Below are 54,458 nucleotides of genomic sequence, written 5' to 3' on the forward strand. Positions count from 1 at the left end.
AGTAGGTCATCGTCAGGCTCTTACAGCCACAAAAAGCCCAGCCAGCAATGGTTGGGCTTTTTGCCTTTTAGCCACCCACCTCTGCCCACCACCCGCCCCAGCACCACCCCCGCCTCGAGCTATCAAGACGCGCCGCGCAATTCGTCCTTGTTCACGAGATTGGCTGTCGCTAGGCCACGAACGGCTATACAGATCGAAGTGGGCCCGCCTCCGCCCCATCGACAGCGATCGAGCCACTGCAGGCGGCGCTCAAGCAGTCGTGCCGGTGCGGAGCTGGCGCCGAAGAATCTTGCCGACGTTCGTTTTCGGCAGACTATCTCGGAACTCGATGTGCTTGGGCCGCTTGTACCCGGTCAGCTGATCGTTGCAGTAGCGCATCACGGCATCCTCAGTCAGCGTGGAGTCCCTGCGGACCACGAAGACCTTGATCGCCTCGCCTTGCTTCTCGTCTGGCACTCCGATCGCCGCGCACTCGAGCACGCCGGGGCACAGCGAAATAACGTTCTCGAGCTCGTTCGGAAACACGTTGAAGCCGCTCACGAGGATCATGTCCTTCTTGCGGTCGACAATCCGGCTGTAGCCGTCCTCCTGCATGACCGCGATGTCGCCGGTGCGCATGAAGCCATCGGCCGTGAACGCCGCTGCTGTCTCCGCCGGCTGGTTGTAGTAGCCGACCATCACATTGGGGCCCTTGATGCAGAGCTCGCCCGGCTCGCCAATTGGCAGCGACCGGCCCTCGTCATCCTTGATCGCGATTTCGATGCCCGGCAGGGGTAGGCCGATGGTGCCGGTGAAGGCAGTGTTAGACACTGGGTTGTTCGTTCCGATCGCGCAGGTCTCGCTCATGCCCCAGCCCTCGATCATTGGACAGCCTGTCGTCTCGAACCACTTGCGGGCCGTGCCCTCGGATGCGGCCATGCCGCCGGCCTGGGAGACCAGTAAGGTGGAAAAGTCCACTGTCTTGAACTCTGGGTGCACCAACAGCGCATTGAAGAGCGTGTTGACCGCCGGCAGCATGTGGAACGGCCTTTTCTTGAGCACAGCGATGAACTTGTCAATATCGCGTGGGTTGGGGATCAGCGTGAGATGCGATCCAAGACGAATCGCCAGCAAGCACAGTGTCAGTGCGAAGATGTGATAAAGCGGGAGCGCCGCGATGCTGTTGACCTTGGACGAGTCGCCTGCGCGCTCGAGCGCCGGCGTGAACCAGGCCTCGGCCTGCAGCGTGGCCGCGATGATGTTGCGGTGCGTCAGTACGGCACCCTTCGATAGCCCAGTGGTGCCTCCCGTGTATTGCAGGAAGGCGATCGAGTCGAGCGTGCTCGTGTCGGGTCCGAGCTTGAGCCCCTTGCCTTCGGCGATCACCTGCGGAAAGGGCGTCACAGTGCGGCCCTTGTCGAGCGGGAGCTTGTATGGAGGCACCATCTTCGCGAGATGCCGCACTGCCAGCGTGATCCAGGTGCCGTAAAGCCCGCCGAGCAGGTCACCCATCGAAGCGACGACTACATGCTTGATCGGCGTCTGCTCGATCACCTGTTCGAGTGTCGCCGCAAAGTTTTCGAGAATGACAATCACCGTCGCACCGGAGTCCTTCAACTGGTGCTCCAACTCGCGCGCGGTGTACAGCGGATTGACATTGACGCAGGTGTAGCCGGCGCGCAGCACTCCCGCCATGGTGACCGCGAACTGCGGCACGTTGGGCAGCATGATCGCCACGCGCGCCCCCGCCTCGAGCCCCCGCGCCTGAAGCCAGGCGCCCAGCGCCCTGGACAACTCGTCGAGCTCCGCGTAGCTCATCCACTTCTCCATGCACACCGAGAAGGGACGATTTGCGTAGCGTTCGAACGACTCCTCGAACAGGTGGGCCAGCGACCGGTATTGCTCCGGGTGCACCTCGTGCGGCACGCCCGGCGGATAGCTTTTCAAGACGGCTGATTGCATGCGAACTCCTTTGCCGCGGATTGTCGAAGCGAGCTCGGCGGTGCCGCCAGGGGGCTTGTCCCAGGGGCATCCCAGTTTTGTCGCGCATGCGATAGTCGCCCGCATGGTCGCGCGTCTTCAGCAATGCATCGTGTTGGCTTGGCTGCTGGTCGCTGCCGCGTGGACGGCCAGCTGGTGGCCGCACGCGCCCGGCATTGCCCTGGGCGGGCTTTTGACCTTGAGCTTGGCTCACGCGGCTTTCCTGGCGCTGGAGTTCATTGCGAGCTATCACGTCAGCAGACGAGACCCGTTAGGACGCGCCAGCGCAAGGCAGAGCGTACGGGCTTGGGTCGCCGAAAGCCGGGCGGCGCTGCGGGTGTTCTGCTGGCAGCAGCCGTTCCGCTCGCAAGCGGTGCCCGATCATTTGCCAATGAGCAGCGGTCGCCGCGGCGTTGTGCTGGTCCATGGCTTCCTGTGCAACCGGGGGTTCTGGAATCCCTGGCTGCGGGAACTGCGCGCGAGAGGCCACGCCTTCGTCGCCGTCGATCTCGAGCCAGTCTTCGACTCGATCGAGCGCTACGTGACGGTACTCGACGAAGCGATCTCACGCGTGACCGCAGCAACCGGACGCCCGCCGGTCATGGTCTGCCACAGCATGGGCGGCCTGGCCGCCAGAGCCTGGCTGCGCAGTGCCGATATGGCGCGCGTGCATCGCATCATTACGATCGGCACGCCCCACCGCGGTACCTGGCTGGCGCGCTTCGGCCATACCGTGAACGGACGCCAGATGCGAATCGACGGCGAATGGATGCGGCAAATGGAAAGCGCCTGCGGCAGCGCACCCGAAGTGCCGTTCACCTGCTGGTATTCGAACTGCGACAACATCGTGTTCCCGACTTCGTCGGCCACGCTTCCGGGCGCAGACAACCGGCTCGCGCCAGGGCGCGGCCATGTGGAAATGGCGTTCGTCTCGAGCCTGCGGCAGCAGACCCTCGCACTGCTCGACGACTGAAGAATCGTCGCCCTCAGAGAGACGATTCGCCCGGCAGCAGTACACCGGCCTCGATGTCGGGCTGTTGGGCGAGTGCCTCGTAGAGCGGCGTGAAATCAGGCGCCGTCAACTCGAAGAGCTGAGTGAAGCTGTCGATCACGAAGTAGTTGCGCTGGTAGGTATCGATCTTGTAGCGGGTACGCATGGCTCGCAGCAGATCGAGCGGCAAGCGCAGCGGCTCAGTACTGCGCACCGCGTGCTTCAGTTCGCCGACCGAGCTCAGGATGCCCGCGCCGTAGGCACGCAGACCCTCCGGCTGGCGGATGAGCCCGAACTCGACCGTGTACCAGTAGAGCCGCGCGAGCTTCTCGCCGGCGCCCAGGTCGTGCGCCTTGATACCGCCCTGCCCGTAGCGCTGCACGTAATCGGCAAAGGTCGGGTCGAAGAGCATCGGCACATGACCGAACAGATCGTGGAACACGTCCGGCTCGACGATGTAGTCGAACTCCTCCGGCTTGCGGATCCAGTCGGTGACCGGAAACTTGCGATTGGCCAGCAGCGTGAAGAAAGGCAGTTCCGGGATCAGCCCCGGTACCGCGACGATCTCCCAGCGGGTTGCCTTGTAGAGCCGCTCATTGATCTCGTCGAAGCGCGGGATACGGTCCTTGATGCCGAGCAGGGGCAGTGATTCGATGAAGGTGTCGCAGGCCAGTCCAGGCAACTGCGCGGCCTGCCGTTCATAGAGGCGCCGGTAGGTGTCGTGGTCGGCCGGCGTGTAGCTGCCCCAGTCCTGCGGGCAGGTGTAGTCGGTGAGCACGGCGCCGCCGCGCGAATAGTCGCCGCGCGGCGGCCGATCCGATTGACCATAGACAGCGGGCATGACCGCACCTGAAGGCGTCTCCATGGAAAGCTCCGAAAGGATGATTACTTGAGCCAGCGGTCCATGACGCGCTGGAACTCGCCGCCCGCTCTTGCCAGGTGCAGCCACTGGTCGACGTAGGCCTTGAATGCCACGTCGTCGCGCGGCAGCATCCAGGCCATCTCGCCGTACTGCAGCGGCTTATCGGGATTGATGGCGCACAAACCGGGCTTGAGCTTCTGCTGCGTGATCGCCTCGGCCGCCTCCGTCACGAAAACATCGGCACGGTTCGCGAGGATCTCGTCGAAGATCGTCACGTTCTCGCCGTGCATCGTGAGCCGGGCCCGCTTGAAGTTGGCACGTGCAAAGCGCTCGTTGCTGCCGCCGGGGTTGAAGATGACCCGCACCGCGGGCTGATCGATGGCGGCGACGCTCTGGTACTTGGCCACATCGGCACAGCGCGCAATCGGCGTCTTGCCGTTGATCATGTAGGGCGCGCTGAAGAAGGCGCGCTTTTGTCGCTCGGTGGTCACCGAGACTCCGCCCACGGCGAGGTCGCACTTGCCGGCGGCGAGATCGGGCAGCAGGTTGGCCCAGGTCGTCTTGACCCACTCCGGCTTCGCATTGAGGCTGCTGCCGAAGCTCGTCACCAGGTCTACATCGATCCCCTCGTAGCTCGCATCGGCCTTCTGGAAACTGAAAGGCTTGTAGTCGCCCGGCGTGCAGATACGCAGCACCCCAGCCTTCTGCACTGCATCGAGATGCGACGCGGCCGCGGCTTGCGGCTGCTGCTGGGCGTTCATCGCGCACCCACCGAGGGCGAAGACCGCTGCCGCGATCGATGTCGAACGAATCCAAAGGCTGGGGCGCATTCCTTGCTCCTGTATGTGATGGAGCAACTATTGTGCGGCGCTCAACACGCCACGACGCATCTGGTCGAGCTCGATGCTCTCGAACAGCGCCTTGAAGTTGCCGTTGCCGAAGCCGTCGTCCCCTTTGCGCTGGATGAACTCGAAGAAGATCGGGCCCAGCTGGTTCTCGCTGAAGATCTGCAGCAGCAGCGCGCCCTTCTTGCCATCGATCAGGATCTTGCGCTTGTGCAGTTCCTCGACGTTTTCGCCGTGGCCCGGGATGCGCTTGTCCACCAGTTCGTAATAGGTGTCGATGGTGTCGAGCAGCTTGACCCCGTTCGCGCGCAGCGCGTCCACCGTCTTGTACAGGTCGTCCGAGCCCATCGCGATGTGCTGGATGCCTTCTCCGCGATAGAGGTCCAGGTACTCCTGGATCTGGCCGGCCTGCTCCTTGCCTTCCTCGTTGATCGGGATGCGGATCTTGCCGCAGGGGCTGGTCATCGCCTTGCTCTTCACCCCCGTCACCTGGCCCTCGATGTCGAAGTACTTGACCTCGCGGAAGTTGAACAGGCGCTCGTAGAAGTCGGCCCACTCGTTCATGCGGCCGCGGTGCACGTTGTGGGTCAGATGGTCGATGTAGGTCAGGCCATTTCCTTCTGGCGCGAGCGCCTGCTGCGCCGTCAGTCCGGGCAGGGCTTCGAAGTCGACGTCATAGAAGCCGATGTTGCCGATGTCGCCCGGCTGCGCGCCGTTCTTGCCGCGCCAACGATCGACCAGGTAGATCAGGCTGTCGCCGATGCCCTTGATCGCCGGGATGTTCAGTTCACCAGGTCCGGCCTTGTCGGCAAAGCCCCAGGCACCGAGGGAGATGGCGCGTTCGTAGGCAGCCTTGGCGTCCTGCACGCGGAATGCGATGGCGCAGACGCTGGGTCCGTGCTGGCGCGCAAAGCGCTGGGCAAAGGAGTCCGGCTCGGCGTTCACGATGAAGTTGATCGTGCCCTGGCGATACAGCAGCACGTTCTTGTGGCGATGCTTCGCCACGGCCTTGAAGCCCATGCGCTCGAAGACCTGGCCCATGGCAGCCGGATCGGGCGCGGCGTATTCGATGAACTCGAAGCCGTCGGTGCCCATGGGGTTCTCCCACGGGGTGAAGGCGGGGGCGTCGGCGGTGCTCATGGGGTGTCTCCAGAAAGAGGTGGAAGGTTATTCAGTGTGGCGCGGCGGTCGCGCGAGCCGGTGTTGAACTGTAAAAGCGCACGCCCTCATGATTTCAGCGTATTCAGGCCTGGATAGACGCCACAACGCAGGAAAGCTGTAAAAATGCAGAAATGAACGCACTCGACAAGCTGGATCGACTGATCTTGCGCACCCTTCAAAGCGATGGCCGGGCCACCTACGACCAACTGGCCGAGAAAGTCAGCCTCTCGCCCAGCGCGGTCCTGCGGAGGGTCCGGCGCCTAGAGGAGACCGGCGTCATCGACCGCTACGTTGCGCTGGTCAAGCCTGAGGCGGTGGGCCTCGGTCTGACGGCATACCTCAACGTCCGCCTCGAGAAGCACACCGAAACCCACAAGCGCAACCCCATGGACCTGTTCCGTGCCAGCGTCCAGACCTGGCCGGAAGTGGTGGAATGCGCCGCCTTGACAGGGGATATGGACTATTTGTTGCGTGTCGTTGTCGCCGATATGGCGCACTACAGCCGTTTCATCATGGACACGCTGCTCAAGCATCCGAGCGTGGAAGACTGCAAGACCAGCTTTGTGCTGGACAGGGTGAAAGCCACCACCGCTGTGCCGGTATAGCAACAGGGAAGGGCATCGCCCGTCTTTCGCTTCGATTTTGTAATCTTATGAATTACTTTTTAGTCCTTGCGAGCTTGGTGGTTAGGGGAAAACCCTTATATTTGGGCCATGCATACCGCCAAGGCACTTCTCAAAGCCTCGCTCGGCCTCGGCTCCTTTTTGAAAGCGCCCATGGTTGAAGCTCAGCCCCGCGCCGCTGCGCCCGCTCCCGTCATGGTGCCGATCCGCTCGATCGGGCCACGAGAGCGCGATCGCATCGCGCAGCACCTGCTCGCGCTCAAGCCCCATGACCGTTACCTGCGTTTCGGCTATGCCGCCTCGGACGAGCAGATCCAGCGCTATGTCGACGGTCTCGATTTCGACCGCGACGAGCTCTTCGGCATCTACAACCGTCGCCTCGACCTGATCGCGATGGCGCACCTCGCCTTTGCCCCGGACGATCAGCTCAAGGACTGCGCCGAATTCGGTGTCTCCGTCGCAGAGCACGCACGCGGCCGCGGATATGGCGCCCGCCTCTTCGAGCGCGCCGTGGTGATCGCGCGCAACGAGGGCGTCGGCATGCTCTTCATCCACGCGCTGAGCGAGAACACCGCCATGCTCAAGATCGCGCGCAATGCCGGCGCCACCGTGGTGCGCAGCGGCTCCGAATCCGAAGCCCACCTGCAGTTGCCCAATGCCACGTTCGACAGCCGCATGAGCGAGATCGCGCTCGAGCACTATGCCGAGGTCGATTTCCAGCTCAAGACGCGCGCCAAGCAGTTCTGGGCCATTCTGGCCACCCTGCAGGAGATCCGCAGCGGCGTGCGCGCCGCGCGTGAGCAATCCTCTCCTTGAACGGCCGTTGCCGCAGGCGACCGGCGGAGCCCCGCGGAGCGGGTCCGTTCCGGTATCCTTGGGATTCCCCAACTTCGCCCTCCCGCAGTGGCTGACCCTCACCCCGACCGCGCGCCCGTTGAACGCGAGGACAAGCGCAGTTTCCTGCAGAAGCTCGCCGAGTTCATTCACCCCGGACCCGACTCGCGCGACGAGCTGATCGAAACCCTCGCCGACGCCGAAGACAACGACGTGATCGGCGCCGAATCGCGCGTCATGCTCGAAGGCGTGCTGCGCATGGCGGACATGAGCGCTGGCGACGTGATGGTGGCCGCGCCGCGCATGGACCTGGTCAACATCGATGCGCCTTACGAGTCGCTGCTCAATCTGGTGATCGACACGGCGCACTCGCGCTTTCCCGTCTACGAGGGCGAGAAGGAAAACATCATCGGCATCCTGCTCGCGAAGGACCTGCTCAAGCTGCAGCGCGCGCCGGGACTCAACATCCGCGCGCTGCTGCGTCCGGCCGCCTTCGTGCCCGAGAGCAAGGGCCTGAACGACCTGCTGCGCGAATTCCGGGGCAACCGCAATCATCTGGCGATCGTGATCGACGAGTTCGGCCGAGTGGCCGGGCTCATCACCATCGAGGACGTGCTGGAGCAGATCGTCGGCGAGATCGAGGACGAATTCGACATTGCCGAGGACGAGGGCGACATCTTCGGCCTGGCCGACCGCACCTACCGCGTCTCGGGCGACACCCCGATCGAGCGCGTGGCCGAGGCCTTCGGCATCGTCTTCGACGAGGAGATGCTGAGCGAGGACTTCGACACCATCGGCGGCCTGATCGCTCACGAGATGGGCCATGTACCCAAGCGCGGCGAGCACTATGCGCTGGGTGCCTTCGACTTCGTCGTGCTCCACACGAAGGGCGGCGCCGTGCGCTGGTTCAAGGTCTCGCCAGCGCGCGGCGACGACGCGGGCGATTGAAAACGTTGGTGCGCGCGCTGGGCTTCGGATTCGCGGGGCTCGCCCAGGCCGCCTCGATCGCGGCTCCCTGGAACGGCCAGCCATTGTGGTGGCTGCAACTGCTTTCGCTGGCCGCACTGGCCTGGCAGCTCGACGCGCTGCGGGATCGCACTGCACCGCGGCGCGCGTGGCGCAGTGCGGCGCTTTACGGTTGGTTGTTCTCGACCGCCTGGCTGTGCGGCACCTTCTGGTGGCTCTTCGTGTCGATGCACACCTACGGCGGGCTCCCCGCGCCGCTGGCTGCGCTGGCCGTGCTGGCGCTGTCTGCGGCCCTGTCGCTGTACTACGCCGCCGCGGCGGCCTTCTACGTCGCATTCGCGCCTGTCCACCGGGCGGGCGCCGTACTCCTGTTCGCCGCCGGCTGGACCTTGGCCGAGCTGCTGCGCAACAGCTTGTTCACGGGCTTTCCGTGGGGGGCGGGCGGCTACGCCCACGTCGATGGGCCGCTCGCGGCTTACGCGCCCTGGCTGGGCGCGTATGGCGTGGGTGCGGTCGCGGCTGCCATCGCCGCGCTCGCTGCAGCTGCGTTGCGCGCCGCGCGAGCCGGCACGCGGATGCGTGAACTGGGCGTGGCCCTGATCCTCCTGGCCGCGCCGGCGCTGTTCGCCGCCGTGCGCGGCACGCCTGACGACGCGGCGCTCTCGCGCGGCCGCATCGATGTGGCGCTGCTGCAAGGCAATATCCCGCAGGACGAGAAGTTCATCCCCAGTGGCGGCATCGCGACTGCGCTGCAGTGGTACGGCGAGCAGCTGCAGCGCGCCACCGCGCCGCTGGTGATCACGCCCGAAACCGCGCTGCCCCTGCTGCCTTCACAACTGCCCCCTGGCTACCTCGACGCCATCGCGGCGCGCTACGCGAACGGCTCGCAGACCGCGATCGTCGGCCTGCCGCTGGGCGATGGCCGCGTCTACACGAACACGGTGCTGGGCTTCGGTCCGGGGCGCAGTACGCCTTACCGCTACGACAAGCACCACCTCGTGCCCTTCGGCGAATTCGTGCCCGGCCTGTTCCGCTGGTTCACCGACATGATGAACATCCCTCTGGGCGACTTCCAGAGCGGCGGGCTCGCGCAGCCGCCGCTGCAATGGCAGGGCCAGCGCATCGCGCCCAACATCTGCTACGAAGACCTGTTCGGCGACGAGATCGGCGCCAACTTCCGCGACGAGGCAAGCGCCCCCACCATCCTGCTCAACGTGAGCAACATCGCCTGGTTCGGCGACACGGTGGCGATCGACCAGCACCTGGCCATCTCGCGCATGCGCGCGCTCGAATTCCAGCGGCCCATGGTGCGTGCCACCAACACGGGCGCCACCGCGGTGATCGATCATCGCGGCCGCGTCACGCACGCGCTGCCGCGTCTCACGCGCGGCGTGCTGGTCGCGTCGGTCGAAGGTCGCGCAGGGCTCACACCCTATGCGTCCTGGGTCTCGCGCTTTGGGCTGTGGCCGTTGTGGGGCCTGGCTCTCCTGATCTTGGTTGCCGCACCCTTCTTCACGCGGCAACAGGCCAGTCGCGCAGCTTCCCCGGGTTGAGCAAGCCCAGCGGATCGAAGCGCTTCTTGAGCTCGATCACCTCCGGGGGCAACGGCCCGCCGGCCTTGCCGTCCTCGACGATGTTGACGTGCGGGTTGTTGATGTGCACGCCGTGCTGCCGATGCAGGCGAATGATTTCGTCCAGCCGCTCCTCGTTCGTGAAGCGCACCAGCTGCAAGCCGCTGCAGGTCATCAGGCCAGCGGCGTTGCGCAGGAACTCCAGGTGCATCATGACCTCGCCCGCGAAGAGCTTTTCCATCTCGGCAACCTGCCGCACATGCTGCCCCGGCGTGAAGCCGCTCTGCAGATAGGTCAGGTTCCTGTCGACCTTCAGCGCATGCAGCGTCGTGTGGTTCCAGGTGAATTCCACCAGCGTGCGGTTGCTCTTGCGCACCTCCTCTGCGGTCTTGCGGTAGCTCATGCGCCCGCCGTGCGCGGCGACCAGCTCCAGCAGCGGGTCCTCGCAGGATTCGGCCACCAGCGAGAGCACGGCATGGCAGCCTTGCGGCAGGTGCTCGGCCAGCTGCGCCAGGTGATCAGGCACCGGGCTCCCGAAGAAGGCGATCTCGCGCTTGACGATGCCCGGGGCATGCGCGAGCAAGTCGGCGAAGCCCAGCGCCGCATCGAAGTCCTCGAAGACCACCAGGCTCTCGAGCCAGGGATGCGCGGGTGCCAGTCCCACTTCCAGTTCGAGCACCAGTCCGTTGGTGCCCCACAGGTGATGCATGCGCAGCGCTTCAGCGCCGCGCAGCTCGAAGACCTGCGGCTCGGCCTCGATCGTCATGGCCCGCACCCCCAGCACGTTGCCCGCCGCGCCCAGCGGCCCGAAGTTGATCGAGCCCACACCGCCGAAGCCTCCGCCGAAGAGGCCGCCCAGCGTCGCGCTGCGGTAGGTGGAGGGCACGCAGCGCAGCTCCTGGCAGGTGGGTCGCGTGTGCTTCTCGAGCTCGCCGAGCCGGATGCCGGCCTGCGCGCGCACCAGGCCGGGGCGCACCCATTGAATGGCGTTGTAGCCCGTCATGTCCAGCACCACACCGCCGGCGAGCGGGGTGGTCTGGCCATAGTTCCCGGTGCCGCTGCCGCGGATGGTGATCGGGATGTTGCGGCGCGCGCAGGCGCTCACCACGGCGCGGATCTCGTCCTCGGTACGCGGGCGCACCACCGCGTCGGCGCGCTTGTCCTTCAGCTGGCGCTGCAGCACCGGGCTGAACCACGAGAAGTCCTGCGACAGCCGCGCGATGCGGCTCTCGTCGGTGATCCAGTCGAGTTCGGGTAGTTCGAGATGCAGCTGCTCGACGGCGGAAACGGGGGCGTTCATGGAAAGAAGATCAGTCTTGAGAGAGTTCGCTCGCATGCCAGGAGCCCAGCGCGAGCTTGGTGAGCCAGGCCATCAGCACGAAGAGTGCGACGCCCGTCAGCGAGATCAACAGCAGGGCCGCGAACATGCGCGGGATGTTGAGCTGGAAGCCCGATTGCAGGATCTGGTAGGCCAGCCCGGCGCCGCTGCCGCCGGTGCCGGCCACGAACTCGGCCACGACCGCGCCGATCAGCGCCAGCCCGCTCGAGATGCGCAAACCGCCGAAGAAATACGGCAGCGCGCTCGGGATGCGCAGCCGCACCAGTTGCTGCCAGCGCGTTGCGCGGTTGAGCTTGAAGTAGCTCTGCAGATCCGGCTCGATGCTGCGCAGCCCGAGCGTGGTGTTGCTGATGATCGGAAACAGCGCGACGAGCGCGGCGCAGACCACCATCGCGGCCGTCGGGTTCTTGACCCAGATGATGATCAGCGGCGCCACCGCGACGATGGGCGTCACCTGCAGCAGCACCGCGTAGGGAAAGAGCGCAGTCTCGATCCGCTTGCTCTGCACGAACAGAAAGGAGATCAGCACGCCCGCGACCGTGGCCAGCACGAAGGACAGCAGGGTGATCTTCAGCGTGACCAGCAGGGCCGTGCCGAGCGGCACCCAGTCCGCGACGAGCGTTGTCGTCATCAGCCAGGGCGAGGGCACCAGGTAAGGCGGCAGCTCCATCGCGGTCACCAAGCCCTGCCACAGCGCCACCAGTGCCACGCCGACCAGCAGCGGGTAGAGCACGCGCTGCGCGCGCGGCTGCTGCAGAAGGGGCACTCGCCGGGTCGCAGCGCCATTCGCCTTCGGAGTGGCGGCGCGGCTCACTGGAGTACCTTCGCCTTCGGCTGCGGTGCTATTCGCCTTCGGAGCGGCCGTGCGGCTCATTGCGCTGCCTCGTCGTACGTGCCATCGCTGGCGCGCAGCAGGCTGTCCTGCAGCTGCTTCGCATAGCGGCTGAATTGCGGCGACACCATGAAGTCCGCGCTGCGCGGATAGGGCTCGTCGATGTGGAACTCCTCCACCACGCGGCCAGGCCGCGCGGCCATCATGACCACGCGGCTGGAGAGGAACACCGCCTCGTGGATCGAGTGCGTCACGAAGATCACTGTGAGCTTCTTCTTGCGCCACAGGTCGAGCAGCTCCGCGTCGAGCTTGTGGCGCGTGATCTCGTCCAGGGCGCCGAAGGGCTCGTCCATCAGCAGCAGGTCGGGCTGGGTCACGAGCCCGCGCGCGATCGACACGCGCATCTGCATCCCGCCCGAGAGCGCGCGCGGCAATGCGGTCGCGAACTTGTGCAGGCCCACCAGCTCCAGCGCCTCGGCCACGCGCGCATCGGCCTCCTTGCGCGCCACACCCGCCAGGTCCAGCGGCAGCCGCACATTGCTGCGCACGCTGGCCCAGGGCATCAGCGTGGGCGACTGGAACACGAAGGCCATCTTGTGCGCGCGGCTGTGCAGCTCGGCCACCGGACGGCGCCAGAGCAGCAGGCGCCCGTCGCTGGGTTCCAGCAACCCCGCCACCATCTTGAGCAGCGTGCTCTTGCCGCAGCCCGACGGGCCGAGCAGCGTGACGAACTCGCCCTCGGCAATGGCAAGGTCCACCGGCAGCAGGGCGCGCGTGCCGTTCGGATAGGTCTTCTCGGCCGACAGCAGCTCCACCGCGGGCGCAGCGGGTGCGGCCCGGGGTGCGAGCACGGCGGGTTCGATGCGGTTCATCGGATGCGGGCCCTGCACTTCAGGGAAGAACCTTGGCGTCCTTCACGAACTCGGTCGTGTAGGTCTTGGAGATCTCGACCTTGGCGGGGTCGAGCAGCTTGGCGCTCACCAAGAAGTCGTAGCTCGCCTTCGCACGCGCATCGGTGATCACGCCGATGCCCATCGTCGCCGCGTCGCCGCCCGTGACCATGCCCATCTCCTTGAGCTTGGCCACGCTGTAGGCCAGCTGGTCGTCCGTCATGTTGGGGTTGTCCTTCTTGATCAGGGCGTTGGCCGGCGCCGGGTCGGCGAGGTAGCTCTTCCAGCCCTCGGCCGAGGCCTTCACGAAGGCCGCCACCTGCCTGCTGCGCTCCTTCACCGTCTTGTCCATGCAGGTCACGGTGGTCGCGTAGGCCGGGAAGCCGTGGTCGCTGAACATCAGCACCGTGCTCTTCACGCCGGCCTTCTGGATCGCGTACGGCTCGGAGGTCAGGTAGCCCTGCTGCGCCGTGTTCTTGTCGGCCACGAAGGGCTGGATGTTGAAGGTGTAGGGCCGGCTCTGCTCGTCGGTGAGGCCGAACCTGGCCTTCAGCCAGGGCCAGTAACCGCGATTGGCCTGCGAGCCGATCAGGATGGTCTTGCCCTTGAGGTCCTCGAACTTCTTGACGTCGTCGTGCGCGATCAGCACCTGCGGATCCTTCTGGAAGAAGGCCGCCACGTTGACCACCGGCACGCCGCCTTCGCGCACCTGCATCATCTGGATGTCGCTCGAACCCATGATGCAGTCGGCCTGGCCGGCGGCCATCATCTGCGTGATGTTGACCTGCGGCCCGCCCATCTTGATCGTCACGTCCAGCCCGTACTTCTTGTAGATGCCCTGGGCGACGGCCTGGTAGAAGCCGCCGTGCTCGGCCTGCGCGTACCAGTTGGTCATGTAGGTGAACTTGTCTTGCGCGTGCGCCGTCGCGGCACTGGCGCAGGCAAGGACGGCGGCAGCGGCCAGGCGGCCGAGGCGGGAGGCGGATAGATCGCGCATGGTGAAGACCTCTTGAACGGGAAGGAAAGGTTGAAGAAAAAGTGGCGGTTGCAAGGAGCGCGCCTCAGGCCGCAACGGACTGGATGAAGCCTCGCTGGTGCCCCCGCTCCCAGGTCGCTTCCTCCCGCACCACCCAGCGCAGGGCATGCAGCTCGGTCAGCGCCTGCACCCAGCTGGCTGCCAGCGTGTCGAGGATCTCCTCGCCCTGCTCGCGCGTGGCGCTGGTGGGGTCGCCGATCACGCCGCTGGGCCCGAAGTCACGCGCGGTCCATGCGCAGGCCGGGCGGCCATCGGCCGACAGCAGCTTGATCGGGAAGGGTGGCGGGAAGTTGGCCGCCGCGTGCTCCATGTGCACCGTATCGGGCGCCAGTGCCAGCATCAGCGCGGTTTCGGAATGGCCGGCGTGCATCGAGAGCCTTTTCTCCTGCTCGCTGATCTGCTTGCTCGACGCATTGGGCAGGCGCGAGACGCCATGCGGCACGATGATGAAGTCGCCATGGCGCAGCCGCAGCTCGCGCGCCGCCATCTCCAGCACCTGGGGCTGGCCGCCGTGCCCGTTGGCGAAGAGCAGCTTGCGAAAGCCCGCCCGGTAGACCGATTCGCCGATCTCGGTCACGGTCGCGAGCAGGGTGGTGCCGGTGAGCGTGATGGTGCCGGGGAAGTGCAGGTGCTCCTCCGACTTGCCGTAGGTGATCGTCGGCAGCGCGAAGGCGCGCACCTCGGGCGGCAGGCGCTCGAGCGCCTTGCCCATCACGCCGGAGGCAATCACGCTGTCTACCGAGCACGGCAGGTGCGGACCGTGCTGTTCGATCGCGCCGCAGGGCAGCACGATCACCGTGTTCTCGCGGTCGGGCAGCGCGTCGATCTCGGTCCAGCTCAGATAGGGCAGGAAGCGGTGGGGCGGGATGTAGCCGTGCAGCATGGAGGCCTCGTGGTGGAGCGTGGTGAGAAGGAGGAGGGGCTCAGGCGAAGCGCGCCATCGCCTGGCCTACGCGCTGCAGGAAGCGCTTGAGCTGGGGCTCGGTTGCCACGTTCATGTGGTAGTGGGCGTGGTAGTCCACGCGCGCCTGGGGGCCGGTGAGGCGCCGCATGTAGCGCGTCACGATCTTGCGCGGCGGGTCGCCCATGTACCAGGCAACCCAGCGCGGCCGACCATAGGTCACCACGGCCGAGATGCGCTTGATGTGGGTCAGCATCGGCTTGACGTTGGCGGGATCGCTCAGGTCGAAAGCGACGCCGGGCATGAACAGGCGGTCGAAGTAGCCCTTGAGCATCGCGGGCAGGCCGAAGCACCAGGTCGGGAAGCAGAAGACGATCGCCTCGGCCCGGCGCAGGCGCTCGATGTAGGGCATGAGCGGCAGCTGGTTGCCCGGCACCTCGTGGTAGCCCAGGCGCTCCTCGCGCGAGAGGACCGGGTCGAAACCCTCGGCATAGAGATCCAGGTCGTCCACCTCGTGCCCCGCGGCCTTCAGGTTGCGCACCACTTCGTGGTGCAGGGCCGCATGGAAGCTGGTTTCGACCGGGTGGCAGTAGACGACGAGCACGCGCATGGGGATTTTTGACCGCTTAATCAGAGCAAGTGGTCAGGTTACGCAAGCGATGTGCCAGCTGTGGCGCACCGGAATGGTGAACGTTCGGCTGATTCGGACCCCTTGCGTGCGGTCGCGATGGGGCTCGGCGATTGGCACCGGCACGCCGATTGCCCTGCGGAAGCGACACTCGCTTTACCAAGACCCGCCGATGAAACCCGCCCGATTCGAGCTCCAGCAGATGCCTCCTGCGCCGCAGGACGCCGCGCCGCCCTGGTGGCGCCACGCGCTGATCTATCAGGTCTACCCGCTCTCCTTCCAGGACAGCGACGGTGACGGCAAGGGCGATCTGCCCGGAATCGCCGCGCGCCTGGACCATCTCTCATGGCTCGGGGTGGAGGCGGTGTGGCTCGGCCCCGTCCATCCCTCGCCGATGAAGGACTTCGGCTATGACATCGAGGACTTCACCGGCATCGACCCGGTTTTCGGCACGCTCGAGGATTTCGAGCGCCTGCTGGCCCTGCTCCATGCGCGTGGAATCCGGCTCATCCTCGACTTCGTGCCCAACCACACCTCGGACCGGCACCCCTGGTTCCAGGATTCGCGCGCTTCGCGTTCGAGTGCCAAGCGCGACTGGTACGTCTGGGCCGATCCCGCTCCGGACGGAGGGCCGCCCAACAACTGGCTCAGCCGCTTCGGAGGCAGCGCCTGGGCCTGGGACGAGGCTACGGGCCAGTACTACTACCACGCCTTCCTGAAGGAGCAGCCCGATCTGAACTGGCGCAACCCCGACGTGCGCGCGGCGATGTGCGAAGTGATGTGCACCTGGTTGCGGCGCGGGGTCGACGGCTTCCGCATCGATGCGGCCGCCGTGCTGGCCGAGGACCGGTACCTGCGGAACGACCCGCCCAACCCCGAGGCGGAGAAAGCGCCGCCGCCGGAGCGGTACAAGCGCGTCTACACCAACTACCGGCCCGAAGTGCTGGACTGGCTCGCCGAACTGCGCCACGCCGTCGAGCCTTTCGGAGACCGCGTGCTGCTCGGCGAGGTGGATACCTCGGGCGACCGCATCGCCGATTTCTACGGAAGTGCGCAGCGGCCGATCCTGCACCTGCCGCTCAACTACGGGCTGCTCGACGTGCCCTGGGAAGCCGAAGCGGTGCGCAGGATGCTGGAGGACTACTTCAAGCTGGTGCCTGCGCATGGCTGGCCGGACTGGGTGGTGGGCGGCCACGACAAGAAGCGCATGCGCGACCTGCGCGGTCCCGAGCACCTGCGTGTCGTGGCCATGTTGCTGCTCACCTTGCCGGGCACTGCCATCCTCTATGCCGGCGAGGAAATCGGCATGCGTGGAGCCCGGGTGGACGAGGTGCACGACCCTTTCGAGCGCCTGGTGCCCGGCTGGGGCCTGGACCGCGATCCGCAGCGCTCGCCCATCCAATGGGACGCGAGTGCCAACGCAGGCTTCACGCAGGGGCAGCCCTGGCTGCCGCTCGCGGAGGACTTCGAGCACTGCACGTCGCGGCGCAGCGCGGCGATGCCGGCTCGCTGTTGACGCTCTACCGGGAACTGATCCTGCTGCGCCGATCGGACCCGGCGCTGCGCGACGGCGTGCTCGAAGATCCGTTCTCGGCCGGCACGGTGCTCGGCTACACCCGACGCTTTCGAGACCGCCGCCTGCTCGTGCTGCTGAATCTGGGTGAGAAGCGGCAGATGGTGCCGCTTCCCGGCGGGTGCCGTGCCGACGTGCTTCACGCCACCACGCAGGCGCCTCACGCCACGCCGATGGATGGGGCCATGCCATGCGAAGGCCATGAAGGGCTCATCGTCAGCCTCGCCTGAGACCCCCCGACAGGGTGGCATTTGAGCTTTCAACAACCGATTGCCTTTTAGATCCAATCATTCAACTATGATTGAACTATGGAAGAAAACGACGTCGTACGAGCGCTTGGCGCTCTTGCCCAGCCGGTTCGGCTGCGAGTGTTCCGCAGCCTGGTCGTCGCCGGTCCCGAGGGATTGACCCCCGGCGCACTGGTCGAGGCGCTTGAGGTGCCCGCGACCAGCCTGTCCTTTCACCTGAAGGAACTCGTCAACGCCGGCCTGGTGTCGCAGGAGCGCCAGGGCCGCAACCTGATCTACCGCGCCGCCTTCGATCGCATGACCGCCCTGCTGGGCTACCTCACCGAGAACTGTTGCCAGGGGGAGGCCTGTCTTCCCGAGGGCGCGGCCGCCTGCAACAGCTGCTGAAAGGGAGAACCCTTGAAGCGCGCTCCCATCCCGTTCCCCACTTCGACCATCCCATCCATGACCGATACGATCCACAACGTGCTTTTCATCTGCACGGGCAACTCCGCCCGCTCGATCATTGCAGAAGGCCTGACCAACCACCTCGGCCGCTCGAGGTTCAAGGCCTTCTCCGCCGGCAGCCAGCCGAAGGGCGCAGTGCACCCGCTCGCCGTGGCGACCCTGCGCACCCTCCACGTCCCCGACGCGGACTACCGCAGCAAGAGCTGGGACGAATTCGCCAAGGATGGCGCACCGAAGATGGACTTCGTCATCACGGTCTGCGACCAGGCGGCCGGCGAAGTCTGCCCTTTCTGGCCCGGCCAACCGGTCACGGCCCACTGGGGCTTGCCGGATCCGGCTGCAGCGGAAGGCAGCGATGAAGAGAAAAAGCGGGCCTTCATGGATGCAGCCGTGACGCTGAAGCGACGCGTCGAGTTCATGCTTTCCTTGCCGCTCGACAAGCTGGAGCACATGGCCATCCAGCACGAGGTGCGCGAGATCGGCAAGCGTTGAAGCCCTCCATGAGCGCAGTGATCGAAACCCGGCCGCCGGGCGCGGCCTCCATGAGCGTCTTCGAACGCTACCTGACCCTCTGGGTGTTCCTGTGCATCGTCGCGGGCATTGCGCTTGGGCAATTGTTCCCCGCCGCCTTCCAGGCAGTCGGGCGGCTTGAAGTCGCGCGCGTGAACATCCCGGTGGGCGTGCTGATCTGGGTGATGATCATCCCGATGCTGCTGCGCGTCGACTTCGCGGCGCTCGGGCAGGTGAAGCAGCATTGGCGCGGCATCGGCGTCACGCTGTTCATCAACTGGGCCGTCAAGCCCTTCTCGATGGCCTTCCTGGCGTGGCTGTTCGTGCGCCAGGTCTTCGCGGGCTACCTGCCGCCCGAGCAGCTCGACAGCTACGTCGCCGGCCTGATCCTGCTGGCCGCGGCACCCTGCACGGCCATGGTCTTCGTGTGGAGCCGCCTGACCGGCGGCGATCCGGTCTTCACCCTGTCGCAGGTCGCGTTGAACGACACCATCATGGTGTTCGCCTTCGCGCCCATCGTCGGGCTGCTGCTGGGCCTGTCCGCCATCACCGTGCCCTGGGACACGTTGATCACCTCGGTGGCGCTGTACATCGTGCTGCCGGTGATCTTCGCGCAGCTGTTGCGCCGGCGGCTCCTGCGCGCCGGCCCGGCGGCCTTCGAGCGCGCCCTGCATCGCATCGGCCCGTGGTCCATCGCGGCGTTGCTGCTGACCCTGGTGCTGCTCTTCGCGTTCCAGGGCGAGGCGATCCTCAGGCAGCCGCTCGTCATCGCGATGCTGGCCGTGCCGATCCTGATCCAGGTCATCCTCAACTCCGGGCTGGCCTATTGGCTGAACCGAAAGCTCGGCGAGAAGCACAACGTTGCCTGCCCGTCGGCGCTGATCGGTGCCTCGAACTTCTTCGAACTGGCCGTGGCCGCGGCCATCAGCCTGTTCGGCTTTCATTCCGGCGCCGCACTGGCAACCGTGGTCGGCGTGCTGATCGAGGTGCCGATCATGCTGGCGGTGGTGAAGGTGGTGAATGCATCGCGGGGCTGGTATGAGTCCTGAGCTTCCGAACATCGACCCCGCCCTGTTCGACAGACCCGGCCTGGATCAGCTGATCCCGCCGCAGCGTTCCGCGCATGCGCCTCGGATCCTGCTGCTCTACGGCTCGGCGCGGGAGCGCTCCTACAGCCGGCTCCTGACCGAGGAAGCCGCCCGCCTGCTGCGTGCCATGGGAGCGGAGACCCGGATCTTCGATCCCCGCGGACTGCCGCTGCCCGACGACGCGCCGGAAGACCACAAGAAAGTTCGCGAGCTGCGCGAACTGGCGCAATGGTCCGAAGGCATGGTTTGGACCTCGCCCGAGCGCCACGGTGCGATGACCGGGATCATGAAGGCGCAGATCGACTGGATCCCGCTGTCGATCGGCGCGGTCCGGCCCACGCAGGGCAAGACGCTCGCGGTGATGGAGGTGTCCGGCGGCTCCCAGTCCTTCAATGCGGTCAACCAGATGCGCGTGCTGGGCCGCTGGATGCGCATGATCACGATCCCGAACCAGTCCTCGGTTGCAAAGGCATTCCTCGAATTCGGCGAAGATGGGCGCATGAAACCGTCGCCCTATTACGAGCGCGTGGTCGATGTGATGGAGGAACTGGTCAAGTTCACCCTGCTGACGCGCGACTGCGCCGGCTACCTGGTCGACCGCTACAGCGAACGGCGGGAGAGTGCAGCAGCGCTCTCGACGCGCGTCAACCAGCGCAGCCTCTGAGCGGGAAAGCCTTGCCCGGCCGCCGCACCACCACCTTGATGCTCGGCGTGGCGCAGACGCTCGCCTGGGCTTCCTCCTACTACCTCCCCGCGGTCCTCGCCGGGCCCATGGGCGCCGAGCTCGGCGTTTCCGCTTCCACGATCTTCGCGGCCTTTTCCCTCGCGCTCATCGTGTCCGCGGCGACCGGGCCCTGGGCGGGGCGCGCGATCGACCGCTTCGGCGGCCGGCCGGTGCTGGTCGCGAGCAACCTGGTGTTCGCCGCGGGCCTGGCCGGGCTCGCGCTGGCGACCCATGCCGTCCATGTCTTCGCGGCCTGGCTCCTGCTCGGCGTCGGGATGGGCAGCGGGCTGTACGAGGCCGCGTTCGCGACGGCAGTGCGCCTGCATGGGCGCGATGCGCGCGGCGCGATCACGGGTATCACGCTGCTGGCAGGCTTCGCGAGCACGGTGGGCTGGCCGCTCTCGGCCTGGCTCGAGGATGTCGCGGGATGGCGAGGCGCATGCCTGGCCTGGGCCGGACTGCACCTGGTCCTCGGCCTCCCGCTGAACGCGCTGCTGCCGCGGCCGCCTGCGGCGCACGCGATCCAGGCGGAGGACGGCAAGGCCGAGCAGGGCCGCACCGCTGCCCTCACGCCGGCGCAGCAGCGCCGGGCGGGCTGGATCATGGCCTACGTCTTCGCCGTCACCTGGTTCGTCAGCACCGCGATGGCCGCCCATCTGCCGCGGCTGCTGCTCGCCGGCGGGGCGACGCTCGCGCTGGCGGTGTCGATCGCGGCCCTGGTGGGGCCGGCACAGGTAGCGGGCCGGTTGATCGAGTTCGGCTTCCTCAAGCGTGCGCACCCGCTGCTGTCGGCGCGCCTGGCCACCCTGGCGCACCCGCTGGGTGCGCTGTGCCTCGGGCTGTTCGGCATGCAGGCAGCGGCGGCCTTCGCCGTGCTGCACGGCCTGGGCAATGGCATCCTGACCATCGCCATCGGCACGCTGCCCTTGCTGATCTTCGGGCCCCAGGGCTATGGGCAGCGCCAGGGCCTCCTGATGGTGCCGGCGCGGATCGTGCAGGCCGGTGCGCCCTTCCTGTTCGGCCTGGCGCTGGAGCGCTGGGGTGCCGGCGCGCTCTGGCTCTCCGCCGGCCTCGGCCTGTCGGCCTGCGCCGCCCTGCTGGCCATGAAGCTGCCGCCGGCACCGGCGCGGCGATCGGCCGACTCGAGGCCGGTGGAGGATGCCGTCGCCAACCGCTGAGTCGCGCCGGCACGGCCGGCGCGGCGAATCAGCGCTCGATCCCGCAGCCGCCCAGCACGAAGGCGACCAGCTCGCGCGCGATCGGCTCGCGCTCGATCGGCGCATCGGGCGGCAGGCCCAGCATCACCCGCGTCTGCAGGGCGTAGTCGGCGTAGCTCTGGGTCATGGCCCAGATGTGCATCAGCAGCAGGCGCGCGTCCAGCGGCCGCATCTGGCCGCGCGCGATCCAGCCGTTGATGATGTCCACCTTCTTTTGCGTCCAGGCGCGTGCGTTCGGCCAGTAGCGTTGCAGGTTGCGCCCGCCGTCCAGCACTTCGCGGGTGAAGATGCGCGAGATCTCGGGGTTGTCGAAGGCATGGTCCAGCTTCTTGCGGATGTAGTCCTCGAGCACCGGCCCCGGCGCGCTGGCGTGCTCCTCGAAGGCGAACACCACCTTCCAGTCGTGCAGCACCTGCATCAGCAGCTCCTCGTAGAGCTCCTCCTTGCCGGCGATGTAGTAGTGCAGCTGCGGCTTGGTCAGGCCGGCGCGCGCCGCGATCGCCTGGGTGGAAGTGCCTTTGAGCCCGTGCAGGCTGAACTCGGCGATGGCCGCGCTGCGAATGGCGGCCAGGATGCGCTCGCGGCCCGGTCGTGCGCGCGACAGCGGGCCTTCGGGGGCCGGCATCTGCTGCGCCGGCCCGGCCGCGGCGGGAATGGTGGGACTGCTCATGGGTGGGGCGGCGCTGCCGCGTGGGCGATGGTAGCGCTTCGTCCCTGGCTGCCTCGGCCGCCGGCATTGCCCCATGCGCAGGAAGCATTTGGCGCGCGAGACGGTGCCGCGGGCTTCCGGTATCGTCCTTGCGCTTCGTGAAATTCTTCACGCCAACAGGAGCCCCCATGTTTTTTGCCCCCCGCTTCCGTGCCTTCGCAGCCGCCGCGGCGTTGACGGCCGCCGCCGCCATCGCCCATGCCCAGCAGGCACAGCCCAACGTCGTGATCCTCGCGACCGGCGGCACCATCGCCGGCGCCGGCGCCTCGGCCGCCAACAGCGCCACCTATGCCGCTGCCAAGGTGCCGGTCGACAAGCTGATCGCCGGCCTGCCCGAGATCTCCAAGGTCGCCAACGTGCGCGGCGAGCAGGTGTTCCAGATCGCCTCGGAGAGCTTCACCAACGACAACCTGATGGTGCTGGCCAAGCGCGTCTCGGCGCTCGCCAAGCAGGCCGACGTCGACGGCATCGTGATCACCCACGGCACCGACACGCTGGAGGAGACCGCCTATTTCCTCAACCTGGTGGTGCGCACCTCCAAGCCCATCGTGGTGGTCGGCTCGATGCGCCCGGGCACGGCGCTGTCGGCCGACGGCGCGCTCAACCTGTACGACGCCGTCAACGTCGCCGCCAGCAAGGACGCGTCCGGCAAGGGCGTGCTGGTGACCATGAACGACGAGATCCAGAGCGGCCGCGACGTCAGCAAGGTGGTCAACATCAAGACCGAAGCCTTCAAGAGCCAGTGGGGCCCGCTGGGCATGATCGTCGAGGGCAAGAACTACTGGTTCCGCGCGCCGGTGAAGCGCCACACCACCCAGTCGGAATTCAACATCGACGAGATCACGGCCTTGCCCGCTGTCGACATCGTCTACGGCTACGGCAGCGTGCCCCCCACGGCCATCGATGCGCTCGCCAAGAGCGGTGTCAAGGCGCTGGTCCATGCCGGCACCGGCAACGGCTCGGTGGCCGACCGCATCGTGCCCGTGCTGCAGAAGCTGCGCGGCGACGGCGTGCAGATCATCCGCAGCTCCCGCGTGCCCGACGGCTTCGTGCTGCGCAATGCCGAGCAGCCCGACGACAAGTACGACTGGGTGGCGGCGCACGACCTGAAGCCGCAGAAGGCGCGCATCCTCGCGATGGTGGCGCTGACCAGGACCAACGACCCGAAGGAATTGCAAAGGATCTTCTGGGAGTATTGAACCCGCGGGGCTTCCCGCCTTGCCCGACGGCCGCAGCGGCGCAAGCCCTGCGGCCGCCGTCCATCCGGGCGCTCTTAAAATGCCCGGTTCGCTGTGTCGAAGACTCGAACAGCCACCCCCCCAAGATGCTCACCTTCCAACAAATCATTCTCAAGCTGCAGTCCTACTGGGACGCCCAGGGTTGCGCGCTGCTGCAACCCTACGACATGGAGGTGGGGGCCGGCACCTCGCACACCGCGACCTTCCTGCGCGCGCTCGGCCCGGAGCCCTGGAAGGCCGCCTACGTGCAGCCCAGCCGGCGGCCCAAGGACGGACGCTACGGCGAGAACCCGAACCGGCTGCAGCACTATTACCAGTACCAGGTCGTGCTGAAGCCCGCGCCGGCCAACATCCTCGAGCTCTACCTGGGCTCGCTCGAGGCGCTGGGATTCGACCTGAAGAAGAACGACATCCGCTTCGTCGAGGACGATTGGGAGAACCCCACGCTCGGCGCGTGGGGCCTGGGCTGGGAGGTCTGGCTTAACGGCATGGAGGTGACGCAGTTCACCTACTTCCAGCAGGTCGGCGGCATCGACTGCCGGCCCATCACGGGCGAGATCACCTACGGCCTGGAACGCCTGGCCATGTACATCCAGGGCAAGGAAAGCATCTTCGACCTGCAATGGGCGCCCGGCATCAGCTATGGCGACGTGTACCACCAGAACGAGGTCGAGCAGTCGACCTACAACTTCGAGCACAGCGACGCGGACTTCCTGTTCACCGCCTTCGCCGCGCACGAGAAGCAGGCGAAACACCTGATGGAGCAGAAGCTCGCCCTGCCGGCCTACGAGCAGGTGCTCAAGGCGGCCCACAGCTTCAACCTGCTGGATGCACGCGGCGCCATCAGCGTGACCGAGCGCGCGGCCTACATCGGCCGCATCCGCAACCTCGCGCGCAGCGTGGCGCAGAGCTACTACGAAAGCCGTGAACGCCTCGGCTTCCCCTTGGCGCCGCGCGAGTGGGTGGCCGAGATGACGAAGAAGGCGGCCTGAGCGATGAGACGCCGGGCCGCTCCCAAGTCGAATAGCACCGCAGCGCGTAGCGCGGAGGTTGCCTACTGATGACCACAAAGAACAACCTGCTCGTCGAACTGTTCGTCGAGGAACTGCCACCGAAAGCGCTCAGGAAGCTGGGCGACGCCTTTGGCGGTGTGCTGCGCGACCAACTGGTGGCCCAGGGCCTGGCCGACGTGAGCTCGGTCCTCACGGCCTATGCCTCTCCGCGGCGGCTGGCGGCACACCTCACCAACGTCGGCGCGCAGGCCGCCGACCGCGCGGTCTCGCAGAAGCTGATGCCGGTGGCCGTGGGGCTCGATGCCGCCGGCCAGGCGACGCCGGCGCTGCTCAAGAAGCTGGCCGCGCTGGGCACCGATGCCACTGCCGTGCCCGGCCTGCGCCGCGCGATGGATGGCAAGGCCGAGGCCCTGTTCTTCGACAGCAGCGCCAAGGGCGCGACGCTGACCGAGGGCCTGCAGAAGGCACTGGCCGAAGCCATCGCGAAGCTGCCGATTCCCAAGGTCATGAGCTACCAGCTCGAAGCCGGCTGCGCGTTGCCCGGGTGGACCAGCGTGAGCTTCGTGCGTCCGGCGCACGGGTTGGTCGCGCTGCATGGCGATACCGTGGTGCCGGTCGAAGCGCTGGGCCTCCAGGCGGGGCGTGAGACCCATGGCCACCGCTTCGAGGCCCAGCGCGACCCGATCGTGCTGCGCGACGCCAACAGCTATGCCGTGCAGCTGGAGGAAGAAGGCGCGGTGATTGCCGGCTTCGAGGCGCGCCGCTTCGAAATCGCGCGCCAGCTGGCCGAGGCCGCGCTGTCGGCCGGTGTCGGCACGCAGCCGATCGACGACGAGGCGCTGCTCGACGAAGTCACTGCACTGGTCGAGCGCCCCAACGTGCTGGTCTGCCAATTCGAACGCGAGTTCCTCGGCGTGCCGCAGGAATGCCTCATCCTCACGATGAAGGCCAACCAGAAGTACTTTCCGCTCCTCGATGCCGCCGGGCGGCTCACCAACAAGTTCCTGGTGGTCAGCAACATCCGACCCGAAGACGCCAGCGCCGTGATCGGCGGCAACGAACGCGTGGTGCGCCCGCGGCTGGCCGACGCCAAGTTCTTCTTCGACCAGGACCGCAAGAAGTCACTCGCTTCGCGCGTCGAGTCGCTGGGCAAGGTGGTCTACCACAACAAGCTCGGCACGCAGGGCGAGCGCGTGGAGCGCGTCATGCGCATCGCGCACGCCATCGGCGAGCAATTGGGCGCGGCTTCGAGCGACCCGACCTTGGCCCGCCGCGCGGTGCAGGCGGCCCAGCTCGCCAAGGCCGACCTGGTGACCGACATGGTCGGCGAGTTCCCCGAGCTGCAGGGCATCATGGGCCGCTACTACGCGCTGCACGACGGCCTCGAGCATGCCGTGGCCGATGCGATCGAGGACCACTACAAGCCCCGCTTCGCCGGCGACGCACTGCCGCGTGGCCCGGTCGGCATCGTGGCCGCCCTGGCCGACAAGCTCGAGACGCTCGTGGGCATGTTCGGCATCGGCAACCTGCCGACCGGCGACCGCGACCCCTTCGCGCTGCGCCGCCACGCGCTGGGCGTGATCCGCATGCTGACCGAGCGCCAGCTGCCGCTGGGCGTGCGCGACCTGATCGGCCAGGCCTATGCCGCCTTCAACGCGCCCAAGGCCGGCGACCATCCGCTGGTCGACCCGACCGAGGCGCTCGAAGCCTTCATCTACGACCGCCTGGCCGGCAGCCTGCGCGAGCAGGGGGCCAGCGCGCAGGAAGTCGAGGCGGTGCTGGCGCCCGCGCCGCAGTGCCTGGGCGAGGTGCCCAAGCTGCTGGCCGCCGTGCGCGCCTTTGCGGCCCTGCCCGAGGCAGCGGCACTGGCCGCGGCCAACAAGCGCATCGGCAACATCCTCAAGAAATCGCCCGAAGCCGATGCGCACGTGAGCGAGCTGCTGCTGCAGGAGCCGGCCGAGAAGGCGCTGCACGCTGCCATGCAGAAGATCTTGCCCACCGCCAATGCGCAGTTCGAAGCCGGCGACTACACCGCCTCGCTGCAGACCCTGGCTGCGCTGCGTGGACCAGTCGACGCCTTCTTCGATGACGTGATGGTCAATGCCGACCAGTCCGACCTGCGGCTCAACCGCCTGGGGCTGCTGATGCTGCTGCACCGGGCCATGAACCGGGTGGCGCAGCTGGAGCGGCTGGCGGCGTGAAATCGGCTCAATAATTCTTGCCATGAACCGGCAGCTGCAACTGGATCAGTTTTCCTTGGCCCTGCATCGTCAGGCCATTGCTGCGCTGCGTCGCGAACCAGCGCTGCGCGCGCGAGCATGCGAAACCTTGAAGCGCTGGCGCGCGCGGGCCGGTGAAAGCCGGTCGGACCCGCTCTGGGTGGAATGGGAGCAGTTGCTCGATGCGGAGCTCCCCGAGTTGGAGCGGGCCGTCCTCGCCGAGTCGGATCATGCGACGCTGATGCGAAGCGTCTCGCCCTTGGGCAGCCTCGTCGATCAGCACGATCGGCTGGTGCTGCTGGAACGGGCACGCGAACAAGCCGATGCGCGATGAACCTTGACGAGCTCAAGCACGTGCTGCGGGCTTCGGCGGCCATTGCGAGCGAGAACTCCATGGTGGTCGTCGGAAGCCAAGCGGTCTTGCTCCTCATCGACAAGCCCCCTGAATCGCTGCTGGTCTCGCGCGAAGTCGATCTGTATCCGGCGCTTCATCCTGAACGCGCCGATCTGATCGACGGTGCCATCGGCATGCATTCCAGCTTCCATGAGACCTTTGGCTACTTCGCAGACGGTGTACGTCCAGAGACAGCGGTCATGCCCGCGGATTGGATGAGTCGCGCGAGTCTTCACTACATCGGGGACATCACGGCGATCTGTCCTGATCTCCACGACTTAACGGTGTCCAAATGCGTGGCCGGACGCGAGAAGGACGCCGATTTCGTTCGCGAGCTGCTGAGGCATGGGTTGGTGTCCGAATCCATCTTGAAGGAGCGCATCGCGATGCTGGATGGGGCGACTTATCCGTTGACGCACATCGGCCAATGGCTCGATCGTCGCCAGATTGAAGCGAAGAAGTCCTCATGAAAATCGTCATCCTCGATCGCAACGGCACGCTCAACGTGCACCGCGAGGACTTCGTCAAGAGCGACATCGAGTGGACGCCGCTGCCCGGCGCGCTCGAGGCGGTGGCGCGGCTCAACCATGCGGGATGGCATGTGGTGATCGCCTCCAACCAGTCCGGCCTCGGCCGCGGGCTGTTCGACGTCGCCTCGCTCAACGCGATGCACGCCAAGATGCACAAGATGCTGGCGGCGGTGGGCGGGCGCGTCGATGCGGTGTTCTATTGCCCGCACAGCCCCGACGAAAACTGCGAATGCCGCAAGCCCAAGCCGGGCCTGTTCCTCCAGATCGCCGAGCGCTATGGCGTGGATCTCGCCAACGTGCCGACCGCCGGCGACAGCCTGCGCGACATGCTGGCGGGCGCGGCGGCGGGGTGCGAGCCGCACCTGCTGCTGACCGGCATGGGCGCGGCCTGCCGCGGGGTGCCGCTGCCGCCCGAATACCCGCCGCAAACGCGCGTGCACGAAGACCTGGCGGCCTTCGTCGATTTCCTGCTGGAGCGCGAAGAGCGCAACGCACTCAACCTGGCCGTCTGATGTCCCTCCTCCGATCCATCGTCCACGCCCTGTGGATGCTCGTCACCGTGGTGCCATGGGGGATGATCATGGTGGTCAGCTCGCTGTGGAAGCGCGGCATCCCGCTGTACTGGATGGCGGCGCGCTGGCTCGGCTGGGCCATCGGCGGCGCCCGCGTGCTGCTGGGCATCGAGACGCGCGTCACCGGCATGGAGAACCTGCCGCAGGACAAGCTCGCCGGCTGCGTCCTGCTGGTGAAGCACCAGTCGACCTTCGAGACCTTCCTGATGCCGACCTTGATGCCGCATCCGCTGGCCTACGTGTTCAAGAAGGAGCTCATCTACGTGCCCTTCTTCGGCTGGGCGATGGCGCGGCTGGACATGATCCACATCGACCGCAGCCAGCGCACCCAGGCCTTCAACAAGGTGGTCGCGCAGGGCCGCGCGCTGCTGGCGCAGGGCATCTGGATCATCATGTTCCCGGAAGGCACCCGCATCCCGCGCGGGCAGCAGGGGATCTACAAGACCGGCGGCACACGGCTAGCCTGCGAGACCGGGGTGCCGGTGGTTCCCATTGCGGTGACCTCGGCCAAGGTCTGGCCGCGCAAGGCCTTCATCAAGCGCCCCGGCGTGGTGGATGTCTCCATCGGCCCTGCCATCCCCAGCGTCGGGCGCAAGCCCGACGAGCTGATGCGCGAGGTCGAGGCCTGGATCGAGGGCGAGATGCGCCGGCTCGACCCCGAGGCCTACGTCTCGGTGGAGACGGTGTCGGCCTGAGGACAGGCATCATGCGCAGCCTGCTGCAATTCACGCTCGACCTGTTCGACGCGCCGGTACCACCGCCGGCCCCTGCGCCGGCCCCACCGGCGCCTGTGGAGAGCGCCGCGCCTCCCGCGATCCCCTTGGCCGAGGCGATGAGCCCGGCCAGCTTCGTCCATCCGCGCGCCACGCGCGAGCTCAGGCTGGGCAATGCCCGCGTGGCCTACGAGTTCACGCGCGGCAAGCGCCGGACCATCGGATTCATCGTCGGCGCCGAGGGCTTGACAGTGCGCGCGCCGCGTTGGGTGGCACTGCGCGACGTCGATGCCGCGGTGAAGGAAAAGGCCGACTGGATCCTGCGCAAGCTGGCCGAGACGCAGCAGCGCCATGCCAGGCTGGAGGCGGCGCGCATCGAGTGGCGGGACGGCGTGAGCTTTCCGTTCCTGGGCGAGCCGGTGGTGGTGCGGCTCGATCCGCACCACCACTTCGAAGGCGTGGGCGCGATGCTCGATGCGGGTGTCGGCGCGCAGGCGCGCATCCTGCGCCTGGCGCTCGCGAAGAATGCCAGCCCGACCCAGATCCAGGATGCCGCGCAGGCCTGGCTGATGCGCCAGGCACGGCGCATCTTCACCGAGCGCCTGGACCACTTCGCGCCGCGCCTCGGCGTGTCCTGGAACAAGCTGACGCTGTCGAACGCCTCGACGCGCTGGGGTAGCGCCCGCGTCGACGGCGCGATCCGCCTGCACTGGCGCCTGGTGCACTTCCGGCTGCCGGTGATCGACTACGTGGTCGCCCACGAGCTGGCCCACCTGCGCGTGATGGACCACAGTGCGCGTTTCTGGGAAACCGTGGAGACGGTGGTACCGAACTACGACGATTTGCGGCAGCAACTCAAGGAGCAGCCTGTTCCTAAGTGGTGATGTCTTTTCTCCCTCCCCTCCGGGGGGGGGGCAGGGGCGGGGGCACACGGCGCTTCCATCGAGCGCCTGCCCCCATCCCAACCTTCCCCCGGAGGGGAAGGAGCTACCTCAGCGCGCGTGCGTGACGCCCCCATCGACCACCAGCGTCGAGCCCATCACGTAGTCGCCCGCACGTGAGGCCAGGTAGATCGCCGCCCCCGCCATGTCCTCCGGCTCGCCGATGCGACCGGCCGGAATGCGGCCCTTGATCTCGTCGCCGTGGTCGCGCGCGACCTTGTTCATGTCGGAGGCGAAGGCGCCTGGCGCGATCGCGCTGACGACGATGCGCTCCTGCGCCAGGCGCAATGCCATGCGGCGCGTGAGCTGGATCAGCCCGGCCTTGCTTGCCGCGTACGAGTACGTTTCCTGCGGATTGACCGAGATGCCATCGATCGAGGCGATGTTGATCACCTTCGCCAGGTGATCGGTGGCCGCCTTCCTGAGCATCGGCGTCAGCGCCTGGGTCAGGAAGAAGGGGGTCTTGAGGTTGAGGTCGACCACCTTGTCCCAACCGCTTTCGGGGAACTCCTCGTAGGGCGCGCCCCAGGCAGCGCCGGCGTTGTTGACCAGGATGTCCAGCGTGCTCTCGTGCCTGGCGTAGGCCTGGACCAGCGCGTGGGCGCCTTCGACGGTCGAGACGTCGGCCGGCAGCGAGATGCAGGGGCCGAAAGCGGAGAGCTCCTGCGCCGTCCGGTCGCAGGCCTCGGCCTTGCGTGCCGAGATGTAGACGCGCGCGCCCTGGGCCAGGAAGCCCTCGGCGATCATGCGGCCGATGCCGCGCGAGCCGCCGGTGACGAGGGCGGTGCGGCCGGCAAGAGAGAAGAGTCGGGTGGTGTCCATGCGCTGTGTCTCCTGAGGTTTGAAACAAGCTTAGTGCGCGCGGGCGCCGCCGGGCGTCACCTTGGCGCCACCGGCTCCGGCGCTTCGTCTTCGTCCAGCGCCCGCACCACCTCCTGCAGCGTGCGAGCGAGCTTGTCGCCGTCCAGCGGCTTGTGCAGGACGCGCGCCGCCACGGTCGAGAACTCGCGGAAGCGCGAGGGCGCGGTCTCGCCGGTCACGATCACCGCCGGCAGCGCCGGCCGTTGCTGGCGCACGCGTGCGATCACGTCCAGGCCGGTTTCTTCGCGCAGGCGGTAGTCCACGACCATCACGTCGGGCTCGAAGCCGTCGGCCAGCGCCTGCTGCGCCTTGGCGCCGGTGGACACACCCTTCACCGACCAACCCAGCTGGTGCAGGTAAGTGCACATCGCGGACAGCACCTCGGCTTCGTCGTCCACCAGCAGCACCGCAAGGCGCGTGCCGTCGGAGGCGCGCGCCTGGGTGGACGCGACTTCGGGACGGGTCTCGTCCATCGGCACCGCGGCGGGGAGGTGCAGGGTGAAGGTGGTGCCGCGGCCGGGTTCGCTGTCCAGGCCGATCTCGATCTTCAGCAGCTCGGCCGTGCGTCGCACGATCGCCAGGCCGAGGCCCAGCCCCTGGCTGCGGTCGCGCGAGGGATTGCCGATCTGGTAGAACTCCTCGAACACCCGCTCGCGCTCGTTCTCCGGAATGCCGGGGCCGGTATCGCTCACCCGCACCAGTACCCGGCCATCGGCGGCGGCTTCGGCCGACAACGTGACGCCGCCGCGGCTGGTGAACTTGATCGCGTTGTTCACCAGATTGCCGACGATGCGGATCAGCTGGTCGGCATCCGTCAGCCCCCAGAGCGGCGTCTGCGGCACCGTCACCTTCAGAAAGAGCCCCTGCTGCGCCGCCAGCGCTGCGTACTCGTCCCGCGAGGCGCGCAGCACGGCGCCGATCTCGTGCGGCGCAAACCGGGCCTCGATGGTGTGGGCGTCCAGGCGCGAGATGTCCAGCAGGCCGTCGAGCAGGCCGCTGCTCTGGCGCAGCGCGCTGCCGATGCCGCGGCTGACCTCCCTGAGCAGCGGGTCGGGCGAGCGGCGCGCCAGGATGTCGAGCGTGGTCGCGTTGATGGACAGCGCGTGCAGGGGCTGGCGCAGGTCATGACTCGCGGCCGCGAAGAAGCGGGTCTTGGCCTCGCTGGCGGCGGTGGCGCGGTCGCGCTCCTGGCGCACGGCCTCGGACAGCACGGCGTTGTCGTCGAGCACGTTCATGAGCTTGTTCAGCATGCGGCCCTGGTCCTTCACGGTGGCCAGCAGCATGAAATAGACGAGCAGGATGCCGGCCGCGAACATGTAGCCGATGGCGCCGCCGCGCCAGGCCCAGCCGCCGGCAAGAAAACAGAAGGTGAGGGTGCAGAAGCCGACGAAGGCGCGCTGCGAGCCCGCCACCGAGGCGGCGCCGATGGTGCAGCCGGCCATCAGCACCGCGGCCACTGCCATCGGCGCGAAGTCCCCCGGTGCGTGGAAGGCGAAGGGAACGATGGTCGCGGTCGAAACGCCGTTGTAGTCGAAGCCCCGCAGCAGCCGCGGCAGGTACTGCAGTTGGGTGTCCGGCTCGGCGCGTTCCACCGCCAGGCCCATGCGCCAGCGATACACCATCACGGCGCCGGTCATCACCAGCCAGGCCCACGGCCAGAATTCCACGCCCTGGCGCCAGACGATGAACGCGACCAGGATGTAGCCCAGGTAGTTGAGCGGCAGGCGCCGCGAGTACTGGAGGATCAGCTGCAGCCGGCGCTCCAGCACGCGCTGCTCGATACGCGCCTCGCGCGAGGCCGCGGCCAGGGGCATCGAGACCGAGATGGCTTCAGTCAATGCGCATGCCCTCGCGCGAGGCTTGGTAAGCGGCCTCGGTCCTGTTGCGTACGCCAAGCGCGGTGTAGACCGCGGTGAGGTGGGCCTTGACGGTGGATTCGGCGATATCGAGCTGGCGCGCGATCAGCTTGTTGGGCAGGCCGCGCGCCGCCGCGCGGTAGACGTCCATCTGGCGCGGGGTGAGGCCGGCGAGCCGCGGGTCGTGGTCGGCCGCCGCAGCGCCTTCCACCGCCGGCGGTGGGGCCGCGTTGAGGGTTTCGAGCGGCAGGAAGATGCGGCCGGCCAGCACCTGCTGGAGGGCCGCGACCATCATTTCCGAGCTGTACTTCTTGGGGATGAAGCCGCCCGCGCCCAGGTCCACCGTGTTGCGGATCATGGTGGCGTTGGTGTCGCCCGACAGCACCACGATGCGAGCCATGCAGCCGGCGTCGCGCAGCCGGCGAATCGATTCTTCGCCGTTGCAGTCGGCCAGGTGCCAGTCCAGCAGCACGAGGTCGAACTCGGCCAGCTCCACCAGCTTGATCGCAGTGCTCATGTCGCCCGCGGTCTCCACGCGCAGTTCAGGCACCAGGACGCTCAGCAGGTTCTTCATGCCCTGCAGGAACATCACGTGGTCGTCGATCATCAGTACGTTCATCGACGGGAGTATTCATCAGAACAGGCCCGGATTGAACGACCTTCGACTTTGGTCGAAGCGGGTTTGTCGGGAGCCGCGAGGCTCGCTCACAAGGCGAGCGAGCGAAGGCTTTCGAAGACGCGCGGCCGCCCGTCGAGCGGGTCGCGAAAGGCCAGTGACCTGGCCAGCAGCTGCAACGGGCGGTCGAAGTCGTCGGCGCCCTCCGGCAGCAGCGCGGGGTAGAGGGCGTCGTGGCGGATCGGCAGGCCCAGCGCGGCGCAATGCACGCGCAGCTGATGGCGGCGGCCTGTCAGCGGGGAAAGATGCAGCCGGGCCCAGCCGTCACGGGCCTCCAGCAGCTCGAAGCGGGTCTCGGCGTTGGGCTCGCCCGCCACCTCGCGCATGCGCATGAAATGCGTGTCGTCGACCAGGCGGCTGCGGCGCACGGCGGGCAGAGCCGGCGTGCCCTGCCACGGCACGATGGCCTCGTAGCCCTTGGTGATGGCGCGCGCGGCGAACAGCGCATGGTAGGCATGGCGCGTGGCCGGCTGGACCGAGAACAGCACCAGGCCGGCGGTCTCGCGGTCGATCCGGTGCAGGGGCGCGAGCTGGTCCAACCCCAGCTTGCGCTGCAGACGCACCAGCAGGCTCTGCTGCACATACTTGCCCACCGGCGCCACGGTCAGGAAGTGCGGCTTGTCCACCGCCAGCAGATGCTCGTCCCGGAACAGCACTGTCTCTTCGAAGGGCACGGGCCGCTCGTTGTCCAGCGAGCGGTAGTAGAAGACATGCAGCCGCGGCTGATACGGCCGGCTCGTCGTGAGGGGGACGCCGTGCTCGTCCACCACATCGCCCGCCCGCATGCGCGCTTCCCACGCGGCACGCGGGATGGCCGCGAAGCGCTCGCACAGGAACTCGGCGATGGTGGCCCAGGGGCCGGGCGGCAGGGCGACGCGGCTCGGGCCGACGCCATCGCGGGTGGGCAGCGGGGCGGCGGGCATGGCGGGCCTCAGGCGGCGGCAAGGGCCGAGGCGATCTCGCCCAGCCGCGGACGCGCCGCTGCCTCCGGCTGCGTGCAGCGCCTTTCGAGCTCGGCCCATCGTTCCAGCACGGCACGTTCCGCATCGTCCGCCGGGCGGCAGCGCGAGCGCAGCTCCCCGAGCAGCAGGCCGAAGGCGCGCGCCTCGATGCGTTGCAGCGCGAGGGCCTGATCCGCGTTGTCCGGCGGCAGGAAGGAGGCGGCACCGAAGTCGCCCAGCAGGCCGTTGCCCCCGCCGTCCCACAGGATGTTGTGGGCGTAGAGGTCGCCATGCACGATGCCGCGCGCGTGCAGCTGCGCGGCGGCCGAGGCGATGCCGCGGGCCAGCCGCAGGGCGGTTGTCACCGGCCAGGCGCCATCGGCATAGACGTCGCGGGTGCACGAATCCAGGCTCGGCGGCCCGGCCAGGTTGCGAAAGCGCGGGTCCACCAGCGCCAGCACCAAGCCCGATGTGCCCTCGGGGTGGTCCTGGACCCGGCCCTCGACCGCGATCAGGTTCGCATGTGCGCCGGCGGCGATGCAGGCTGCCATCTCGCTGTGCGGCCAGCCGTCGCTGGTCACCTCGCCCTTGAACAGCTTCACGGCCACCGGCCGAACGCTGCCGTCTTCCTGTTCCCAGTCGGCGCGGTAGATCACGCCGGAGGCGCCTTCGCCCAGCTTGTCGCGCAGCGACAGGTGCCGCCAGCCGACCGTCGGGATGGCCGCCGCCTCCACCGCCGCCGTCTCGGCGCGGTCGTCGAAGGGGTTGCCTGCGAAAGCCAGCCAGGCGAGCCGGGGCAGGGCGGTCAGCCAATCCGGCAGGGCCTCGAGGCGATTGGCCGAGATGCGCAGCAGTTCCAGTGCGCGGCAGGCGGCCAGTTCGGCCGGCAGGGTCTGGAGGCGATTGCCGGCGAGCATCAACTTCTGCAGCCGGGTGCAGCCGCCGATGGCAGGCGGCAGCGCATCGATCTCGTTGTCGGTCAGGATCAGCCAGCGCAGCGCGGGCGGCAGCGCCTCGGCCGGCACCGTACGGATGCGGTTGGCCTTGAAGCCGACCATGTCGAGGCTGCTGCACCGGCCCAGCGCAGCGGGCAGTTCGGTGAAGCGGTTGTTCGAGCAGAAGAGCACGCGCAACCGGTGCAGCCGGCCGAGGTCCTCGGGCAGCGCCGACAGTGCATTGCCCGAGAGCTCGAGCTCCTCCAGCGTGTCGGCCAGGGCGAAGATTTCGGGCGGAAACTCGGTCAAGCCGCAGCGCAGCGCAAGGCGCCGTGCCCCCGCCAGCTGCCCGCCACGCAGTTGATCCAGCGTGGTTGTCGGCCTCGCTGCACCTTCGGCTGCGATGCGACCACCTCCGGGTGGCCGAGCGGCGGTCATGAGAACACGCCGAAGCGCCAGGCGCCGTCCTCGCCCTTGCGCCGCTGCAGCTGTCCCTCGAACCACAGCAGGTGCAGGTGCGCCACGGTCTCGCCAAGGGCGAAGGTGGTCTGGTGGACATCGAGCGCACGCTTGAACAGGACCGGCAGCCCTTCCGCGCCAGTGAGCGGCTTGGCCGCGCAGGCCTCCAGCAGCTCGGCCAGGCGGTCGCGGTGGTGGTCCTGCAGCTGCTTCACGCGCTGGTGGATGCCGGTGAATGGCTTGCCGTGCGAGGGCAAGCCCAGCGCGTCGGCCGGGAGCGCGTTGAATCGCTCGATGCTGTCGAGGAACAGGCGCAGCGGGTTGGCCTCGGGCTCACCCGCATGGACGCTCACGTTGGTGGAGATGCGCGGCAGCATCATGTCGCCTCCCAGCAAGGCATTGAGCTCCTCGCAGTACAGAGAGATGTGCTCCGGCGCGTGCCCGTAGCCGCCGATGCAGCGCCAGGCACGCCCGCCGATGCGGACCGTGTCGCCGTCGAGCATGCGCACGAAACTCGCCGGCACCGACGGCACCATGTCGGCGTAGTAGCTGTTGCGACCGCGGATGACCGCAAGCGCCTCGGCATCAACCATGCCGTGCGAGACGAAGAAGTCCGCCGCAGCATCGCCGCCGGCCAGCGTGTCGCCGTTGCTGGTGAGCACGCGTGCGACGTGGTAGTCGGTCGAGCTGATCCACAGCGGCGCGTTCCAGCGCTGGCAGAGCCAGTCGGCCAGCCCGATGTGGTCAGGGTGCATGTGCGTCACGATCACGCGCAGGATCGGCAGGCCCTCGAGCTCGTTCGCGAAGACCTGCTCCCACTGCGCGCGCGAGGCCTCGTGCGCGATGCAGCAGTCCACCACCGTCCAGCCCTCTGCACCGTCGATGTTGTCGCGCAGCAGCCAGAGGTTGATATGGTCTAGCGCGAAGGGGAGCGCCATGCGCAGCCAGCGCACGCCCGGCGCCACTTCGAAGGTCCGGCCCGGCGCGGGCAGCGTGTCGCCGTGGGGGTAGTGGAGTTCGCGTTCGAGCAAGTTCATGTAGGATTGACGTTAACGTAAACGTCATGGGGAAGACCCATCATTGTAGGTAGTCAGGCCCGAAGCCGCTGTCGCCCGCGCAATTGACCAACCGCCCTACCCATGTCCTCGCAGACCTTCACCATCGGCGAACTCGCCCGCGAATTCGACCTCACCACGCGGGCGATCCGCTTCTACGAGGACGTGGGCCTGCTCGCCCCCGAGCGTGCCGGGCAGCAGCGCGTCTACACCGCGCGCGACCGGACGCGGCTCGCGCTCACGCTGCGGGCCAAGCGCCTGGGCCTGAAGCTCAACGAGGTGAAGGAAATCCTCGACATGTACGACAGCCCGCGCGACACCGTGCCGCAGCTGCAGCGCTTCCTCGGCGTGCTCGGCAGCCACCGCGCCCAGCTCGAGGCGCAGCTCGAGGAAATGCAGACCAATCTCGCCGAGATCCGCGCGCAGGAGAAGCAGGCCCGCGCCGCCCTGACTCGCGCCGCCAAGCCGAAGGCCCGCTGAGGCCTCATCATCGTCCCTCACTCACTATGCACGACCCCATGGACAACGACACGCCCGACAACCTGGATGATCTCTTCGCCCACAACCGCACGTGGGCAGCCCGCATGGAGCGGGATCGTCCCGGCTTCTTCACGAGCCTGGTGAAGCAGCAGACGCCCAAGTACATGTGGATCGGCTGCTCCGACAGCCGCGTGCCGGCCAACCAGATCACCGGGCTCGAGCCGGGCGAGGTGTTCGTGCATCGCAACGTCGCCAATATCGTGGTGCACTCGGACCTCAACGCGCTCTCGGCGATCCAGTTCGCCGTCGAGCGGCTCAAGGTCCAGCACATCATGGTGGTGGGCCACTACGGCTGCGCGGGCGTCAAGGCGGCGCTCGAAGGCGCGCGCATCGGGCTGGCCGACAACTGGATCCGCCATATCCAGGACGTGCGCGACCGCCACCGCGTGCTGCTCAGTTCCCTGCCGGAAGACCTGCGCGCCGATGCCCTGTGCGAGCTCAACGTGACGGAGCAGGTGGTCAACGTCGCTGTCAGCACGGTGATGGAAGATGCCTGGAGCCGTGGGCAGACCGTCTCCATCCACGGCTGGGCCTTCGGCGTGCACGACGGGCTGCTGCAGGACCTCGGCATGACGCTCAATGGCGGCAAGCCCGTCGAGGCCCTGTACAAGGCAGCCGTGCAGCGCATCCGCTACAAGTGGAGCAAGCGGGCCGAGGAGCCGCAGGCCGATGCCGACCCGGCGCAAGCCGAGTCCTGAACGCATGTTTCCCCAGCGCCTCGATTCCCCGCTTGCCTACGACATCGCCAAGGCGTTGCGCGACGGCTTCGACCGCCACTATCGGCTGTTCCGCGCCGAATCGGCGCGCGCCAAGCACCGCTTCGAGACCGCCGACTGGCACGGCCAGCAGCGGGCGCAGCGCGAGCGCATCGAGTTCTACGACCTGCGCGTGAGCGAGGCGGTGGCCCGGCTCGAGAAGGAGTTCAAGGCCGGCGAGCAGCCCATGGACGTCTGGCACCAGGTCAAGCTGCACTTCATCGGCCTCCTGGTCGACCACCACCAGCCCGAGCTGGCCGAGACCTTCTTCAACTCGGTCACGACCAAGATCCTGCACCGCGCCTACTTCCAGAACGACTTCATCTTCGTGCGGCCGGCCATCAGCACCGAGTACATCGAGCCGCGCGGCGCGCCCACCTACCGCGCCTACTACCCCGAGCCGCACACGCTGGCCGATACGGTTCGCCGGCTGCTCGAAGACTACGCGCTGCAGGGACGCTTTGCCGACATCCGGCGCGATGCCGAGCGCGTGGCGGCCGCCATCCTCGGGCGCTTCCATCAGGTCAAGCTGCGCGCGAACTTCCAGCTGCAGGTGCTGTCCGGCCTGTTCTACCGCAACAAGGGCGCCTACGTGGTGGGCAAGATCATGAACGGGTTCATCGAGCTGCCCTTCGCGCTGCCGATCCTGCATGACCGCGCCGGCAAGTTCTACATCGACGCCGCGCTCTTCGGCGAGGAAGACCTGCAGATGCTCTTCAGCTTCGCGCGGGCCTACTTCATGGTCGACATGGAGGTGCCTTCGGCGTACGTGCAGTTCCTGCGCTCGCTCATGCCGCGCAAGCCGCGCGCCGAGATCTACAGCGCCCTCGGGCTGGCCAAGCAGGGCAAGACGCTCTTCTACCGCGACTTCCTCTACCACCTGAACTACTCCACCGACCGGTTCCGCATCGCGCCCGGCATCAAGGGCATGGTGATGCTGGTGTTCGACCTGCCTTCCTTTCCCTACGTGTTCAAGGTCATCAAGGACTTCTACCCGCCGCAGAAGGACACCACACGCGAGCAGATCAAGAGCAAGTACATGCTGGTGAAGCAGCACGACCGCGTGGGCCGCATGGCCGACACGCTGGAGTACAGCGACGTCGGCTTCCCGCTGGACCGCTTCGAGCCCGAGCTGATCGAGGAGATCAGGCAGTTCGCGCCCAGCCAGCTCGAGATCGGCGACCGCGACGGCAACGGGGAGATGGAGCTGGTGCTCAAGCATGTCTACATCGAGCGCCGCATGATCCCGCTCAACATCTACCTGCAGGAGGCCTTCGACCAGCTCGAGCATCCCGAGCACGCCCACCGGGCGAGCCAGCAGCTGGAGCACGCGGTCATCGAGTACGGCAATGCCATCAAGGACATGGTCGCTGCCAACATCTTCCCCGGCGACATGCTGTGGAAGAACTTCGGCGTCGCGCGCGGCGGCAAGGTGGTGTTCTACGACTACGACGAGATCGAATACCTCACCGAGTGCAACTTCCGCCGCGTGCCGGAGGCTCGCACCGAGGAGGACGAGATGAGCGGCGAGGTCTGGTACTCGGTGGGCCCGAAGGACGTGTTCCCCGAGACTTTCGGCCCCTTCCTGCTCGGCAACGAGGCAGTGCGCGAGGCCTTCATGGCCCACCACGCCGACCTGCTCGATGCCGCCTTCTGGCAGAGCCACAAGGAGCGCATCCAGGCCGGCCAGATGCTGGACGTTTTTCCCTACGACGAGGCGCAGCGCTTTCAGCATGATGGCCATGCACCTTACTTCTGAAATGAAATCGCGGGCCCTCGAGCTCGTATTCCTCTTCAACTTCACAAGGAGCACTTCATGTCCGAATCGATCGTCATCGTAGGCGCCGCGCGCACCCCCATGGGCGGCTTCCAGGGCGACTTTTCTTCCCTCGCCGCGCATGACCTGGGCGGGGTCGCCATCAAGGCGGCCGTCGAGCGAGCGGGCATTGCGCCCGACACGGTGGGCGAGGTGCTGTTCGGCAACTGCCTGATGGCCGGCCAGGGCCAGGCACCGGCCCGCCAGGCGGCCTACAAGGGCGGCCTGCCCGACAGCGCCGGCGCCGTCACCCTGAGCAAGATGTGCGGCTCGGCCATGAAGGCCGCGATGCTCGCGCACGACCTGCTGCTGGCCGGCACGCACGAGGTGATGGTCGCCGGCGGCATGGAGAGCATGACCAACGCGCCCTACCTCATGCTCAAGGGCCGCGGCGGCTACCGCATGGGCCACGACCGCATCTTCGACCACATGATGCTCGACGGGCTGGAGGACGCGTACCAGCCGGGCCGCTCGATGGGCACCTTCGGCGAGGATTGTGCGGCCAAGTACAAGTTCACGCGCCAGCAGCAGGACGAGTTCGCGATCGCCAGCGTGGAGCGCGCCAAGGCCGCCACCACCTCGGGTGCCTTCAAGGCCGAGATCGCGCCGGTGCTGGTCAAGGGCCGCGGCGGCGACACCCTGGTCGAGATCGACGAGGGTCCGGGCAAGGTCAAGCTCGACAAGATTCCCACGCTCAAGCCGGCCTTCAAGAAGGAGGGCGGCACCATCACCGCCGCCTCCAGCTCCTCGATCAACGACGGCGCCGCGGCGCTGGTCATGATGACCGAGAGCACCGCGAAGAAGCTGGGCGCCAAGCCCATCGCGCGCGTCCTCGGCCACGCCACCCATGCGCAGCAGCCCGAGTGGTTCTCGACCGCGCCGGTGGGCGCGGTGGCCAAGCTCTTCAAGAAGACCGGATGGGGCGTGAAGGACGTGGACCTGTGGGAAGTCAACGAGGCCTTCGCGGTGGTGCCGATGGCGCTGATGCACGAGCTCGACGTCTCGCACGCGGTGGTCAACGTGCATGGCGGCGCCTGCGCGCTGGGCCACCCGATCGGCGCCAGCGGCGCGCGCATCATGGTCACGCTGATCCATGCGCTCCAGCAAAAGGGCAAGAAGCGCGGCGTCGCCACGTTGTGCATCGGCGGCGGCGAGGGCACGGCGGTCGCGCTCGAACTGGTCTGAAGCCGCGGGCACGATAACTGCTGCTGCAGCAACGTGAAGGCGCCGACCATCGGCCCAGGGCGCCTTCGCTCGATGCGCAACCCCTGCCGATGCCGGAGCCTTGAATGCCCTCACCGATCTCGCAGGCCCAGTTCAGGAAGCTTCGCCTGCTGCTCGGCCAGGGGCGGGTGGGCTCGGTCTATACCTACCTGGCCGATCACGGCTACTACTACGCATGCTGGGCCGCCGGCGAGGTCCACGGCAACTCGCCGGCCGAGCCGCGGCCCGGCACTGTGCCGGGCCTGCGCCTGGAAACGGGGCAGAACCTGCAGGCCGGTGAGCTCACGCAGATCCGGCTCGCCATGGCCTGCGGCTACCTCGACGCCCTGGGCCTGCAGTTCGACAAGGGCCCCCTGATCACGCGCGACGTCACGGCGGAAGAGACTGCCGAGTTCCATGGCGAGGTCTTTCGCGCTCATTTTCTTGGTCTCAGCGACTGGTCGCTCCACATCCCGTTCGAGCAACAGGAGAAGGCCGGCGGCCTCGAGGCCGTCGAGCGCTACTGGCAAGGCGTGCTGCGCACCTCCGCGCAGTTGAACGCGCGAGCCATCGCGCGGGCCGCCGCGGCCCTGCTGGCCGCTTGAAGGGCACGCCCGATTCATTCACACCTTCTGACGCGCCGCGCGCCCACTGACATTTTTTGGCCGCTCTTTTCGGCAGGGCGTGACATTTCTTGGCCCGCCGCGCACGCGGGCCAGAGAAGGCGAGCGCTCCCTAGAATGACGGATTCCCCAACCCTCGGAGAACTCCTTCATGCACCTGGCCTTCCATCGCCACGCGCTCGCCGCGCTGCTCGCTGCCCCTTTGCTCACGCCCGCTGCCTGGAGCCAGACGCGTGACGACGCGCTGTTCAGCGCGGCCACGGCCGAGCAGCCCGCGGTGGTCAAGACGCTGGAGCGGCTGGTGAACATCGAGACCGGCACCGGCGATGCCGAAGGCCTGGCCGCGGCCGGCAAGGTCTTCGAGGACGAGCTCAAGGCGCTGGGCTTCACCGTCACGCGCAGCAAGTCGGCCGGCATCGTCGTCGGCGACAACATCGTCGGCAAGCTCAAGGGCAATGGCGGCAAGAACATCCTGCTGATGTCGCACATGGACACGGTGTACCCGAAGGGCATCCTGGCCAAGGCGCCGTTCCGCCTCGAGGGCAACAAGGCCTACGGCCCCGGCATTGCCGACGACAAGGGCGGCAACGCCGTGATCCTGCATACGCTCAAGCTGCTGAAGGCGCGCGGCTTCCAGGACTTCGGCACGATCACCGTGCTGTTCAACACCGACGAGGAAAAGGGTTCCTTCGGTTCACGCGACCTGATCCAGGAAGAGGCGAAGGCCAGCGACTACGTGCTGTCCTTCGAGCCCACCGGCGCCGAATCCGAGAAGCTGTCGCTCGGCACCTCGGGCATCGCCTATGTGCAGGTCAACATCAAGGGGAAGGCCTCGCACGCGGGCGCCGCGCCCGAGCTCGGCGTCAACGCCCTGGTCGAAGCCTCCGACCTGGTGCTGCGCACCATGGACCTCGACGACAAGTCGAAGAACCTTCGGTTCAACTGGACCATCGCCAAGGCCGGCGCGGTCTCCAACATCATCCCCGACAGCGCCAGTCTCAATGCCGACGTGCGCTACGCGCGCAACGAGGACCTGGAGGCCGCGATGAAGACGCTGGAAGAGCGCGCCCAGAAGAAGAAGCTCAAGGACGCCGAGGTCAAGGTGCTGGTCACCCGCGGCCGCCCGGCCTTCAATGCGGGCGAGGGCGGCAGGAAACTGGTCGACAAGGCGGTGGCCTACTACAAGGAGGCCGGCGGCACGCTGGGCATCGAGGAGCGCACCGGCGGCGGCACCGATGCGGCCTACGCCGCACTCTCGGGCAAGCCGGTGATCGAGAGCCTGGGCCTGCCCGGCTTCGGTTATCACAGCGACTCGGCCGAGTACGTGATGATCGACGCCATCCCACGCCGCCTGTACATGGCCAGCAGGCTGATCATGGATCTCGGCGCCTCCAGGTAAGCGCCGGCAAGGAGCCCCGCATGCTGCTGACCCCCGACCACGAAGCGATCCGCGACGCCGTGCGCGCCTTCGCGCAGGCCGAGCTCTGGCCCAACGCGCCGCGCTGGGACCGCGAGCACCTCTTCCCGAAAGAAGCCCACGCAGGCCTGGCGGCGCTGGGCGCCTACGGCATCTGCGTGCCCGAGGAGGACGGCGGCGCCGGCCTCGACTACCTGACGCTGGCCCTCGTGCTCGAAGAGATCGCGGCCGGCGACGGCGGCACCAGCACTGCGATCAGCGTCACCAACTGCCCGGTCAACGCCATCCTCATGCGCTACGGCAATGCGGCGCAGAAAAAGAAGTGGCTGCAGCCGCTCGCGCAGGGACAGATGCTGGGTGCCTTCTGCCTGACCGAGCCGCAGGCCGGCAGCGACGCCTCTTCGCTGCGCACCACCGCGCGCAAGGATGCGGACGGCTGGGTGATCGACGGCGTCAAGCAGTTCATCACCAGCGGCAAGAACGGCCAGGTCGCGATCGTGATCGCCGTCACCGACAAGGGCGCGGGCAAGCGCGGCATGAGCGCCTTCATCGTGCCTACCGACGCGCCCGGCTACACGGTGGCCCGGCTCGAAGACAAGCTCGGCCAGCATTCGAGCGACACCGCGCAGATCAACTTCGACGCCTGCCGCATCCCGGCCGAGAACCTGATCGGCCAGGAAGGCGAGGGCTACAAGATCGCGCTCGGCGCGCTGGAGGGCGGCCGCATCGGCATCGCCGCGCAGAGCGTGGGCATGGCGCGCAGCGCCTTCGAGGTGGCGCTGGCCTACGCCAAGGAGCGGCAGGCCTTCGGCGGCTCGATCTTCGAGCAGCAGGCGGTGGGCTTCAGGCTCGCTGAATGCGCGACCCAGCTCGAGGCGGCGCGCCAGCTGATCTGGCATGCGGCCAGCCTGCGCGATGCGGGCCTGCCCTGCCTGAAGGAGGCCGCGATGGCCAAGCTGTTCGCCAGCGAGATGGCCGAGCGCGTCTGCAGCGCGGCCATCCAGACGCTGGGCGGCTACGGCTACGTCAACGACTTTCCGCTGGAGCGGATCTACCGCGACGTGCGCGTGTGCCAGATCTACGAAGGCACGTCGGACATCCAGAAGCTGCTGATCCATCGAGCGCTGGCCTGAAGCGCTGTCGCGGCGTCATCGATACGGATGACAGACAGGCACGGCGCGGCGGCGCACCATCGAGTCTTCGTTTCACGGAGGCGTCTGTCATGTCCCTCGACCGTCGCGCATCGTCCGTCCGCACCGCCACGCTCGCGCTGTGCGCCGCTGCCCTCGCTTCATCCGCGGGTGCGCAAGGTGCGCCGCTGGACCTCGCCATGCTGACCGCCAGCGAAGCTGCGCAGCGCCTGTGCGCCGGCTCGCTGACCAGCGAGCAACTGGTGACGGCCTATCTCGCACAGGCCAAGGCCAAGCCGCAACTCAATGCCTTCATCACGCTGGACGAGGCAGGGGCCCTCAAGGCCGCGAGGGCTGCGGATGCGACGCGCCGCCGCGGCGGCCCCTGCAAGCCGATGGATGGCCTGCCGGTGGCGATCAAGGACAACATCCAGGTCCAAGGCCTGCCGGCCAGCGCCGGCACGCCCGCGCTCAAGGGCTTCATCGCCAGCGCCGATGCGCCGGTGGTAGCGAAGCTGCGCGCCGCCGGTGCCGTGGTGCTGGGCAAGACCCACATGCATGAGCTGGCCTTCGGCGTGAGCGGCTACAACCCGGCCTTCCAGACCGGGCCCGAGGTAGGCGTGCGCAATGCCTACGATACGACGCGCATCGCCGGCGGTTCCTCCTCGGGCAACGGCGCAGCGCTGGGCGCGCGCATGGCGCCCGCCGCGCTGGGTACCGATACCGGCGGCTCGGTGCGCATCCCCTGCGCCTTCAACGGCTGCGCCGCGCTGCGCCCCACCATGGGCCGCTACTCGCAGCAGGGCATCGTGCCGATCTCTCATACGCGCGACACGGCCGGGCCGATGGCGCTCTCGGTGGCCGACCTGGCGCTGCTCGACCGCGTCATCACCGGCGGCACGCCGGTGGTGCCTGCGGACCTCAAGCGCGTGCGGCTGGGCGTCGCGAAGGCGTTCTATGCCAACCTCGACGAAGACACCCGCAGTGCCACCGATGCGGCCCTGGCCAAGCTGCGCGGCGCGGGCGTCACGCTCGTCGATGTCGAGATGCCCAGGCTGGCCGAGCTCAACAGCGCCGTCAGCTTTCCTGTCGCGCTGTACGAGATCCATGACGACCTGGCGAGCTACCTCGCGAAGTACCGTGCCGGCGTCGACATCGGCCAGGTGGCCGCGGGCATTGCCAGCCCCGACGTCAAGAGCACCTTCGAAGGCCTGGTGCTGCCGCGCAAGCTGCCGGCGGCGCAGGGCGTGGTCGATGCCAAGCCCGCCTACGACAACGCGATGCGCAAGGCACGTCCGGCCCTGCAGAAGCTCTACCGCGACACGTTCACGAAACACCGGCTCGACGCGCTGGTCTTCCCCACCGTGCCGCGCGTGGCGCTGGCCGCCACGCCCGAGTCCAGCAGCGTGGAGAACTTCGGCCTCCTCATCCAGAACACCGACCCCGGCAGCAACGCCGGCATCCCGGGCCTGCAGCTGCCCGCCGGGCTTGGGGCATCGAGCGGCTTGCCCGTGGGGCTGGAACTCGATGGGCCGGCGGGCAGCGACCGCCGGCTGCTGGCGGTGGGGCTCGCAGTCGAGGGGGCCCTGGGGCGTTTGCCTCCGCCGAAGTAGTCGGCACGGCGCCGCCGGAGCGCCGAAGAAAAAGTGTTGATCGTTGCAGGACCTGCTGCCGCGCTGCTGGCGTGCGGCCCGGAAGGCTCAGCGCCCCGGCACCCACGCCGCCAGCGCGGAGCGTCGCTCGATGCCAAGCTTGCCGAAGATGCGCCGCAGATAGGTGCGCACGGTCGGCACGCCGACACCCGCACGCCGCGCGATCTCCTTGTCGGTCAGGCCTTCGCACACCGCTCGTGCGACCTGTTGCTCGCGCGCACTCAGGCTGGACCAGGCAGCCTCGCGCGCGGCGGCCGGCGAGGCCTTTCGCTGCGCGCGCTGCAAGGCGCCGATGAAGGCCGGTTCGACCAGATCCAGCAGCGCGGTCTCGTGCGTGCCGAAGTCCCCGCGGCCGCGGCGCCGCCAGATCCGCAGGTCGCCTAGCGCGTGCTCGCCCTCGAATGCATGCAGGTTCATGCCCCAGTGAAGGCCGTCGCGCGACAGGAAGTCGTTGAAGAAGGCGCTGCGCATCAGCGTGCGCTGCGGCATCACTTCGGTCACGCGGGTGGCGCGGCGGCGCGACTGCAGCACGAAGGTGATGGGATCGTGATGCTGGTGCCACTGCGCATAGCGGTCGAGGTTGCTCGGCTCCATGTTGAGCGCAACGCGCTTCCCGAAAGTGCCGCTGTCCGCATCCCACACGAAGGAGGCGAACTGGTCCGCCCGCAGCAAGTCCAGCAGCGCCCAGCCCAGGCGCTCGCGGATCTCGCGCTCGCCCTGGTCCTCCGCAAGCAGCGCGAAGATGCCGCGCAGCGCGTGCTGTTCCGAAGCCTTCAGATACATGGCCGTTCTCCTCGTCCGTGCCGGAGCCTAGAGTGCGGGCAAGCAGCGCGCCATCGGGGCGATTCAGGGTTGCACAATGCCTGCACCCGCCACGCCCCCATGCCCAGACCCGAGCCCGATCCCTGCCCTTGTGGCCGCCGCGACCGCCGCGGCGCCGTCCTGCCCTACGCTCAATGCTGCGGCCGCTACGTCGACGACTTCGCGCAAACGCCGGCGCCCGACGCCGAATCCCTGATGCGCTCGCGCTACACCGCCTTCGTGCGGGAACGGGCCGACTACCTGCTGGCGACCTGGCATCCCTCGCACCGTCCGGATCGCCTCGACTTCGAGCCCGGCGTCAAATGGCTGGGCCTGGAGGTGCGTGCCCATGTCGCGACAGATGCCAGCCATGCCGAGGTCGAGTTCGTGGCGCGCCAGCGCGATCGATCGGGCGCGGCCACCCGGCTGGCGGAGCGCAGCCGCTTCGTGCGCGAGAAAGGCGAGGGCGATCTCCTCCGTTGGTACTACATCGACGGGGTGATGCGCTGAATCGTTCCTGCGCTTGAAATACCAAGGCTGTGTGGCGCAGCCTGCATTGCTCGCTACGGATTTGATAGCAAGGCCGCGCATTGTGCGCGATTCGGCGACAGTCCGATTCCTTTTGGCTACTTTATCTGGCGCGCTCCGGCCCCCACACTCCCCTCAGGCTCAGACAGCACACCACCCAGTACCCAGCACGCACCGCACCCCGAGGACCCCATGGCGACCAAGTACAGCACGATCATCCCGACCGCATCCCGCTGGATCGGCGCGGTGCTGGCTGCTCCGATCGCCGCTGCCGCCCTCTGGCTCGCCGCCCCGGCCGCACATGCGGACCAGGCCGCGGTCACCCCCTTCTCCGCCGCAAGCGGTGCCCAGGCGCCCCAGCCCTGGCGCTTCACCAGCCTGCCCAACAAGGCGCCGACCCGCTTCGAAGTGGTCCAGGAGGGCGCGCAGAAGGTGCTCAAGGTCGAGGCCGACCAGTCCTACGGCAACCTCGTGCATGCCACTCGCGTGCCGCTCAATCCCTCCACCACGCTGGCCTGGCGCTGGCGCGTCGACACCTTCGTGGACGACGCCAACCTGCGCACCCGCGCCGGCGACGACGGCGCCGCCAAGCTCTGCGTCTTCTTCGATTTCCCGGCCGATCGCCTGTCCTTCGGCGAGCGCACGCGGCTGGCGCTGGCGCGCCGCACCACCGGCGAAGAGGTGCCCAGCGAGGCGCTGTGCTACGTGTGGGACAAGAAAGAAGCCAAGGGCACCGCGCTGGTCAACGCCTTTACCCAGCGCATGCGCATGGTGGTGCTGGAGTCAGGTGCCGCGGCCAACCCGGCGGCCTACGTGAGCGAGCGCCGCAACCTGCTGGCCGACTACAAGCGCGCCTTCGGCGACGAGGCCGGCGACACCCTGCCCGACGTGGTCGCGGTCGCGGTCTCGGCCGACGCGGACAACACCCGAGGCCACGGCCTGGCCTATTTCTCGGACATCGACCTGCGCGGCATTCCAGCGACCCGCAGTGCCGGGGTCCAACTCCCGCCGGCGCGCGCCGGCACGGCGGAATAGCGATGAACGATCTCATCGCTCTTCTCTCCGCGCAGGGCGCTGCCGTGGTCTTCCTTGCCACGCTGGCGACCCGCCTGGGCGCGCCGGTTCCGGCCGCGCCTTTTCTCGTCGTGGCCGGCGGGCTCGCCGTCGCCGGGCAGCTGTCCTTCATTGCCGTGATGCTTGCCGCCGTGCTGGGCAACATCCTCGGCGACGGCGCCTGGTTCCTGGCCGGGCGCCGCTGGGGCTACCGCGTGATGCGCTTCCTGTGCCGCGTCTCGCTGTCGGCCGACAACTGCGTGCGGCGCAGCGAGTCCATTCTCGGCCGCTGGGGCGGCCTGTCGCTGATCGCGGCCAAGTTCGTGCCGGGCGTGTCGGTGGTGGCGCCGCCGATGGCCGGGGCCCTGGGCATGTCGAACGCGCGCTTCATGGCCTACGAGACGCTCGCGGCGGTGATCTGGTCGTTGGGCTTCCTGGCACTCGGCGGGCTGTTCCATGCCGCGATCCAGGACGTGCTGGCGGTGATGTCCAATGTCGGCCTCACGGCGACACTGGTGGGCACGCTGCTGCTGGCCATCTTCGTTGCCTGGCGTTATCGCGAGCGCCGTATCGCGCGGCAGGCCGAGGACATTGCGCACATCGAGGTCAGCGCGCTGCGCGAGGCCCTCGCCGCGGGCGCGCGCCTCATGGTGGTCGACCTGCGTTCACCCGACTCGCGCAGGATCGACGACCGGGCCGTGCCCGGCGCCGTCGGCATCACGTACCGCGAGCTGACCGACCGCCTCGCCGAACTCCAGGCGGCGCGCGAGGTGGTGGTGTTCTGCGACTGCCCGAACGACGAGACCGCCATCGCCGCGGCGCGGCTCCTGGCGAGGGCCGGCCTGCCGCGCGTGCGCGTGCTCGCCGGCGGCATCGCGGCCTGGGCCGCCGCAGAGGCGCTGGCCTCGGAGCCGGCCCCGCTCGATGTCGACGCGCGGGACGTCGCCGCACATGCCGCTTGATGATTCTGGCGCACGGGGCCTAGAATCGGCCCCGCTCCGGGGTGTACGCGCGATGCGTACTGAGATGGCCAAGCGGCCGAACCCGCGAACTTGAACTGGTTCATACCAGCGTAAGAAGAGCTGCGACTCCCCCGGCCACGGAACCCTCCCTTTCCGCCGCGCCGATCCGGAGCGATTGCGGAGCACCCATCCAACCTGAAGGAGTGCCCCGCATGAATGCCCCGGACAAGTTCGCCTCGCTGCTCACGCTCACGCGCGAGCCCTTCCCCGCCTCGACCAAGAGCGTCATCGCGAGCCCGCGCCGCCCCGATGTGCGCGTACCCGTGCGCGACGTGCTCCTGACCAACGGCGAGACGGTCTCGCTTTACGACACCTCCGGCCCCTACTCCGACCCGTCCGCCGACATCGACGTGCGCCGCGGCCTGCCCAGCGTGCGCGGCGCCTGGATCGCCGAGCGCAACGACACCGAGCCCTACATCGGGCGCATGCGCCAGATGCTCGACGACGGCGCCACCCACGCCGACCGCGATGCCCAGAAGCTCGCCGAGCTGCGTGGCGCCGCCTCGGGGCTGCAGCGCCAGCCCCGGCGCGCGCTGTCCGGCCGCAACGTGAGCCAGATGCACTACGCGCGCCGCGGCATCGTCACGCCCGAGATGGAGTACGTGGCCCTGCGCGAGAACGGCAAGCGCGAATGGATGGCCGAATACCTGGCCGATGCCGCACGCGAGAAGCGCCTAGCCGGCAACCCGATGGGCGCGCAGATCCCGAAGCTCATCACGCCCGAGTTCGTGCGCGATGAAGTGGCGCGCGGCCGGGCCATCATCCCCGCCAACATCAACCATCCCGAGGTGGAGCCGATGGCGATCGGGCGCAACTTCCTGGTCAAGATCAACGCCAACATCGGCAACTCCGCCGTTACCTCCAGCATCGAGGAGGAGGTGGAGAAACTGGTGTGGGCGATCCGCTGGGGTGCCGACAACGTGATGGACCTTTCCACCGGCCGCAACATCCACACGACCCGCGACTGGATCGTGCGCAACAGCCCGGTGCCCATCGGCACCGTGCCGATCTACCAGGCGCTCGAGAAGGTCGGCGGCGTGGCCGAGGACCTCACCTGGGAGATCTACCGCGACACGCTGATCGAGCAGGCCGAGCAGGGCGTGGACTACTTCACCATCCACGCGGGGCTGCGCCTGCCCTTCATCCACCTCACGGCCGATCGCCGCACCGGCATCGTGTCGCGCGGCGGCTCGATCATGGCCAAGTGGTGCATCTCGCACCACCGCGAGAGCTTTCTCTACACGCATTTCGAGGACATCTGCGAGATCATGAAGGCCTACGACGTGAGCTTCTCGCTCGGCGACGGCCTGCGCCCGGGCTGCGCCGCCGATGCCAACGACGAGGCCCAGTTCGCCGAGCTGCGCACGCTGGGCGAGCTCACGCAGATCGCCTGGAAGCACGACGTGCAGACCATGATCGAAGGCCCCGGCCATGTGCCCATGCACCTGATCCAGGCCAACATGGACGAGCAGCTCAAGCATTGCCACGAGGCGCCCTTCTACACGCTGGGCCCGCTGACCATCGACATCGCACCGGGCTACGACCACATCGCCAGCGCCATCGGCGCCGCCATGATCGGCTGGGCCGGAACCGCGATGCTGTGCTACGTGACGCCCAAGGAGCACCTGGGCCTGCCGGACCGCGAGGACGTGAAGCAGGGAATCATCGCGTACAAGATCGCGGCCCATGCGGCCGATGTCGCCAAGGGGCACCCGGGCGCGCGGGCGCGCGACGATGCGCTGTCCAAGGCACGCTTCGAATTCCGCTGGCAGGATCAGTTCAACCTCGGCCTGGACCCCGACACCGCGCGCGAATTCCACGACGAGACCCTGCCCAAGGATTCGAGCAAGGTGGCGCACTTCTGCTCCATGTGCGGCCCCAAGTTCTGCTCGATGAAGATCACGCAGGAGGTGCGCGAGTACGCGGCCCAGCGCGGGCTCGCCGAGGAAGAGGCGGTGGTCGACGGCATGGCGGGCAAGTCGGCCGAGTTCAAGGCGGCGGGCGGAGAGATGTACATCCCGATCCGGTCGAGCTGAAGTGGGCGGCATGGGGGCGATCAGGCCGGCGCCGGGCCGCCCCAAGGCGGCCTGACCTTGCAGGTCGCGCCGCCGCGAGACGCGACGGCTCTTCGTGCCGTCCAAGCCTGCGCAGGCAGGCTTGGAGCCGCGGCACTCAGCCCCCTCGGGGGGCAGCGAGTACACGAAGTGACAGAGCGTGGGGGCGTATTGCTTACGATCGCCCCATGCCTTCCATCCCCTTCGACGCCGTCCTCTTCGATTGCGACGGCGTGCTCGTCGACTCAGAACCCATCACCAACCGCGTGCTCGCCGAGATGCTAGGCGAGCTCGGCTGGGCGCTCACGGTGGAGGATTCGATGCGCATCTTCACCGGCAAGGCCGTCAAGGACGAGACCGCCTTGATCGAGGCCATGACCGGCTTCACCGTCACCTCCGAGTGGCTGGCCGAGTTCCGGGCGCGGCGCAACGAGGCACTCGACCGCGAACTGGTCGAGATCGCCGGCGCGCCCGCCGCCGTGCGCAGCCTGCACGCGAGCACCGCCGGCCGCATCGCCTGCGCCTCGGGCGCGGACCGGCACAAGGTGCGGCTGCAGCTGGAGAAGATCGGCCTGTTGGATGCCTTCGAGGGCCGCATATTCAGCGGCCACGAGACGCCGCGCTCCAAGCCGGCGCCCGACGTCTACCTGGCGGCGGCCGCGGCCCTGTGCGTGGACCCGGCGCGCTGCGCGGTGGTGGAGGACACGGTGACCGGTGCCACCGCCGGCGTGGCGGCCGGCGCCACCGTCTTCGGCTACAGCCCCTTCGACCTGGGCCACAGCGGCCCCGAGGCACTGCGCGCCGCCGGCGTGGCCCATGTGTTCAGCGATATGGCCGAGCTGCCGGCTTTGCTGGCGGGCTGGCGTCGCGCTTCGGTCTGAGGCGCAGGGCCGGAGCGGAGGGAGTAAGAAGGGTCAGCTGCGACGCTGGGTCGCGGCCTTGGCCATCGCGGCCAGCGCCTGGATCATGGCCCGGGCGCGGGCCGACCAGAAACCGGCGATGAGCTGGTCGGCGTTCTTCTCGACCTTGGGATGGATGCGCGACCGACCGGAGGTAGCGGCGAACTCGATCAGCGCCGCGTATTCGGAAGTGTCGGTGTCGGGAATGTGCATGCCTCGATCCTATGGCGAGAAAGCGGGGCCGGAATCCGCGTGGCGGGCGGCGTCCGGTGCAGCGGCGAACTTTGTCACGGATTGTCGCCGCCCTGCAAGCTTCCTGGTGCGGTAGCTGCGCCCGCGCGCCGGAACGCGCCGGGGGTGACGCCGGCCCAGGCGCGGAAGGCGCGCGAGAAGCTTTTTTCATTGCGAAAACCGACAGACAGCGCGATGTTCTTGATCGGGCGCTCGGTGCGCCGCAACTGCTCGGCCGCCTGCTCGTGGCGCACTGCGTCCTTGAGCTGCTGCAGCGAGACGCCTTCCTCCAGCAACTGGCGGTGCAGGGTGCGGGCCGAGAGGTTCAGGATCGCCGCCAGCGCCTCGGCCGTGGCCGCCTGCCGCCCGTGGGTGCGCAGCAGCTCGCGCACCCGCTGGCCCAGCAGCCGGTCGCGGCGGTACTGCAGCACCGTCAGCGGCAAGGCGCGCCGCAGCATGTTCCGCAGCGCCTGCTCGTCGCGGCGCAGCGGCAGCGCAAGGTAGCGCTCGTCGAAGCTGTAGCTGGCGGCTTCGGCCCCGAACTGCAGCTCGCCGCCGAACATCAGCGGATAGGCATCGCTGTGCGGCGGCGGCTCGAAGGGAAAACGGGCCGCGCGCAGCGACACCCGCGAATCGATGACCCAGGAGGCGTAGCCGTGCAGGAAGCGCAGGTTGGAAACCAGGCAGAACTCGCGCAGCTCGCCCAGGTCGACGTTCTCCCGGATCGACACGGCGGCGACGCCGCCCGCCACCTGGAGCTCGAAACCGATGTCCGAGGTCAGCAGCCGGTGATGGCGGCACCAGCGCTTGATGGCCACGCCGAGGTCGGGCGAGCTCAGGGAGGCGCGGCACAGCATGCCGTAGGTGCCCCAGGGCAGGCGGCGGCTGAACCAGCCCAGGGCCTCGTCGTCCAGCTCCTGCATCGCGTGGCCCGACAGCGCCTCGAACTGCGCCGCGGTTACGCGGCCTTCCTGCAATTGCAGCTCGTGCGGCGCAATCCGTGCCTGTGCCAGCGCTTCGGAGGGATCCTTGCCATAGCGCTCGTAACCCTGCACGATCGCTCGGACGAAGGCCATGGGGGTTGCCGCGCGGCGGGCTGGCTTGAAGGGGGAAGCAGTCACAAGAGACGAGATTTCGATGGCGCGATATGCAACCATTGTGACGCCAAATGCAACGGCAGCCGGCGTAAGCTGCAACTGCCCGCGCGGGGTTTCAACGGCCCGCGAAACGAATCCGCATCCAAGGAGACACCCCATGCATGATCCCGGCCTCAATTTCGATCTCGGCGACACCATCGATTCGCTGCGCGGCGCAGTGGTCGACTTCGCCGCCCACGAGATCGCCCCGCGCGCCGGCGAGATCGACCGCGACAACCTCTTTCCCCACGACCTCTGGAAAAAGCTCGGCGAGCTCGGCCTGCACGGCATGACGGTGAAGGAGGAATACGGCGGCACCGAGCTGGGCTACCTGGCCCACATCGTGGCCATGGAGGAGGTGTCGCGCGCCTCGGCCTCGGTGGGCCTGTCGTACGGCGCGCATTCCAACCTCTGCGTCAACCAGATCCACCGCAACGGCAGCGAGGCACAGAAGAAGAAATACCTCCCCAAGCTGGTCAGCGGCGAGCACGTGGGCGCACTGGCGATGAGCGAGCCCAATGCCGGCTCCGACGTGGTCAGCATGAAGCTGCGCGCCGAGAAGAAGGGCGACCGCTATGTGCTCAACGGCGGCAAGATGTGGATCACCAACGGCGGTGACGCCGACACGCTGGTCATCTACGCCAAGACCGAGCCCGAGATGGGCGCGCGCGGCATGACGGCCTTCATCGTCGAGAAGGGCTTCAAGGGCTTCTCGGCCGGCACCAAGCTCGACAAGCTGGGCATGCGCGGCTCCAACACGTACCCGCTGTTCTTCGACAACTGCGAGGTGCCCGAGGAAAACGTGCTGGGCGGCGAGGGGCAGGGCGCCAAGGTGCTGATGAGCGGCCTCGACTACGAGCGCGCGGTGCTCTCCGGCGGCCCGCTGGGCATCATGGCGGCCTGCATGGATGCGGTGCTCCCCTTCGTCCACGAGCGCAAGCAGTTCGGCCAGAGCATCGGCGAGTTCCAGCTGATGCAGGGCAAGCTGGCCGACATGTATTCCACCTGGCAAGCCACCCGCGCCTACGTCTATGCGGTGGGCAAGGCCTGCGACCGCAAGGACCATGCGCGCACCTTCCGCAAGGACGCGGCCGGCGCCATCCTCTACTCTGCCGAGAAGGCGACCTGGATGGCCGGCGAGGCCATCCAGGCGCTGGGTGGCGTGGGCTACACCAAGGACTTCCCGGTCGAGCGGCTGTGGCGCGATGCCAAGCTGTACGAGATCGGCGCCGGAACGAGCG

At 67.8% G+C, this 54,458-nt stretch carries 54 protein-coding genes and 1 riboswitch (1 of these 55 running past the window's edge); of the genes, 34 read left to right on the forward strand and 20 right to left on the reverse strand.

The annotated features are described in order from the left end of the window. Positions 1 to 249: 249 nt before the first annotated feature. Entirely contained in the window at positions 250 to 1,941 is a 1,692-nt protein-coding gene (locus ACMGEZ_RS00005; RefSeq protein ID WP_436820200.1) for an AMP-binding protein, read from the reverse strand. A 103-nt stretch (positions 1,942 to 2,044) separates the two neighbouring features. Between ACMGEZ_RS00005 and ACMGEZ_RS00010 the strand changes: the two genes are divergently transcribed. Next, positions 2,045 to 2,932, forward strand: a complete 888-nt coding sequence (locus ACMGEZ_RS00010; RefSeq protein ID WP_436820201.1) for an esterase/lipase family protein — start codon at positions 2,045 to 2,047, stop codon at positions 2,930 to 2,932. A gap of 13 nt (positions 2,933 to 2,945) precedes the next feature. Here the strand turns inward: ACMGEZ_RS00010 and phhA are convergent, their stop codons facing one another. The 3 genes from phhA to hppD are packed head-to-tail and all read right to left on the reverse strand — an operon-like array spanning position 2,946 to position 5,797. After that, positions 2,946 to 3,815 carry a phenylalanine 4-monooxygenase gene (gene phhA, locus ACMGEZ_RS00015; RefSeq protein ID WP_436820202.1) on the reverse strand — a complete coding sequence of 290 codons (870 nt, stop codon included), beginning with the start codon at positions 3,813 to 3,815 and terminating at the stop codon, positions 2,946 to 2,948. Positions 3,816 to 3,835: 20 nt separating this feature from the next. Beyond that, complete coding sequence (locus ACMGEZ_RS00020) at positions 3,836 to 4,642, reverse strand: transporter substrate-binding domain-containing protein (RefSeq protein WP_436820203.1); 807 nt, start codon at positions 4,640 to 4,642, stop codon at positions 3,836 to 3,838. Positions 4,643 to 4,669: 27 nt separating this feature from the next. Continuing rightward, on the reverse strand, positions 4,670 to 5,797 hold the full coding sequence (hppD, locus tag ACMGEZ_RS00025) for a 4-hydroxyphenylpyruvate dioxygenase (RefSeq protein WP_436820204.1): 1,128 nt from the start codon (positions 5,795 to 5,797) through the stop codon (positions 4,670 to 4,672). Between the two features lie 152 nt (positions 5,798 to 5,949). Between hppD and ACMGEZ_RS00030 the strand changes: the two genes are divergently transcribed. From ACMGEZ_RS00030 to lnt, 4 genes are all read left to right on the forward strand, one after another. Then, positions 5,950 to 6,423 (forward strand): Lrp/AsnC family transcriptional regulator, encoded by a 474-nt coding sequence (locus tag ACMGEZ_RS00030; RefSeq protein ID WP_436820205.1) that lies wholly within the window; start codon positions 5,950 to 5,952, stop codon positions 6,421 to 6,423. A 108-nt stretch (positions 6,424 to 6,531) separates the two neighbouring features. Beyond that, positions 6,532 to 7,257: a GNAT family N-acetyltransferase gene (locus ACMGEZ_RS00035; RefSeq protein ID WP_436820206.1), complete on the forward strand. Its 726-nt coding sequence runs from the start codon at positions 6,532 to 6,534 to the stop codon at positions 7,255 to 7,257. A gap of 87 nt (positions 7,258 to 7,344) precedes the next feature. Next, positions 7,345 to 8,223: a CorC family transporter gene (locus tag ACMGEZ_RS00040; protein WP_436820207.1), complete on the forward strand. Its 879-nt coding sequence runs from the start codon at positions 7,345 to 7,347 to the stop codon at positions 8,221 to 8,223. Continuing rightward, positions 8,220 to 9,794, forward strand: a complete 1,575-nt coding sequence (gene lnt, locus ACMGEZ_RS00045) for an apolipoprotein N-acyltransferase (protein ID WP_436820208.1) — start codon at positions 8,220 to 8,222, stop codon at positions 9,792 to 9,794. The genes ACMGEZ_RS00040 and lnt overlap by 4 nt, the downstream gene beginning before the upstream one ends. Here lnt and ACMGEZ_RS00050 read toward each other — a convergent pair. From ACMGEZ_RS00050 to ACMGEZ_RS00075, 6 genes are all read right to left on the reverse strand, one after another. Then, positions 9,754 to 11,112 carry an FAD-binding oxidoreductase gene (locus ACMGEZ_RS00050; protein ID WP_436820209.1) on the reverse strand — a complete coding sequence of 453 codons (1,359 nt, stop codon included), beginning with the start codon at positions 11,110 to 11,112 and terminating at the stop codon, positions 9,754 to 9,756. The two genes, lnt and ACMGEZ_RS00050, sit on opposite strands and share 41 nt — an antisense overlap. Before the next feature lie 10 nt (positions 11,113 to 11,122). Beyond that, complete coding sequence (locus tag ACMGEZ_RS00055) at positions 11,123 to 12,025, reverse strand: ABC transporter permease (protein ID WP_436820210.1); 903 nt, start codon at positions 12,023 to 12,025, stop codon at positions 11,123 to 11,125. Next, the gene (locus ACMGEZ_RS00060; RefSeq protein WP_436820211.1) at positions 12,022 to 12,855 is read right to left on the reverse strand and encodes an ABC transporter ATP-binding protein; all 834 of its coding nucleotides are present in this window, start codon (positions 12,853 to 12,855) and stop codon (positions 12,022 to 12,024) included. The genes ACMGEZ_RS00055 and ACMGEZ_RS00060 overlap by 4 nt, the downstream gene beginning before the upstream one ends. 19 nt (positions 12,856 to 12,874) lie before the next feature. Next, positions 12,875 to 13,870, reverse strand: a complete 996-nt coding sequence (locus tag ACMGEZ_RS00065; RefSeq protein WP_436820212.1) for an ABC transporter substrate-binding protein — start codon at positions 13,868 to 13,870, stop codon at positions 12,875 to 12,877. A gap of 64 nt (positions 13,871 to 13,934) precedes the next feature. Beyond that, positions 13,935 to 14,792, reverse strand: a complete 858-nt coding sequence (locus ACMGEZ_RS00070; protein ID WP_436820213.1) for a creatininase family protein — start codon at positions 14,790 to 14,792, stop codon at positions 13,935 to 13,937. Between the two features lie 40 nt (positions 14,793 to 14,832). Further along, positions 14,833 to 15,420 carry an NAD(P)H-dependent oxidoreductase gene (locus tag ACMGEZ_RS00075; protein WP_436820214.1) on the reverse strand — a complete coding sequence of 196 codons (588 nt, stop codon included), beginning with the start codon at positions 15,418 to 15,420 and terminating at the stop codon, positions 14,833 to 14,835. A gap of 190 nt (positions 15,421 to 15,610) precedes the next feature. Here ACMGEZ_RS00075 and ACMGEZ_RS00080 point away from each other — a divergent pair, with 190 nt between their 5' ends. The 7 genes from ACMGEZ_RS00080 (at position 15,611) to ACMGEZ_RS00110 (ending at position 21,206) form a co-directional block, all read left to right on the forward strand. Beyond that, entirely contained in the window at positions 15,611 to 16,954 is a 1,344-nt protein-coding gene (locus ACMGEZ_RS00080) for an alpha-amylase family glycosyl hydrolase (protein WP_436820215.1), read from the forward strand. After that, positions 16,951 to 17,241 carry a DUF3459 domain-containing protein gene (locus ACMGEZ_RS00085; protein WP_436820216.1) on the forward strand — a complete coding sequence of 97 codons (291 nt, stop codon included), beginning with the start codon at positions 16,951 to 16,953 and terminating at the stop codon, positions 17,239 to 17,241. Before ACMGEZ_RS00080 ends, ACMGEZ_RS00085 begins: the two co-directional genes overlap by 4 nt. Before the next feature lie 78 nt (positions 17,242 to 17,319). Next, positions 17,320 to 17,646 (forward strand): ArsR/SmtB family transcription factor, encoded by a 327-nt coding sequence (locus ACMGEZ_RS00090; protein WP_436820217.1) that lies wholly within the window; start codon positions 17,320 to 17,322, stop codon positions 17,644 to 17,646. Between the two features lie 57 nt (positions 17,647 to 17,703). Continuing rightward, positions 17,704 to 18,198, forward strand: coding sequence for an arsenate reductase ArsC (locus tag ACMGEZ_RS00095; RefSeq protein ID WP_436820218.1), 495 nt, complete (start codon positions 17,704 to 17,706; stop codon positions 18,196 to 18,198). A gap of 8 nt (positions 18,199 to 18,206) precedes the next feature. Then, positions 18,207 to 19,265: an ACR3 family arsenite efflux transporter gene (arsB, locus tag ACMGEZ_RS00100; protein WP_436820219.1), complete on the forward strand. Its 1,059-nt coding sequence runs from the start codon at positions 18,207 to 18,209 to the stop codon at positions 19,263 to 19,265. Beyond that, a complete protein-coding gene (gene arsH, locus ACMGEZ_RS00105) occupies positions 19,255 to 19,968 on the forward strand; it encodes an arsenical resistance protein ArsH (RefSeq protein WP_436820220.1) in 714 nt (237 codons plus the stop codon). Before arsB ends, arsH begins: the two co-directional genes overlap by 11 nt. A gap of 11 nt (positions 19,969 to 19,979) precedes the next feature. Next, positions 19,980 to 21,206: an MFS transporter gene (locus tag ACMGEZ_RS00110; protein ID WP_436820221.1), complete on the forward strand. Its 1,227-nt coding sequence runs from the start codon at positions 19,980 to 19,982 to the stop codon at positions 21,204 to 21,206. 28 nt (positions 21,207 to 21,234) lie between these two features. Here the strand turns inward: ACMGEZ_RS00110 and ACMGEZ_RS00115 are convergent, their stop codons facing one another. Continuing rightward, a complete protein-coding gene (locus tag ACMGEZ_RS00115) occupies positions 21,235 to 21,915 on the reverse strand; it encodes a TetR family transcriptional regulator C-terminal domain-containing protein (protein WP_436820222.1) in 681 nt (226 codons plus the stop codon). A 167-nt stretch (positions 21,916 to 22,082) separates the two neighbouring features. Between ACMGEZ_RS00115 and ACMGEZ_RS00120 the strand changes: the two genes are divergently transcribed. The 8 genes from ACMGEZ_RS00120 (at position 22,083) to ACMGEZ_RS00155 (ending at position 29,517) form a co-directional block, all read left to right on the forward strand. Further along, positions 22,083 to 23,153: a type II asparaginase gene (locus tag ACMGEZ_RS00120; protein ID WP_436820223.1), complete on the forward strand. Its 1,071-nt coding sequence runs from the start codon at positions 22,083 to 22,085 to the stop codon at positions 23,151 to 23,153. Positions 23,154 to 23,278: 125 nt separating this feature from the next. Further along, a complete protein-coding gene (gene glyQ / locus ACMGEZ_RS00125; RefSeq protein WP_436820224.1) occupies positions 23,279 to 24,184 on the forward strand; it encodes a glycine--tRNA ligase subunit alpha in 906 nt (301 codons plus the stop codon). A gap of 68 nt (positions 24,185 to 24,252) precedes the next feature. Then, entirely contained in the window at positions 24,253 to 26,406 is a 2,154-nt protein-coding gene (gene glyS / locus ACMGEZ_RS00130) for a glycine--tRNA ligase subunit beta (RefSeq protein WP_436820225.1), read from the forward strand. Between the two features lie 22 nt (positions 26,407 to 26,428). Further along, positions 26,429 to 26,758, forward strand: a complete 330-nt coding sequence (locus ACMGEZ_RS00135; RefSeq protein ID WP_436820226.1) for a hypothetical protein — start codon at positions 26,429 to 26,431, stop codon at positions 26,756 to 26,758. Beyond that, entirely contained in the window at positions 26,755 to 27,288 is a 534-nt protein-coding gene (locus ACMGEZ_RS00140) for a DUF6036 family nucleotidyltransferase (protein ID WP_436820227.1), read from the forward strand. The genes ACMGEZ_RS00135 and ACMGEZ_RS00140 overlap by 4 nt, the downstream gene beginning before the upstream one ends. After that, positions 27,285 to 27,860: a D-glycero-beta-D-manno-heptose 1,7-bisphosphate 7-phosphatase gene (gene gmhB / locus ACMGEZ_RS00145; RefSeq protein ID WP_436820228.1), complete on the forward strand. Its 576-nt coding sequence runs from the start codon at positions 27,285 to 27,287 to the stop codon at positions 27,858 to 27,860. The genes ACMGEZ_RS00140 and gmhB overlap by 4 nt, the downstream gene beginning before the upstream one ends. Continuing rightward, entirely contained in the window at positions 27,860 to 28,615 is a 756-nt protein-coding gene (locus ACMGEZ_RS00150; protein WP_436820229.1) for a lysophospholipid acyltransferase family protein, read from the forward strand. The genes gmhB and ACMGEZ_RS00150 overlap by 1 nt, the downstream gene beginning before the upstream one ends. Positions 28,616 to 28,626: 11 nt before the next feature. Continuing rightward, entirely contained in the window at positions 28,627 to 29,517 is an 891-nt protein-coding gene (locus ACMGEZ_RS00155) for a M48 family metallopeptidase (RefSeq protein ID WP_436820230.1), read from the forward strand. Between the two features lie 108 nt (positions 29,518 to 29,625). Here ACMGEZ_RS00155 and ACMGEZ_RS00160 read toward each other — a convergent pair whose 3' ends face one another. From ACMGEZ_RS00160 to ACMGEZ_RS00185, 6 genes are all read right to left on the reverse strand, one after another. Further along, the gene (locus ACMGEZ_RS00160; RefSeq protein ID WP_436820231.1) at positions 29,626 to 30,396 is read right to left on the reverse strand and encodes an SDR family oxidoreductase; all 771 of its coding nucleotides are present in this window, start codon (positions 30,394 to 30,396) and stop codon (positions 29,626 to 29,628) included. Positions 30,397 to 30,452: 56 nt separating this feature from the next. Further along, complete coding sequence (locus ACMGEZ_RS00165) at positions 30,453 to 32,273, reverse strand: sensor histidine kinase (protein ID WP_436820232.1); 1,821 nt, start codon at positions 32,271 to 32,273, stop codon at positions 30,453 to 30,455. Further along, positions 32,266 to 32,910 (reverse strand): response regulator, encoded by a 645-nt coding sequence (locus ACMGEZ_RS00170; RefSeq protein WP_436820233.1) that lies wholly within the window; start codon positions 32,908 to 32,910, stop codon positions 32,266 to 32,268. The genes ACMGEZ_RS00165 and ACMGEZ_RS00170 overlap by 8 nt, the downstream gene beginning before the upstream one ends. Positions 32,911 to 32,996: 86 nt before the next feature. After that, positions 32,997 to 33,890, reverse strand: coding sequence for a pseudouridine synthase (locus tag ACMGEZ_RS00175; protein WP_436820234.1), 894 nt, complete (start codon positions 33,888 to 33,890; stop codon positions 32,997 to 32,999). A gap of 8 nt (positions 33,891 to 33,898) precedes the next feature. After that, entirely contained in the window at positions 33,899 to 35,281 is a 1,383-nt protein-coding gene (locus ACMGEZ_RS00180; protein WP_436820235.1) for a leucine-rich repeat-containing protein kinase family protein, read from the reverse strand. After that, positions 35,278 to 36,339, reverse strand: coding sequence for an MBL fold metallo-hydrolase (locus ACMGEZ_RS00185; RefSeq protein WP_436820236.1), 1,062 nt, complete (start codon positions 36,337 to 36,339; stop codon positions 35,278 to 35,280). Before ACMGEZ_RS00185 ends, ACMGEZ_RS00180 begins: the two co-directional genes overlap by 4 nt. 102 nt (positions 36,340 to 36,441) lie before the next feature. Between ACMGEZ_RS00185 and ACMGEZ_RS00190 the strand changes: the two genes are divergently transcribed. From ACMGEZ_RS00190 to iaaH, 8 genes are all read left to right on the forward strand, one after another. Continuing rightward, positions 36,442 to 36,837 (forward strand): MerR family transcriptional regulator, encoded by a 396-nt coding sequence (locus ACMGEZ_RS00190; RefSeq protein WP_436820237.1) that lies wholly within the window; start codon positions 36,442 to 36,444, stop codon positions 36,835 to 36,837. A gap of 38 nt (positions 36,838 to 36,875) precedes the next feature. Further along, positions 36,876 to 37,595, forward strand: coding sequence for a carbonate dehydratase (gene can / locus ACMGEZ_RS00195; RefSeq protein ID WP_436820238.1), 720 nt, complete (start codon positions 36,876 to 36,878; stop codon positions 37,593 to 37,595). Positions 37,596 to 37,599: 4 nt separating this feature from the next. After that, entirely contained in the window at positions 37,600 to 39,411 is a 1,812-nt protein-coding gene (gene aceK / locus ACMGEZ_RS00200) for a bifunctional isocitrate dehydrogenase kinase/phosphatase (RefSeq protein WP_436820239.1), read from the forward strand. Positions 39,412 to 39,468: 57 nt separating this feature from the next. Continuing rightward, positions 39,469 to 40,653: an acetyl-CoA C-acyltransferase gene (locus ACMGEZ_RS00205; RefSeq protein ID WP_436820240.1), complete on the forward strand. Its 1,185-nt coding sequence runs from the start codon at positions 39,469 to 39,471 to the stop codon at positions 40,651 to 40,653. 104 nt (positions 40,654 to 40,757) lie between these two features. Next, on the forward strand, positions 40,758 to 41,276 hold the full coding sequence (locus ACMGEZ_RS00210; protein WP_436820241.1) for a hypothetical protein: 519 nt from the start codon (positions 40,758 to 40,760) through the stop codon (positions 41,274 to 41,276). A gap of 169 nt (positions 41,277 to 41,445) precedes the next feature. Continuing rightward, a complete protein-coding gene (locus tag ACMGEZ_RS00215) occupies positions 41,446 to 42,693 on the forward strand; it encodes a glutamate carboxypeptidase (RefSeq protein WP_436820242.1) in 1,248 nt (415 codons plus the stop codon). A 20-nt stretch (positions 42,694 to 42,713) separates the two neighbouring features. Then, the gene (locus ACMGEZ_RS00220; RefSeq protein WP_436820243.1) at positions 42,714 to 43,844 is read left to right on the forward strand and encodes an acyl-CoA dehydrogenase family protein; all 1,131 of its coding nucleotides are present in this window, start codon (positions 42,714 to 42,716) and stop codon (positions 43,842 to 43,844) included. A 197-nt stretch (positions 43,845 to 44,041) separates the two neighbouring features. Continuing rightward, positions 44,042 to 45,454, forward strand: a complete 1,413-nt coding sequence (gene iaaH, locus ACMGEZ_RS00225) for an indoleacetamide hydrolase (protein WP_436820791.1) — start codon at positions 44,042 to 44,044, stop codon at positions 45,452 to 45,454. A gap of 87 nt (positions 45,455 to 45,541) precedes the next feature. Here iaaH and ACMGEZ_RS00230 read toward each other — a convergent pair whose 3' ends face one another. Further along, the gene (locus tag ACMGEZ_RS00230) at positions 45,542 to 46,276 is read right to left on the reverse strand and encodes a helix-turn-helix transcriptional regulator (protein WP_436820244.1); all 735 of its coding nucleotides are present in this window, start codon (positions 46,274 to 46,276) and stop codon (positions 45,542 to 45,544) included. Between the two features lie 99 nt (positions 46,277 to 46,375). Between ACMGEZ_RS00230 and ACMGEZ_RS00235 the strand changes: the two genes are divergently transcribed. The 5 genes from ACMGEZ_RS00235 to ACMGEZ_RS00255 all read left to right on the forward strand — a co-directional run bounded on the left by ACMGEZ_RS00235 (position 46,376) and on the right by ACMGEZ_RS00255 (position 51,832). Continuing rightward, positions 46,376 to 46,804: a YchJ family protein gene (locus tag ACMGEZ_RS00235; protein WP_436820245.1), complete on the forward strand. Its 429-nt coding sequence runs from the start codon at positions 46,376 to 46,378 to the stop codon at positions 46,802 to 46,804. 210 nt (positions 46,805 to 47,014) lie between these two features. Next, positions 47,015 to 47,857, forward strand: a complete 843-nt coding sequence (locus ACMGEZ_RS00240; protein ID WP_436820246.1) for a DUF3047 domain-containing protein — start codon at positions 47,015 to 47,017, stop codon at positions 47,855 to 47,857. 2 nt (positions 47,858 to 47,859) lie between these two features. After that, positions 47,860 to 48,837 carry a rhodanese-like domain-containing protein gene (locus tag ACMGEZ_RS00245; RefSeq protein ID WP_436820247.1) on the forward strand — a complete coding sequence of 326 codons (978 nt, stop codon included), beginning with the start codon at positions 47,860 to 47,862 and terminating at the stop codon, positions 48,835 to 48,837. 27 nt (positions 48,838 to 48,864) lie between these two features. Beyond that, positions 48,865 to 48,971: riboswitch (TPP riboswitch) on the forward strand. A 78-nt stretch (positions 48,972 to 49,049) separates the two neighbouring features. Next, complete coding sequence (gene thiC, locus ACMGEZ_RS00250; protein WP_436820248.1) at positions 49,050 to 50,933, forward strand: phosphomethylpyrimidine synthase ThiC; 1,884 nt, start codon at positions 49,050 to 49,052, stop codon at positions 50,931 to 50,933. Between the two features lie 206 nt (positions 50,934 to 51,139). Next, a complete protein-coding gene (locus ACMGEZ_RS00255) occupies positions 51,140 to 51,832 on the forward strand; it encodes an HAD family hydrolase (protein WP_436820249.1) in 693 nt (230 codons plus the stop codon). Positions 51,833 to 51,865: 33 nt separating this feature from the next. On the opposite strand, the gene ACMGEZ_RS00260 is transcribed toward ACMGEZ_RS00255, so the two are convergent. Together ACMGEZ_RS00260 and ACMGEZ_RS00265 are read right to left on the reverse strand one after the other, a co-directional pair. Continuing rightward, a complete protein-coding gene (locus tag ACMGEZ_RS00260) occupies positions 51,866 to 52,063 on the reverse strand; it encodes a hypothetical protein (RefSeq protein ID WP_436820250.1) in 198 nt (65 codons plus the stop codon). 74 nt (positions 52,064 to 52,137) lie between these two features. Next, a complete protein-coding gene (locus ACMGEZ_RS00265) occupies positions 52,138 to 53,157 on the reverse strand; it encodes an AraC family transcriptional regulator (protein WP_436820251.1) in 1,020 nt (339 codons plus the stop codon). 178 nt (positions 53,158 to 53,335) lie between these two features. Here ACMGEZ_RS00265 and ACMGEZ_RS00270 point away from each other — a divergent pair, with 178 nt between their 5' ends. Continuing rightward, positions 53,336 to 54,458, forward strand: partial view of an isovaleryl-CoA dehydrogenase gene (locus ACMGEZ_RS00270; RefSeq protein ID WP_436820252.1) — the 5' portion only. It continues 50 nt past the right edge of the window; 1,123 of the gene's 1,173 nt are visible here — the first part of the coding sequence; it begins with the start codon at positions 53,336 to 53,338; the stop codon falls past the right edge of the window.

Source organism: Variovorax stachyos, from assembly GCF_051400855.1.
GTDB lineage: Bacteria > Pseudomonadota > Gammaproteobacteria > Burkholderiales > Burkholderiaceae_C > Variovorax.

What these genes read in the sequence shown, in the direction of transcription:
- ACMGEZ_RS00005 (WP_436820200.1), bottom strand. Translation starts at nt 1,941, where the DNA reads ATGCAATCAGCCGTCTTGAAAAGCTATCCGCCGGGCGTGCCGCACGAG.
- ACMGEZ_RS00010 (WP_436820201.1), top strand. Translation starts at nt 2,045, where the DNA reads ATGGTCGCGCGTCTTCAGCAATGCATCGTGTTGGCTTGGCTGCTGGTC.
- phhA (WP_436820202.1), bottom strand. Translation starts at nt 3,815, where the DNA reads ATGGAGACGCCTTCAGGTGCGGTCATGCCCGCTGTCTATGGTCAATCG.
- ACMGEZ_RS00020 (WP_436820203.1), bottom strand. Translation starts at nt 4,642, where the DNA reads ATGCGCCCCAGCCTTTGGATTCGTTCGACATCGATCGCGGCAGCGGTC.
- hppD (WP_436820204.1), bottom strand. Translation starts at nt 5,797, where the DNA reads ATGAGCACCGCCGACGCCCCCGCCTTCACCCCGTGGGAGAACCCCATG.
- ACMGEZ_RS00030 (WP_436820205.1), top strand. Translation starts at nt 5,950, where the DNA reads ATGAACGCACTCGACAAGCTGGATCGACTGATCTTGCGCACCCTTCAA.
- ACMGEZ_RS00035 (WP_436820206.1), top strand. Translation starts at nt 6,532, where the DNA reads ATGCATACCGCCAAGGCACTTCTCAAAGCCTCGCTCGGCCTCGGCTCC.
- ACMGEZ_RS00050 (WP_436820209.1), bottom strand. Translation starts at nt 11,112, where the DNA reads ATGAACGCCCCCGTTTCCGCCGTCGAGCAGCTGCATCTCGAACTACCC.
- ACMGEZ_RS00055 (WP_436820210.1), bottom strand. Translation starts at nt 12,025, where the DNA reads ATGAGCCGCACGGCCGCTCCGAAGGCGAATAGCACCGCAGCCGAAGGC.
- ACMGEZ_RS00060 (WP_436820211.1), bottom strand. Translation starts at nt 12,855, where the DNA reads ATGAACCGCATCGAACCCGCCGTGCTCGCACCCCGGGCCGCACCCGCT.
- ACMGEZ_RS00065 (WP_436820212.1), bottom strand. Translation starts at nt 13,870, where the DNA reads ATGCGCGATCTATCCGCCTCCCGCCTCGGCCGCCTGGCCGCTGCCGCC.
- ACMGEZ_RS00070 (WP_436820213.1), bottom strand. Translation starts at nt 14,792, where the DNA reads ATGCTGCACGGCTACATCCCGCCCCACCGCTTCCTGCCCTATCTGAGC.
- ACMGEZ_RS00075 (WP_436820214.1), bottom strand. Translation starts at nt 15,420, where the DNA reads ATGCGCGTGCTCGTCGTCTACTGCCACCCGGTCGAAACCAGCTTCCAT.
- ACMGEZ_RS00080 (WP_436820215.1), top strand. Translation starts at nt 15,611, where the DNA reads ATGAAACCCGCCCGATTCGAGCTCCAGCAGATGCCTCCTGCGCCGCAG.
- ACMGEZ_RS00090 (WP_436820217.1), top strand. Translation starts at nt 17,320, where the DNA reads ATGGAAGAAAACGACGTCGTACGAGCGCTTGGCGCTCTTGCCCAGCCG.
- ACMGEZ_RS00095 (WP_436820218.1), top strand. Translation starts at nt 17,704, where the DNA reads ATGACCGATACGATCCACAACGTGCTTTTCATCTGCACGGGCAACTCC.
- arsB (WP_436820219.1), top strand. Translation starts at nt 18,207, where the DNA reads ATGAGCGCAGTGATCGAAACCCGGCCGCCGGGCGCGGCCTCCATGAGC.
- arsH (WP_436820220.1), top strand. Translation starts at nt 19,255, where the DNA reads ATGAGTCCTGAGCTTCCGAACATCGACCCCGCCCTGTTCGACAGACCC.
- ACMGEZ_RS00115 (WP_436820222.1), bottom strand. Translation starts at nt 21,915, where the DNA reads ATGAGCAGTCCCACCATTCCCGCCGCGGCCGGGCCGGCGCAGCAGATG.
- ACMGEZ_RS00120 (WP_436820223.1), top strand. Translation starts at nt 22,083, where the DNA reads ATGTTTTTTGCCCCCCGCTTCCGTGCCTTCGCAGCCGCCGCGGCGTTG.
- glyQ (WP_436820224.1), top strand. Translation starts at nt 23,279, where the DNA reads ATGCTCACCTTCCAACAAATCATTCTCAAGCTGCAGTCCTACTGGGAC.
- glyS (WP_436820225.1), top strand. Translation starts at nt 24,253, where the DNA reads ATGACCACAAAGAACAACCTGCTCGTCGAACTGTTCGTCGAGGAACTG.
- ACMGEZ_RS00135 (WP_436820226.1), top strand. Translation starts at nt 26,429, where the DNA reads ATGAACCGGCAGCTGCAACTGGATCAGTTTTCCTTGGCCCTGCATCGT.
- ACMGEZ_RS00140 (WP_436820227.1), top strand. Translation starts at nt 26,755, where the DNA reads ATGAACCTTGACGAGCTCAAGCACGTGCTGCGGGCTTCGGCGGCCATT.
- gmhB (WP_436820228.1), top strand. Translation starts at nt 27,285, where the DNA reads ATGAAAATCGTCATCCTCGATCGCAACGGCACGCTCAACGTGCACCGC.
- ACMGEZ_RS00150 (WP_436820229.1), top strand. Translation starts at nt 27,860, where the DNA reads ATGTCCCTCCTCCGATCCATCGTCCACGCCCTGTGGATGCTCGTCACC.
- ACMGEZ_RS00155 (WP_436820230.1), top strand. Translation starts at nt 28,627, where the DNA reads ATGCGCAGCCTGCTGCAATTCACGCTCGACCTGTTCGACGCGCCGGTA.
- ACMGEZ_RS00160 (WP_436820231.1), bottom strand. Translation starts at nt 30,396, where the DNA reads ATGGACACCACCCGACTCTTCTCTCTTGCCGGCCGCACCGCCCTCGTC.
- ACMGEZ_RS00170 (WP_436820233.1), bottom strand. Translation starts at nt 32,910, where the DNA reads ATGAACGTACTGATGATCGACGACCACGTGATGTTCCTGCAGGGCATG.
- ACMGEZ_RS00175 (WP_436820234.1), bottom strand. Translation starts at nt 33,890, where the DNA reads ATGCCCGCCGCCCCGCTGCCCACCCGCGATGGCGTCGGCCCGAGCCGC.
- ACMGEZ_RS00180 (WP_436820235.1), bottom strand. Translation starts at nt 35,281, where the DNA reads ATGACCGCCGCTCGGCCACCCGGAGGTGGTCGCATCGCAGCCGAAGGT.
- ACMGEZ_RS00185 (WP_436820236.1), bottom strand. Translation starts at nt 36,339, where the DNA reads ATGAACTTGCTCGAACGCGAACTCCACTACCCCCACGGCGACACGCTG.
- ACMGEZ_RS00190 (WP_436820237.1), top strand. Translation starts at nt 36,442, where the DNA reads ATGTCCTCGCAGACCTTCACCATCGGCGAACTCGCCCGCGAATTCGAC.
- can (WP_436820238.1), top strand. Translation starts at nt 36,876, where the DNA reads ATGGACAACGACACGCCCGACAACCTGGATGATCTCTTCGCCCACAAC.
- aceK (WP_436820239.1), top strand. Translation starts at nt 37,600, where the DNA reads ATGTTTCCCCAGCGCCTCGATTCCCCGCTTGCCTACGACATCGCCAAG.
- ACMGEZ_RS00205 (WP_436820240.1), top strand. Translation starts at nt 39,469, where the DNA reads ATGTCCGAATCGATCGTCATCGTAGGCGCCGCGCGCACCCCCATGGGC.
- ACMGEZ_RS00210 (WP_436820241.1), top strand. Translation starts at nt 40,758, where the DNA reads ATGCCCTCACCGATCTCGCAGGCCCAGTTCAGGAAGCTTCGCCTGCTG.
- ACMGEZ_RS00215 (WP_436820242.1), top strand. Translation starts at nt 41,446, where the DNA reads ATGCACCTGGCCTTCCATCGCCACGCGCTCGCCGCGCTGCTCGCTGCC.
- ACMGEZ_RS00220 (WP_436820243.1), top strand. Translation starts at nt 42,714, where the DNA reads ATGCTGCTGACCCCCGACCACGAAGCGATCCGCGACGCCGTGCGCGCC.
- iaaH (WP_436820791.1), top strand. Translation starts at nt 44,042, where the DNA reads ATGCTGACCGCCAGCGAAGCTGCGCAGCGCCTGTGCGCCGGCTCGCTG.
- ACMGEZ_RS00230 (WP_436820244.1), bottom strand. Translation starts at nt 46,276, where the DNA reads ATGTATCTGAAGGCTTCGGAACAGCACGCGCTGCGCGGCATCTTCGCG.
- ACMGEZ_RS00235 (WP_436820245.1), top strand. Translation starts at nt 46,376, where the DNA reads ATGCCCAGACCCGAGCCCGATCCCTGCCCTTGTGGCCGCCGCGACCGC.
- ACMGEZ_RS00240 (WP_436820246.1), top strand. Translation starts at nt 47,015, where the DNA reads ATGGCGACCAAGTACAGCACGATCATCCCGACCGCATCCCGCTGGATC.
- ACMGEZ_RS00245 (WP_436820247.1), top strand. Translation starts at nt 47,860, where the DNA reads ATGAACGATCTCATCGCTCTTCTCTCCGCGCAGGGCGCTGCCGTGGTC.
- thiC (WP_436820248.1), top strand. Translation starts at nt 49,050, where the DNA reads ATGAATGCCCCGGACAAGTTCGCCTCGCTGCTCACGCTCACGCGCGAG.
- ACMGEZ_RS00255 (WP_436820249.1), top strand. Translation starts at nt 51,140, where the DNA reads ATGCCTTCCATCCCCTTCGACGCCGTCCTCTTCGATTGCGACGGCGTG.
- ACMGEZ_RS00260 (WP_436820250.1), bottom strand. Translation starts at nt 52,063, where the DNA reads ATGCACATTCCCGACACCGACACTTCCGAATACGCGGCGCTGATCGAG.
- ACMGEZ_RS00265 (WP_436820251.1), bottom strand. Translation starts at nt 53,157, where the DNA reads ATGGCCTTCGTCCGAGCGATCGTGCAGGGTTACGAGCGCTATGGCAAG.